General features: G+C 32.2%; 51 protein-coding genes, 2 pseudogenes, 2 riboswitches and 1 other annotated feature (2 of these 56 running past the window's edge). Of the genes and pseudogenes, 37 read left to right on the top strand and 16 right to left on the bottom strand.

The window, feature by feature from the left end; all coding sequences use genetic code 11:
* Nucleotides 1-283, bottom strand: the 5' portion of a protein-coding gene (locus ACXKY9_RS14975) for a PadR family transcriptional regulator (RefSeq protein WP_000289122.1). It extends 215 nt beyond the left edge of the window; only the first 283 of its 498 coding nucleotides appear in the window; its start codon is at nt 281-283; the stop codon falls past the left edge of the window.
* A 140-nt stretch (nt 284-423) separates the two neighbouring features.
* Here ACXKY9_RS14975 and ACXKY9_RS14970 point away from each other — a divergent pair, with 140 nt between their 5' ends.
* The 7 genes from ACXKY9_RS14970 to ACXKY9_RS14940 all read left to right on the top strand — a co-directional run bounded on the left by ACXKY9_RS14970 (nt 424) and on the right by ACXKY9_RS14940 (nt 10,007).
* The gene (locus ACXKY9_RS14970) at nt 424-1,638 is read left to right on the top strand and encodes a cytochrome P450 (protein ID WP_000168011.1); all 1,215 of its coding nucleotides are present in this window, start codon (nt 424-426) and stop codon (nt 1,636-1,638) included.
* 108 nt (nt 1,639-1,746) lie between these two features.
* Nucleotides 1,747-2,325 (top strand): cysteine dioxygenase family protein, encoded by a 579-nt coding sequence (locus tag ACXKY9_RS14965; RefSeq protein ID WP_000954437.1) that lies wholly within the window; start codon nt 1,747-1,749, stop codon nt 2,323-2,325.
* A 175-nt stretch (nt 2,326-2,500) separates the two neighbouring features.
* A complete protein-coding gene (locus ACXKY9_RS14960; RefSeq protein ID WP_000766385.1) occupies nt 2,501-3,352 on the top strand; it encodes a Cof-type HAD-IIB family hydrolase in 852 nt (283 codons plus the stop codon).
* Nucleotides 3,353-3,804: 452 nt separating this feature from the next.
* Nucleotides 3,805-5,592: an ATP-binding protein gene (locus ACXKY9_RS14955; RefSeq protein WP_001088556.1), complete on the top strand. Its 1,788-nt coding sequence runs from the start codon at nt 3,805-3,807 to the stop codon at nt 5,590-5,592.
* A 234-nt stretch (nt 5,593-5,826) separates the two neighbouring features.
* A complete protein-coding gene (locus ACXKY9_RS14950) occupies nt 5,827-7,953 on the top strand; it encodes a peptidoglycan D,D-transpeptidase FtsI family protein (protein ID WP_000743771.1) in 2,127 nt (708 codons plus the stop codon).
* Nucleotides 7,954-8,029: 76 nt separating this feature from the next.
* On the top strand, nt 8,030-8,560 hold the full coding sequence (gene lepB, locus ACXKY9_RS14945; protein ID WP_000765192.1) for a signal peptidase I: 531 nt from the start codon (nt 8,030-8,032) through the stop codon (nt 8,558-8,560).
* Between the two features lie 259 nt (nt 8,561-8,819).
* The gene (locus ACXKY9_RS14940; protein ID WP_000932149.1) at nt 8,820-10,007 is read left to right on the top strand and encodes a macrolide family glycosyltransferase; all 1,188 of its coding nucleotides are present in this window, start codon (nt 8,820-8,822) and stop codon (nt 10,005-10,007) included.
* 91 nt (nt 10,008-10,098) lie between these two features.
* Here ACXKY9_RS14940 and ACXKY9_RS14935 read toward each other — a convergent pair whose 3' ends face one another.
* Nucleotides 10,099-10,779, bottom strand: a complete 681-nt coding sequence (locus ACXKY9_RS14935) for an aspartate/glutamate racemase family protein (RefSeq protein WP_000864399.1) — start codon at nt 10,777-10,779, stop codon at nt 10,099-10,101.
* 153 nt (nt 10,780-10,932) lie between these two features.
* Nucleotides 10,933-11,048: riboswitch (SAM riboswitch) on the top strand.
* A 140-nt stretch (nt 11,049-11,188) separates the two neighbouring features.
* Here ACXKY9_RS14935 and ACXKY9_RS14930 point away from each other — a divergent pair.
* The 4 genes from ACXKY9_RS14930 to ACXKY9_RS14915 all read left to right on the top strand — a co-directional run bounded on the left by ACXKY9_RS14930 (nt 11,189) and on the right by ACXKY9_RS14915 (nt 14,485).
* Nucleotides 11,189-11,737 (top strand): ECF-type riboflavin transporter substrate-binding protein, encoded by a 549-nt coding sequence (locus tag ACXKY9_RS14930; RefSeq protein ID WP_001038210.1) that lies wholly within the window; start codon nt 11,189-11,191, stop codon nt 11,735-11,737.
* Nucleotides 11,738-11,747: 10 nt separating this feature from the next.
* Nucleotides 11,748-13,448: an ABC transporter ATP-binding protein gene (locus tag ACXKY9_RS14925; protein ID WP_001182524.1), complete on the top strand. Its 1,701-nt coding sequence runs from the start codon at nt 11,748-11,750 to the stop codon at nt 13,446-13,448.
* Nucleotides 13,441-14,241: an energy-coupling factor transporter transmembrane component T family protein gene (locus tag ACXKY9_RS14920; protein WP_000556363.1), complete on the top strand. Its 801-nt coding sequence runs from the start codon at nt 13,441-13,443 to the stop codon at nt 14,239-14,241. Before ACXKY9_RS14925 ends, ACXKY9_RS14920 begins: the two co-directional genes overlap by 8 nt.
* A 136-nt stretch (nt 14,242-14,377) precedes the next feature.
* Entirely contained in the window at nt 14,378-14,485 is a 108-nt protein-coding gene (locus ACXKY9_RS14915) for a YjcZ family sporulation protein (RefSeq protein ID WP_000120182.1), read from the top strand.
* A gap of 101 nt (nt 14,486-14,586) precedes the next feature.
* Here ACXKY9_RS14915 and ACXKY9_RS14910 read toward each other — a convergent pair whose 3' ends face one another.
* Both ACXKY9_RS14910 and ACXKY9_RS14905 read right to left on the bottom strand, forming a co-directional pair.
* On the bottom strand, nt 14,587-15,846 hold the full coding sequence (locus ACXKY9_RS14910; protein ID WP_000348327.1) for a sensor histidine kinase: 1,260 nt from the start codon (nt 15,844-15,846) through the stop codon (nt 14,587-14,589).
* 136 nt (nt 15,847-15,982) lie between these two features.
* A pseudogene (locus tag ACXKY9_RS14905) lies at nt 15,983-16,288 on the bottom strand (tyrosine-type recombinase/integrase); the annotation flags it as partial.
* Between the two features lie 196 nt (nt 16,289-16,484).
* Between ACXKY9_RS14905 and ACXKY9_RS14900 the strand changes: the two are divergent.
* Nucleotides 16,485-16,598, top strand: coding sequence for a DUF3954 domain-containing protein (locus tag ACXKY9_RS14900; protein ID WP_000754943.1), 114 nt, complete (start codon nt 16,485-16,487; stop codon nt 16,596-16,598).
* Between the two features lie 436 nt (nt 16,599-17,034).
* Here the strand turns inward: ACXKY9_RS14900 and ACXKY9_RS14895 are convergent, their stop codons facing one another.
* The 3 genes from ACXKY9_RS14895 to ACXKY9_RS14885 form a co-directional block, all read right to left on the bottom strand.
* On the bottom strand, nt 17,035-19,032 hold the full coding sequence (locus ACXKY9_RS14895) for a YVTN family beta-propeller repeat protein (protein WP_001270204.1): 1,998 nt from the start codon (nt 19,030-19,032) through the stop codon (nt 17,035-17,037).
* 661 nt (nt 19,033-19,693) lie between these two features.
* A complete protein-coding gene (locus ACXKY9_RS14890; RefSeq protein ID WP_001109240.1) occupies nt 19,694-20,158 on the bottom strand; it encodes a hypothetical protein in 465 nt (154 codons plus the stop codon).
* Nucleotides 20,159-20,429: 271 nt separating this feature from the next.
* On the bottom strand, nt 20,430-20,678 hold the full coding sequence (locus ACXKY9_RS14885; protein ID WP_000141879.1) for a hypothetical protein: 249 nt from the start codon (nt 20,676-20,678) through the stop codon (nt 20,430-20,432).
* A 525-nt stretch (nt 20,679-21,203) separates the two neighbouring features.
* On the opposite strand from ACXKY9_RS14885, the gene ACXKY9_RS14880 reads away from it, so the two are divergent.
* A complete protein-coding gene (locus ACXKY9_RS14880; RefSeq protein ID WP_153580417.1) occupies nt 21,204-21,380 on the top strand; it encodes a hypothetical protein in 177 nt (58 codons plus the stop codon).
* A 528-nt stretch (nt 21,381-21,908) separates the two neighbouring features.
* Entirely contained in the window at nt 21,909-22,190 is a 282-nt protein-coding gene (locus ACXKY9_RS14875) for a DUF3947 family protein (protein ID WP_000464620.1), read from the top strand.
* Nucleotides 22,191-23,421: 1,231 nt separating this feature from the next.
* Here the strand turns inward: ACXKY9_RS14875 and ACXKY9_RS14870 are convergent.
* The 5 genes from ACXKY9_RS14870 to ACXKY9_RS14850 all read right to left on the bottom strand — a co-directional run bounded on the left by ACXKY9_RS14870 (nt 23,422) and on the right by ACXKY9_RS14850 (nt 28,249).
* Complete coding sequence (locus ACXKY9_RS14870) at nt 23,422-23,637, bottom strand: spore germination protein (RefSeq protein WP_001110933.1); 216 nt, start codon at nt 23,635-23,637, stop codon at nt 23,422-23,424.
* A gap of 385 nt (nt 23,638-24,022) precedes the next feature.
* The gene (locus ACXKY9_RS14865) at nt 24,023-24,631 is read right to left on the bottom strand and encodes a DUF998 domain-containing protein (protein WP_000275956.1); all 609 of its coding nucleotides are present in this window, start codon (nt 24,629-24,631) and stop codon (nt 24,023-24,025) included.
* Between the two features lie 668 nt (nt 24,632-25,299).
* Nucleotides 25,300-26,169 carry a cation diffusion facilitator family transporter gene (locus tag ACXKY9_RS14860; protein WP_001088919.1) on the bottom strand — a complete coding sequence of 290 codons (870 nt, stop codon included), beginning with the start codon at nt 26,167-26,169 and terminating at the stop codon, nt 25,300-25,302.
* A gap of 356 nt (nt 26,170-26,525) precedes the next feature.
* Nucleotides 26,526-26,741, bottom strand: a complete 216-nt coding sequence (locus ACXKY9_RS14855; RefSeq protein ID WP_001139346.1) for a spore germination protein — start codon at nt 26,739-26,741, stop codon at nt 26,526-26,528.
* A 626-nt stretch (nt 26,742-27,367) separates the two neighbouring features.
* Nucleotides 27,368-28,249, bottom strand: a complete 882-nt coding sequence (locus tag ACXKY9_RS14850) for a protein kinase domain-containing protein (protein ID WP_000654552.1) — start codon at nt 28,247-28,249, stop codon at nt 27,368-27,370.
* A 127-nt stretch (nt 28,250-28,376) separates the two neighbouring features.
* Between ACXKY9_RS14850 and ACXKY9_RS14845 the strand changes: the two genes are divergently transcribed.
* From ACXKY9_RS14845 to ACXKY9_RS14770, 16 genes and pseudogenes are all read left to right on the top strand, one after another.
* Nucleotides 28,377-28,886 carry a GrpB family protein gene (locus ACXKY9_RS14845; protein WP_000372684.1) on the top strand — a complete coding sequence of 170 codons (510 nt, stop codon included), beginning with the start codon at nt 28,377-28,379 and terminating at the stop codon, nt 28,884-28,886.
* A gap of 117 nt (nt 28,887-29,003) precedes the next feature.
* Entirely contained in the window at nt 29,004-29,534 is a 531-nt protein-coding gene (locus tag ACXKY9_RS14840; protein WP_000411451.1) for a hypothetical protein, read from the top strand.
* 12 nt (nt 29,535-29,546) lie between these two features.
* Nucleotides 29,547-30,221, top strand: a complete 675-nt coding sequence (locus tag ACXKY9_RS14835) for a response regulator transcription factor (RefSeq protein WP_001163829.1) — start codon at nt 29,547-29,549, stop codon at nt 30,219-30,221.
* Entirely contained in the window at nt 30,218-31,633 is a 1,416-nt protein-coding gene (locus tag ACXKY9_RS14830; protein ID WP_000594475.1) for a HAMP domain-containing sensor histidine kinase, read from the top strand. Before ACXKY9_RS14835 ends, ACXKY9_RS14830 begins: the two co-directional genes overlap by 4 nt.
* 106 nt (nt 31,634-31,739) lie before the next feature.
* Entirely contained in the window at nt 31,740-32,729 is a 990-nt protein-coding gene (locus ACXKY9_RS14825) for a zinc-binding dehydrogenase (RefSeq protein ID WP_000644549.1), read from the top strand.
* A gap of 247 nt (nt 32,730-32,976) precedes the next feature.
* On the top strand, nt 32,977-33,576 hold the full coding sequence (locus ACXKY9_RS14820; protein ID WP_001110120.1) for an undecaprenyl-diphosphatase: 600 nt from the start codon (nt 32,977-32,979) through the stop codon (nt 33,574-33,576).
* 283 nt (nt 33,577-33,859) lie between these two features.
* Nucleotides 33,860-35,998 carry a penicillin-binding protein gene (locus ACXKY9_RS14815; protein WP_001170939.1) on the top strand — a complete coding sequence of 713 codons (2,139 nt, stop codon included), beginning with the start codon at nt 33,860-33,862 and terminating at the stop codon, nt 35,996-35,998.
* A gap of 176 nt (nt 35,999-36,174) precedes the next feature.
* Nucleotides 36,175-36,433: a binding site (T-box leader), on the top strand.
* Nucleotides 36,434-36,498: 65 nt separating this feature from the next.
* Entirely contained in the window at nt 36,499-37,731 is a 1,233-nt protein-coding gene (locus ACXKY9_RS14810; RefSeq protein ID WP_000787864.1) for an MFS transporter, read from the top strand.
* A 263-nt stretch (nt 37,732-37,994) separates the two neighbouring features.
* Complete coding sequence (locus ACXKY9_RS14805; protein WP_000598047.1) at nt 37,995-39,020, top strand: serine hydrolase domain-containing protein; 1,026 nt, start codon at nt 37,995-37,997, stop codon at nt 39,018-39,020.
* A 13-nt stretch (nt 39,021-39,033) separates the two neighbouring features.
* A pseudogene (locus ACXKY9_RS14800) lies at nt 39,034-39,102 on the top strand (GNAT family N-acetyltransferase); the annotation flags it as partial.
* A 143-nt stretch (nt 39,103-39,245) separates the two neighbouring features.
* Nucleotides 39,246-39,878, top strand: a complete 633-nt coding sequence (locus tag ACXKY9_RS14795; RefSeq protein ID WP_000281852.1) for a VanZ family protein — start codon at nt 39,246-39,248, stop codon at nt 39,876-39,878.
* Nucleotides 39,879-40,068: 190 nt separating this feature from the next.
* On the top strand, nt 40,069-40,524 hold the full coding sequence (locus ACXKY9_RS14790; protein ID WP_000353706.1) for a CcdC protein domain-containing protein: 456 nt from the start codon (nt 40,069-40,071) through the stop codon (nt 40,522-40,524).
* Nucleotides 40,525-40,603: 79 nt separating this feature from the next.
* The gene (locus ACXKY9_RS14785; RefSeq protein ID WP_000639421.1) at nt 40,604-41,110 is read left to right on the top strand and encodes a DUF3189 family protein; all 507 of its coding nucleotides are present in this window, start codon (nt 40,604-40,606) and stop codon (nt 41,108-41,110) included.
* Nucleotides 41,111-41,309: 199 nt separating this feature from the next.
* On the top strand, nt 41,310-42,116 hold the full coding sequence (locus ACXKY9_RS14780; RefSeq protein WP_000831921.1) for a DegV family protein: 807 nt from the start codon (nt 41,310-41,312) through the stop codon (nt 42,114-42,116).
* Nucleotides 42,117-42,408: 292 nt separating this feature from the next.
* A complete protein-coding gene (locus ACXKY9_RS14775) occupies nt 42,409-42,834 on the top strand; it encodes a DUF4879 domain-containing protein (RefSeq protein ID WP_015382392.1) in 426 nt (141 codons plus the stop codon).
* A 506-nt stretch (nt 42,835-43,340) separates the two neighbouring features.
* A complete protein-coding gene (locus ACXKY9_RS14770) occupies nt 43,341-44,564 on the top strand; it encodes a MerR family transcriptional regulator (RefSeq protein WP_000703291.1) in 1,224 nt (407 codons plus the stop codon).
* 87 nt (nt 44,565-44,651) lie between these two features.
* Here the strand turns inward: ACXKY9_RS14770 and ACXKY9_RS14765 are convergent, their stop codons facing one another.
* A complete protein-coding gene (locus tag ACXKY9_RS14765) occupies nt 44,652-45,776 on the bottom strand; it encodes an MFS transporter (RefSeq protein WP_228161167.1) in 1,125 nt (374 codons plus the stop codon).
* 118 nt (nt 45,777-45,894) lie between these two features.
* A riboswitch (purine riboswitch) is annotated at nt 45,895-45,994 on the bottom strand.
* A gap of 247 nt (nt 45,995-46,241) precedes the next feature.
* Between ACXKY9_RS14765 and ACXKY9_RS14760 the strand changes: the two genes are divergently transcribed.
* The gene (locus ACXKY9_RS14760) at nt 46,242-47,537 is read left to right on the top strand and encodes an MFS transporter (protein WP_000535168.1); all 1,296 of its coding nucleotides are present in this window, start codon (nt 46,242-46,244) and stop codon (nt 47,535-47,537) included.
* 39 nt (nt 47,538-47,576) lie between these two features.
* Here the strand turns inward: ACXKY9_RS14760 and ACXKY9_RS14755 are convergent, their stop codons facing one another.
* Nucleotides 47,577-48,290, bottom strand: a complete 714-nt coding sequence (locus ACXKY9_RS14755) for a hypothetical protein (RefSeq protein WP_002196556.1) — start codon at nt 48,288-48,290, stop codon at nt 47,577-47,579.
* A gap of 626 nt (nt 48,291-48,916) precedes the next feature.
* On the opposite strand from ACXKY9_RS14755, the gene ACXKY9_RS14750 reads away from it, so the two are divergent.
* The 3 genes from ACXKY9_RS14750 (at nt 48,917) to ACXKY9_RS14740 (ending at nt 52,215) form a co-directional block, all read left to right on the top strand.
* On the top strand, nt 48,917-50,146 hold the full coding sequence (locus ACXKY9_RS14750; RefSeq protein WP_001236345.1) for an IS110-like element ISBth166 family transposase: 1,230 nt from the start codon (nt 48,917-48,919) through the stop codon (nt 50,144-50,146).
* A 359-nt stretch (nt 50,147-50,505) separates the two neighbouring features.
* Nucleotides 50,506-51,306: a GNAT family N-acetyltransferase gene (locus ACXKY9_RS14745; protein WP_001107073.1), complete on the top strand. Its 801-nt coding sequence runs from the start codon at nt 50,506-50,508 to the stop codon at nt 51,304-51,306.
* Between the two features lie 45 nt (nt 51,307-51,351).
* A complete protein-coding gene (locus ACXKY9_RS14740) occupies nt 51,352-52,215 on the top strand; it encodes a glycerophosphodiester phosphodiesterase (protein WP_000725523.1) in 864 nt (287 codons plus the stop codon).
* 271 nt (nt 52,216-52,486) lie between these two features.
* Here ACXKY9_RS14740 and ACXKY9_RS14735 read toward each other — a convergent pair whose 3' ends face one another.
* A complete protein-coding gene (locus tag ACXKY9_RS14735; RefSeq protein ID WP_000021774.1) occupies nt 52,487-52,948 on the bottom strand; it encodes a DUF2306 domain-containing protein in 462 nt (153 codons plus the stop codon).
* Nucleotides 52,949-53,123: 175 nt separating this feature from the next.
* Here ACXKY9_RS14735 and ACXKY9_RS14730 point away from each other — a divergent pair, with 175 nt between their 5' ends.
* A complete protein-coding gene (locus tag ACXKY9_RS14730) occupies nt 53,124-53,654 on the top strand; it encodes a DUF4269 domain-containing protein (protein WP_000495176.1) in 531 nt (176 codons plus the stop codon).
* Between the two features lie 44 nt (nt 53,655-53,698).
* Here the strand turns inward: ACXKY9_RS14730 and norG are convergent, their stop codons facing one another.
* Nucleotides 53,699-55,132, bottom strand: coding sequence for an efflux pump transcription regulator NorG (gene norG, locus ACXKY9_RS14725; RefSeq protein WP_000205600.1), 1,434 nt, complete (start codon nt 55,130-55,132; stop codon nt 53,699-53,701).
* Nucleotides 55,133-55,284: 152 nt separating this feature from the next.
* Here norG and ACXKY9_RS14720 point away from each other — a divergent pair, with 152 nt between their 5' ends.
* Complete coding sequence (locus ACXKY9_RS14720) at nt 55,285-56,199, top strand: DMT family transporter (protein WP_000551608.1); 915 nt, start codon at nt 55,285-55,287, stop codon at nt 56,197-56,199.
* 138 nt (nt 56,200-56,337) lie between these two features.
* Nucleotides 56,338-57,671 carry the 5' portion of a family 8 glycosyl hydrolase gene (locus ACXKY9_RS14715; protein WP_001013594.1) on the top strand. It continues 28 nt past the right edge of the window, so only the first 1,334 of its 1,362 coding nucleotides appear in the window; its start codon is at nt 56,338-56,340; the stop codon falls past the right edge of the window.

The raw sequence follows: 57,671 nt of genomic DNA, 5'->3' as shown, positions 1-57,671 counted from the left end.
CATTATTTGTCGCAAGTTTTTCGGGAAACTCTCGTAACATTTCAGAAAAAATTTCTTCTCCTGTTTCTGTTATATCGTACATATTTCGGTTTGGTTTTCCAACTTGTTTATGTATTTTTTTCGTTATAGCACCCATATTTTCAAAGCGCCGAAGGGCAGGGTAAAGCATGTTGTGATTTAATTCAAAATTCTCACCTAAACGATTTTGAACATTTTTTTTGATTTCATATCCATGTTTTGGTCCGGTCGTTAATTCTGCTAGTAGTAAAATATCAACGTACATAAAAATCCCCCTTATATATTTCTCAAGTTCTCTAATGAAAAATCCCCTTTAGTATATGTTAAAATAACATATGATAGTTTATACAACTTTGAACTGCCGACCTATCACTTTTATTGTAAAAGAAAAGGGAGGAAAGAACTATGGCTTCACCTGAAAATGTTATTTTAGTTCATGAAATTTCAAAGCTGAAAACAAAAGAAGAATTATGGAATCCATATGAATGGTATCGTTTGATGAGGGATAATCACCCAGTTCATTATGATGAAGAGCAGGATGTATGGAATGTTTTTTTATATGATGATGTAAATCGTGTTTTATCAGATTATCGCTTATTTTCAAGTAGAAGGGAGCGCAGACAATTCTCAATCCCTCCTTTAGAAACTAGAATAAATATAAACTCTACAGATCCACCAGAACATCGCAATGTACGTTCCATTGTTTCTAAGGCATTTACTCCAAGAAGTTTAGAACAGTGGAAACCTCGAATACAGGCTATCGCAGATGAACTTGTACAACATATCGAAAAATGTAGTGAAGTTAATATCGTTGAACAGTTTGCTGCACCTTTACCTGTTACCGTTATTTCTGATTTATTAGGAGTCCCAACAACAGATCGTAAAAAAATTAAAGAATGGTCTGATATTTTATTTATGCCGTATAGTAAAGAAAAGTTTAATGATCTGGATGCTGAGAAAGGGATAGCATTAAATGAATTCAAAGCATACCTTCTACCGATTGTTCAGGAAAAGAGATATCATTTAACCGATGATATCATTTCTGATTTAATTCGAGCTGAATATGAAGACGAAAGATTAACCGATGAAGAAATTGTAACCTTTTCATTAGGTTTACTAGCAGCTGGGAATGAAACCACTACAAATTTAATTATTAATAGCTTTTATTGCTTTTTAGTAGATTCACCTGGAATTTATGAAGAGTTAAGAAAAGAACCTAACTTAATTTCAAAAGCGATTGAGGAAGTATTACGCTATCGCTTTCCTGTTACATTAGCCCGGAGGATTACAGAGGATACAAATATATTTGGTTCTTTAATGAAAAAGGATCAGATGATTGTTGCGTGGGTTAGTGCAGCGAATTTAGACGAGAAAAAATTTTCACAAGCCTCTCAATTTAATGTACATCGAACAGGAAATGAAAAGCATTTAACCTTTGGGAAAGGTCCTCACTTTTGCTTAGGAGCACCACTTGCACGTTTAGAGGCTGAGATTGCATTAACTACCTTTATAAATGCTTTTGAAAAAATAGAGCTATCTCCATCTTTCTGTTTAGAAAAATGTATATTGGAAAATGAACAAACATTAAAATACTTACCTATTCGATTGAAAGCTAAATAAAAATCTTAACAAGGTGCATACATTTGCATCTTGTTTTTTGTTTCTCAATTGTGAGTTTTCGGTAATCACCTTAATATGGAATTGTATAAAACGTAGAGGAGGATTCTTATGTTGACTTGTAATGGAAGTAAATCATTTCAAAAGTTTATTAAAGGTGTTACAGATCTTATGGAAAACGGTTTATTTGAAGAAGAAATAGTGTGTGGCATTGAAAAGTTACTAGAAGAACTTTTAGAAAAGAAAACATGGCTTCCGTTAGATAAACAGAAGGCCAATTTGACTCAATATGCACGACATTTATTGTATGAAGATCCGCTCAAACGTTTTGAAGTACTAGCTCTCGTATGGAAAGATGGACAATCTACACCTTTACATGATCATGACGGCACATGGGGAGTAGAAGGCGTTTTTTCAGGAAGGATTATGGTGCAGAACTTTATACAAACGAAACAACTTGGAAATTCACTTGTTTATTTAACACATACAGGAAATCTTTATTTGGGAGAAGGAGAAACAGATAAAGTAATTCCACCAGCGGATTGTCATATTCTTGAAATTAGCAAAAATGAAAGCGTTATTACGATTCATGTCTATGGAAAACGGTTAGAAAAGTTTAAAGTATATATACCAACTGAAGAAAAAAATGTGTACATGTGTGAGACAAAATACATTAGTTATAATTCATAGTTTAAAATCCAAAGCTTTTTTAAAAAGAAAAGCTTTGGATTTTATTTTTAATTATTTCTTGACCTGAAACGCTTTTCATAAATTATAAATAAGAAGTACCTCACGAGGATTGTATGAAAACGATACCTAATAATTAATTAGAACTCGTGTATTTATAGAAAGTGGTGAAGAAATAATGAAATTAATCGCAATTGATTTAGATGGAACTCTTCTTTCGGGGAATAAAATGATAAGTAAAGAAAATGCAGAAGCAATTCGAACATGTCAAGAAGCTGGCCATGTTGTAGCAATTTGTACAGGACGTTCAATTGTTGACATTGAGCGATTATTGTTAGAAGTTGATTTAGAGTGTCCAATCATTGCGGAAAATGGTGCTCTTATATATAAAGATAAAAAAATGATGAAGAGATATCCAATTCAAAATATGCAGGCACTTGAAATTGTAGAATACCTTGAAGAGAATGGTTTATATTATCAGCTCTATACCGATAAAGGTGTGTATGTACCGGATTATGGAGTAGAGAGTGTACGTAATGAAATTGAGCATGTGAAGAATTCAAAAGAAAATTTCGACTTGAAAGAGTTAGAAACAATCGCAGCATTATATCTTGAGCATACAGCGTTTCATAGTGCGGAAAGTTGTAAACCAATTGTAGAAACAGATATACATGTGCATAAACTATTACCATTTTCTTATGAAATTGAGAAATTAAAAAAACTCAAAGAAACATTTCTTCATAATACAGATTTAGCAATTACATCTTCATATTGGCACAATTTAGAGATTAATCATCGAGATGCTCAAAAAGGGAATGGATTATATACTTTAGCAGAACATCTTAATATTCCGGTTGAAAACACTGTAGCGATAGGTGATGGGCTAAACGATGTTTCTATGATGGAAAAAGCGAACATATCAATTGCAATGGGGAATGCAGTAGAAGAAATAAAAGCAATGTGTAAATACGAAACGTTATCAAATGAAGAACATGGTGTGGCACATGCTTTATATAAATATGTAATGTAATTAAAAAAGAAAAAAGAATCCAAATGGATTCTTTTTTCTTTTTTATTAGGGGTAAGGTATTCTATGAGATTCATAGAAGCCTTATTACATTTTATTATATAGAATATATTGGAATAAATGTTTATATTTTTCATAAAAATTGTGAATATTTTATGAACTTTATACTTATTGCATGTTTATACCGCTATTAGTAACGTGTATGACTCTCAAGTGAAAATTCAGTGAATTGTAAGAAGGAATTCAAGTTACCTAGACAATAAGTGAGGAATCAACGAAATATATACTAATTAAAGGTATATTCAGTATATATATTCTTTTCTTATTTTAATTGAAAAATAAAATTTGTTCGAATAATTATTCTACAGCTATATACCTTCACTAGCTTTCTTCGTATAATGGAGAAGTATGAATTTTAGATTTGTATTAATTTTACATATTGAGGTGAAAAAGGAATGAATTCGCGGCTAATGGAACTTATTGATGTGAGTACAATAGAAACCATGGCAGAACAATTTTATAAATTAACTAACATATCACATCAGCTTCTTGATGCTGAAAAAGAGTGTGTTTTTTCATTCGGAATGAATGAGATAAAAAAGAGTAAACTTCCAAAGATTGAAATCCCCATTTTCTTATACAATCAACATTTAGGATCTTTTGTTGTATGGTCCAAAAAAAGCGAAATTTTCAGTTGTCAAAAATACTTTGAAATGCTCTCAAGTTTAATTTTAGATGGCGCAATAAAAGTATTTCAAAGTAAAAATACAACGTTGCTTTCTCGGAAAGAGGAGGAACTACATACGATTTTACAAAACATGCCTGTTATGGTCGATGCGCTTGATTATAATGGAGATTTTGTTTTGTGGAATCGAGAATGTGAAATTGTAACAGGTTATACCGCTGAAGAAATAATTGGAAATCCCAACGCACTGCAATTACTGTATCCTGATTATAATTATCGCCATCAAATACAAAAGAAATTTTTAACTTGTGGAAAAAATTTCAGAGATTGGGAAATGCACTTAACATGTAAAAATGGTGAAATCAAAACAATAATGTGGTCGAATATATCAGAACAGTTTCCTGTAACAGGATATAGTTATTGGGCTGTTGGTGTAGATATTACACATTTAAAAGCGATAGAAGAGCAGTTAAAACAACAAACATCTGAACTGGAATTAATTTTTAAAGCTTTACCAGATTTATGTTTCTTAACAGAAGATGATGGCACAATTATAGATTACAAGGCAGGATCTCCTACAAAGTTTTACGTACCCGCAGAAGCTTTTATGGGAAAAAAGTTTTACGAAGTATTACCATCTTCAGTAGCACAGCAGTTTCAGGAAGCCATTAATCAAGTGAAGGAAAAAGGAACGAATGTAATTGTAGAATATCCACTCACACTTAATGGAAGTATTAATTTCTTTGAGGCTAGGTGCTTACCATTATTACATGATAAAATTATGATTATTGTACGCGACATTACAGAGAGAAAAAAGACAGAAGAATTGCTAAATAAATCAGATACGCTTGCAGCAATTGGTCAATTAGCAGCTGGCGTGGCTCATGAAGTAAGAAATCCTTTAACTGTAATTAAAGGTTTTATACAGTTATTTCAAATTAATAAAGAAGATCAAGAAAAATATTTTGATCTTATGCTCTCTGAAATTGAAAGGATAGAAGCGATCCTGCAAGAATTTCTGGCAATTGCTAAAACAGATGAGATAAATACAGAAAAGAAAAATATTTATCAAATTTTTAAAAATGTCGTATCGTTAATGAATACAAAAGCAATTATGACAAATATTCAAGTTGAACTATTTACGGATGACAAAGATATAATTATTGAATGCTCAGAAAATCAATTGAAACAAGTATTTATTAATATTTTGCAAAATTCAATCGAAGCTATGCCAAATGGTGGGGAAATTTCAATTCACATAAAAGAAATAAATGATGATGGTGTCATCATTCATGTAATAGATGAAGGAATAGGAATACCTGAAGAAAGAATTAAGAGATTAGGTGAACCTTTTTATAGTACGAAAGAAAAAGGGACTGGTATTGGATTAATGTTAAGTTATAAAATTATTGAAAGTCATCAAGGGACAATTAGTATCATGAGCGAGGTTGGTGTCGGGACAACAGTAACTATTTACTTACCGAAAGTACTAAGTAAACAATCTCTTTCTAATTGTGACGACAAATGTATAGCAATACGCACTAGTAGTAATTCTTAAATCAATTAATACCCAATAACAAAGCGATTAGTGAAAACTAAGCTTTTTGTTATTGGGTATTTTTTATATTTAATTTAGTAAACTTTACCTTTTCTTTACCTTTGTTTTAATTTCTATTAAGTTTTAAACATTATATTAATATTTGTACAAAGCAATGTATAGAAATTGTACATTACTTTTAATATAGAAATGTGATTATTATTTGAAATATTGTAAGGAGGAGATTATGACAAGGTGAAAAAGCAAGAGAAGAAAAGTGGTAGAGTAGTACCTCTCCGGTTAAATATTTTATTCCTTTGTGTATTTTTATTATTTTCTGGCATTATTATTCAGTTAGGGAAAGTGCAAATTTTTGATGGAGAAACATATAAAAATGAAGTAGAGAAGAGAGAAAATGCAACCGTGGGCCTTTCTGTACCACGTGGGAAAATATTTGATCGTGAAGGAAATCCAGTAGTTGATAATAAGTCTTTACGTACGATTACATATACAAAGGTGAAAGGTGTAAAACAAGAAGAAATATTAAAATCAGCAAGACAACTTGCAGATATTATTGAAATGCCACAAGAAGATATAGATAAGTTAACGGAGACTGATAAGAAAGACTTTTGGATGCAATTAAATCCAGAACTTGCTCAAGACTTAGTATCAAAAAAAGAAATAGATAAGTTCCGAGATAAGGATATTACCGGAAAAGAGCTAGACAAAAAAATAGAAGATTTAAAAAGGAAACGCGTTACAGATAAAAATCTTCAAGAACTAACGGCTAAAGATATAGAAGTGTTAGCTATTAAAAGTAAAATGACCTCAGGTTTTCAAATGGCACCTCAAATTATTAAAAAGGACGTTAGTGAACAGGAATATGCGGTGATTAGTGAAAATTTAGCGAACCTTCCAGGAGTAGACGCATCAGTTGATTGGGAGAGAATCTATGTAAATGATGGATTATTCCGTTCTGTCCTTGGTAACGTCTCAAATGCTGATGAAGGATTGCCACGTGAACGATTAGATTATTATTTAGTGCGTGATTATAGCCGAAATGATAGGGTCGGCAAAAGTTATATCGAACAGCAATACGAAGATGTACTTCATGGTACAAAAAAAGAAGTAAGAAGCATTGCTGATAAACAAGGAAATACTATTAGAACGGAAACGGTTTCGGAAGGAAAAAGCGGTAAAAATTTAACTTTAACAATAGATATGGAATTGCAAAAAAAAGTAGAGGAGAGCATAGAAAAAATATTAAAACAATATAAAGGGTCAGAATCAATGTTAGACCGTGCTTTCGTAGTGATGATGAATCCTAAAAATGGCCAAGTATTATCAATGGCTGGGAAAAGACTTGTAGAAAAAGATGGGAAAATGGAAGTAGAAGATTATGCTTTAGGCACGCTGACAAGTTCATATGAGCTTGGATCAACGGTTAAAGGTGCAACAGTGTTAACAGGGTTTGAAACAAATGCAATAACTCCTGGAACACATTTTTATGATGCACCTATGAAGTTTAAAGGAACTAAGGAAAAGAAGTCTTGGAAAAATTTTGGTGATATAGACGATCTAAGAGCGTTACAAGTTTCTTCAAACGTTTATATGTTTAATATCGCATTAAAAATTGCTGGTGTGGATTATGTGAAAAATAGTTCACTAGATATTAAACAAGAATATTTTGATAAAATGAGATATTATTTCAGGCAATTTGGACTAGGCGTACAAACTGGTATTGATTTACCGAATGAGACTGCAGGGCAAATTGGAAGAAAAGATAATCAGCCTGGTTTCTTATTAGATTATTCTATTGGACAATATGATACATATACACCACTTCAGCTTGCACAATATATTTCGACTATCGCAAATGGAGGGTATCGAATGAAACCACAAATTGTTCAAGAGATTAGAGAACAAACCGTTCAAAAAGATGAGGTTGGTAAAGTAGTACAATCAATAGAACCCGTTGTTTTAAATAGAATCGATATGAAACAAGAACATATTAATCAAGTAAAAGAAGGATTTAGAAAAGTATTTCAAGAAGGAGATGGAACAGGAGTAAGAGCGTTCCAAAAAGCACCATATAAACCAGCTGGTAAAACAGGGACCGCACAAACTGTATATGGTGGAGAAAATGAAATTGGGCGAAATGCGAAAGGCGATCGTAGAGAATGTTATAACTTAACATTAGCTGGATATGCGCCATATGATGATCCAGAAGTAGCATTTTCTGTTGTAGTACCGTGGGTTGAAAATGATAAATCGGGCATTAACTCCGATATTGGAAAAGAAGTTTTAGATGCTTATTTTGATTTGAAAAATAAGCGAGTAACTGGTGAAGCGCCAAAAACAGATGCCTCTAAAGAGAATTAAAATGTACGAAACGTCTCTAGCATGTCTGTAAACTAGAGGCGTTTTTATCTGGGAATAGATTAGAAATGAGGTGTATATGAAGCTGTTTATTCTAAAATATTGGAGGAACATATGTAGTTACATATTAATTATAATAGGGGTTATTTTTATTAATAAGTCCTTTTTATTTTGTATGGTAGAAGGGATTTCGATGCAACCTACTTTGAATGAAAAAGATTATATACTTGTTAATAAGGTAAACGTCTGTTTATCGTCTTTTCATCATGGAGATGTTGTCATTATAAAAAAAGAAGACGAGCCTACTTACTATGTGAAACGAATTATTGGATTATCGGGGGATAATATACAACTAAAAAAGGATGAGGTATTTATTAACGGTAAAAAGCGTGATGAGTCGTATATACATTTAGATATGTCACAAGTATCCAATCGTTTTTCAAATTTTAGAGAAATAAAAGTTCCTACGCATAAATTATTTGTGTTAGGTGATAATCGTAATCATAGTAAAGATAGTAGGAATACACTTGGACTTATTGATGAGTCAAATATAATAGGTAAAGTAGAAATGGTATTTTATCCATTTGATCATATAAAATGGATAAAATAATTCTATTAACTATTCACGTTTTATAAAATCAATCATATATTAATAGCATAGGACAAGCAGAAAAGCTTGTTCTAACCTCACAGAACACTCCTTATCACGGTTAGGCATCTACATAGGTAGATGCTTTTTTTTATGTTGATGACTGAAAATTATTTATCAATATAATGTAGCAAGCATATTAGGACTATTAGGGGAAGATTACTTGTACAAATAACAGTATGCTTAATTAAAACAATGAAATGTAAGGAGTGAGGAATAAGTGCTAAATATTTTAGTGGTTAATTTTCCAGCAGAGGGACATGTAAATCCTACATTAAATTTAGTAAAAGCCTTTACTGAACGAGGAGATAATGTACATTATATTACAACGGCAAACTTTAAGGATAGAATTGAAGATTTAGGAGCTACTGTACATACTCATCCGGATCTATTAAAAGAGATTTCTATTGATGCTGAAACCTCATCTGGGTTAAATGCTTTTTTTCATGTGCATGTTCAAACTTCTTTATATATATTAGAAATTACGAAACAATTATGTGAAAGTATAAATTTTGATTTCGTAATTTATGATATATTTGGCGCAGGAGAGTTAGTAAAAGAGTATTTACAAGTTCCAAGTGTAGTGTCCTCACCTATATTTTTAATTCCGCCAGAATTTTTGAAGACATTACCTTTTCATCCAAATGCAGATATGCCATTCCAACCAGAGGAAATCTCTGAAAAATTACTAAATCAGATGGAACATAAATTTGGAGTAAAACCAAAGAATAATCTTCAATTTATGAATAATAAGGGTGATGTTTGTCTCGTATACACAAGTCGCTATTTCCAACCTAATAACGAATCGTTCGGAGAAAATAACATTTTTATTGGACCGAGTATTTCAAAGCGTAAAACAAATATAAAGTTTCCACTGGAATCACTTAAAGAAAAGAAAGTTATTTATATTTCAATGGGAACACTGCTTGAAGGACTCGAACCATTCTTTAATACTTGTATTGATACTTTTTCAGATTTTGATGGGATAGTTGTAATGGCAATTGGTGATAGAAATGATATTTCTAAAATTAAGAAAGCACCAGATAATTTTATAATTGCTCCATACGTACCTCAATCAGAAATATTAAATGAAGCAGATGTTTTTATTACACATGGTGGTATGAATAGCGTACACGATGCCATTCATTATAATGTCCCATTTGTAATAATACCGCATGATAAAGACCAGCCAATGATAGCGCAAAGATTAACTGAGCTTGAAGCGGCACATAGACTATTGAAAGAACATGTTAATGTGCACACTTTAAAAGAGGCCGTAACAGATGTTCTTTCAAATGAAAAGTATAAACATGGTATAAGAAAACTTAATGATAGCTTTTTAAAATGTGGTGGTTCAAAAGAAGCAATTGCAGTTATTGAATCTCTTTTAAATAAAGTAAAATTTTAATCAGTAGGGATTTTACTACCCATAAATAGCGGGATAAATAGTCGTAACTGTATACAAGCATAGAGGTTCTCACCTTTATGCTTGTATATTCTTATCCAGCAAATTGCACAGCAGTATTTGCGTGTAAAAAAGCAGTATCAAAAACGGGAACAGTAAGATCATTTTGGGAGATAAGTAAAGGTATTTCAGTACAGCCTAATAATATACCTTCAGCGCCGTTTTGAATTAATGATTTTGTAATTTGTAATAACTTTTCTTTAGATGTTTCTGAAATGATCCCTCTACTTAATTCATCTAATATGACATGGTGGATAAAGGTTCTTTCCTCTTCATTTGGGATAATTGTCTCAATGTTATATTTCGCTAATCGTGATTTATAGAAATCTTGCTCCATCGTTTGTTTTGTTCCTAATAGTCCGATACGTTTTATACTCTGTTCTACCATTTCTTTAGCACTTACATCACCAATGTGAAGAAGCGGGATAGATATTGCTTGTTCTACTTCTTCGGCAAATAGATGTACGGTATTTGAACACATTAATAAACATTCAGCCCCAGATTTTTCAACTTTCTTTGCAACTGTAACTAGTTCATTTTTCACTTCTTCATATTGATGGTTTTGTAATAAAGTAGTTACTTCACCAAAGTCCATACTATATAAAACTAACTTTGCATTTTGATCGTATTGAGAGAGTGTAAGTGTATTAATATGTTTATAGTATAATGATGTAGATTCCCAACTTAATCCTCCAATCAAACCAATAACTTTCATAATGCATTCCTCCCGAAACGATTTTGAATTTATTATTTCACAATTCCGATAAGAATACAATGATTTAAATGATCTATTTAATAAAAAATAAAAATAGTGAGAAAAGTATTGAAATTTATACTTTTTAGTGCCATAATACGAATTACAAATTAATACTTATCCAGAGAGGTGGAGGGAACGGCCCTAAGAAACCTCAGCAACCCCTATGCAATTTTATAGGAAGGTGCTAATTCCGCAGAGGACACGATGTGTTTTTTGAAAGATAAGAGGATTCTTGAATGTGAAAGAAAATGACCTCTTATGTAAGAGGTCATTTTTTTGTTGTATAGAAAGGGAGTGTCGATGCATAATTCATTTTTAAATTAAATATAGAGTAATAAAAGTTGACTAATATGAGAGGGGAATTGTCATGAACAAATTATCAACAAAGTTAGTAGTAGCAATCGGTATTGGAGCAGCATTATACGGGATATTAGGACTTTGGGGATTTTCCATTGCACCGAATACATTTATTAAACCAGCATTAGCTATATTAACTGTTTTTGGAGCATTATTTGGTCCAGTGGCAGGACTGTTAATCGGACTTATCGGTCATACCGTAACAGATACGATTGCTGGCTGGGGTATTTGGTGGGGCTGGGTTATTAGTTCAGGTATTATTGGTTTTTCAATGGGGCTTATTCAAAAAAGAGTTGGTTTTAGTGTGAAAAACGGGTCATTTAACAAGGGGGATATTTCTTATTTAGCAATTACTGGGCTAGTTGGTATTGTCATTGCTATTATATTTGCTGGGGCATTCGATATTATTGTGATGGGAGAACCATTTGACAAAATTGTTATACAAGTATTAGGAGCAACAATTTCCGATGTCATCGTTTTCTTAGTACTTGGATTGCCACTTACAATTGGTTTGGCGAAATCCAATAAGAAACATACACATTTAAAAATTGAAAAGTAGGGATGTTAACATGCAACCAATTATTTCGTTTGAACAATTCACCTTTCAATATGGGCATGCTGTGCAGCCTACTTTAAGTGATATTACCTTTCATATATACCCTGGGGAAAAAGTGCTAATTGCTGGACGAAGTGGCTCAGGAAAGTCGACATTAGCTCATTGTATAAATGGGCTAATCCCATTTTCTTACGAAGGGAATAGTACAGGTAACGTTTTAATTGCCGGTAAAGATCCGAGGGAAGGAAGTATTTTTGAACAAAGTAAACAGGTAGGAACAATTTTGCAAGATCAAGATGCTCAATTTATTGGTCTGACAGTAGAGGAAGATGTAGCTTTTTATTTAGAAAATGAATGTGTAAAGCAAGATGACATGAAAAAGATTGTTTCGGACTCATTAAGAAAGGTGAAGATGCATACGTTTCATAAACAAAGTCCATATGAATTATCAGGAGGTCAAAAGCAAACAGTTTCTCTAGCGGGTTTATTAACAACAAATGCGGATATATTATTGTTCGATGAACCGTTAGCTAATTTAGATCCACTAAGCGCCTTACATACGATAAAACTTATGAAAGATATACATGAACAATATAATAAAACGATTGTTATTATCGAACATAGAATAGAAGAAATTTTAAACCTGGATTTAGACAAAGTTATATTAATTGATGAAGGTAAAGTCATTGCGATAGGAACACCAAAAGAAATCTTAGCGTCAAATATATTACCACGTATCGGCTTAAGAGAGCCTATTTACATCGAAGCATTAAAGAGATTACATTTTGATAGTAATAATGACGTAATATATCCAATGGAAAACCTTCAAAAAGAAAAGGTAAGCAACGTTATAAAAGAGTGGATGGAGAAACAAGTCATATTAAAAGGGAATACTAAAAACAAGGAATTACTTAAAGTGGAGAATTTATCATTTTCATACTCTAATAAACAAAAAGTATTAGAAAATGTAAACCTTTCAATATATGAAGGAGAAATTGTGGCACTGTTAGGACATAATGGAGCAGGGAAATCAACATTAGCTCATAGTCTTATAGGCATAAACAAAATGAAAAATGGGAAAATCTTGTTAAAAGGTGAAGATATTAGTTCTTGGTCTATTCGTAAACGTGGGGAAATCATATCTTACGTGATGCAAAATCCAAATCATATGATTACACAGCCTACTGTTTTTGAAGAAGTTTCATTTACATTAACATTACATAATTTTTCTAAGGAAGAAATTAAGAATAGAGTAGAAGGAACTTTAAAAATTTGTGGTTTATATCCATTTCGTAATTGGCCAATTCAAGCACTAAGCTATGGGCAAAAAAAGAGATTAACAATCGCATCTGTATTAACAACAAATCCTAAACTTATCATATTAGATGAACCGACAGCGGGACAAGATTATTATCACTATAAACAATTTATGTCTTTTATTAAAAACCTAGCTAAAAAGGGAATTTCATTTGTTTTTATCACTCACGATATGAATCTCGCGCTAGAATATACAGACCGTGCAGTAGTTCTACATGAAGGGAAAATTATTGCGGATAATACAGTGTTTGATGTATTAGGCGATCAAGAAACGTTACAAAGAGCCAACTTAAGAGAGAGTTCTTTAACCAAGCTTGTTAAATTTAGTGGGATTGCATGTCCAGAAAAATTTATGGAGCTTTATTTAGACAGTAATAGGAGGGAGGAAGGTGCATAGTACATATTTTCATCGTATGGATGGGATAGTGAAATTGTTTTTATTTATTTTTTGTATGACGCTTACTTTTTTGTTTTTTGATTTTCGGGTGTTGCTAATATTATTTATTATTGGGTGTATCGGGCTCAGCATTGCTAAAATTCCATTTCGTAAAATTTTAATTGTTTTTAGTGTCATATTTACATTTAGTTTATTAAACTCTGTCATGATTTTATTGATTACACCAACTCATGGATCTGAATTAACTGAATCATATACCGCGTTTTTACATGTTGGATATGCAACGATTACATATGAAACATTATTTTATGCAGCTACACTTTCATTAAAGTATTTTACGTTATTACCATTTACACTTCTTTTTATTTACACGACAGATCCAAGCGAATTTGTAAGTAGCTTAAGTAAACTTGGTATTCATTATAAGATTACTTATGCAATAAATATTGCACTACGTTATATTCCTGACATCCAGTCTGAGTATAAAATTATTAAACACGCGCAAGAAGCGAGAGGAGTGGCTTTTGAAAAAGGAGAAGCAAGTTTATGGGTTCGTATGAAGAACCGTGTTTTAATTTTCTGGCCACTAATCATTCATTCTCTAGAAAGAATAGATACGGTTTCAAATGCAATGGATTTAAGAGGATTTGGAAAGAAGGATAAACGTACATGGTTTTATACAAGTAAGGCGAAACGTGAAGATTTCATCGCTTTATTTGCCGGTATTTTCATATTTATTGTTGCGGTATATTTAAAATTAAACGTATTTCAAAACTTTTGGTATCCATTTTAAAGCACTCTTTAAACGAGTGCTTTTACTTATTTTTATGTAGACATGCTCAAAAAAGGGATATATACATAATGTATAATACGAACCAGTTAAAATGATCAACTACCTATTAGTTTTCAAACCAAAAGGAGGAGAAAATATGAGTTACGGTGGTTCTTGTGGTTTTGGTGGAGGTTTTGCTTTACTAGTTGTGTTATTCATTCTATTAATAATTGTAGGATGCAGCTGCTGGGGCGGAGGATACTAATTTTTAATTAGTCTTCACAAATGTAAACTAAAAAAACATTGAAGATACTTATGTATCGAAACAAATAAAAAAGGAGCGACTATGCTCCTTTTTTATTTGTTTTAATGCGTATTCTTATTATATTTCGGGAACGTAATCGTTAAAGTCGTTCCTTTACTAACGATACTTCGAATTTTTAAACTTCCATGCATCGTCTCAATAATCTTAACAGCAACCATCGTACCTAAACCGGTTCCTTTTGTTTTTGTACTAAAATACGGTTCACCGAATCGATGTATTTGCTCCTGTGACATTCCAACTCCGCTATCTTCAATTCGTATTTCAACTTTACTATTATTGATAGATGAGGAAATATTTAAGGTACCACCATTAGGCATTGCTTCAATACTGTTCTTTATTAAGTTTAAAAAACATTGTTGAAAGTGCTGTTTATTACCAACAATGGTTGCCTCAGAAAAATCCTGTGTAATATGTATCGTATTCATATTACACAATGGCAATATCATATTAATAACCCGATTTAACTCTTGTTTTATTGAAATTTGATCTAATTTTTCTGGAGCAGGTTTGGCAAACGTTAAATAATCATCGATAATTTCTTGGGCACGATTTAACTCTTCAAGTATATGTTTAATATATTCGTCTCTTGACTCAGGAGTTAAATTTGGTGTTTTTAAAAGCTGTGTAAATCCTTTTACAACCGTTAAGGGATTCCTTACTTCGTGCGATATACTTGCAGCGAGTTGGCTAACAATCTCCATTTTTTCCATTTTAATTAATTTTGAGCGCATTAATACAGCATCTTTTATAACTTCATTTATATAAACAATAAATAACATCAAAGTAGTCGGTAATACCATGAAATAAATAATATACAAATTATTCACTTCAAAATCTGATAAAGTTAATACAATTAAAGTTGTAAATATGGCTAGGAAAAAGGTTAAAAACATGGAAAAAGCTACTTTAAGTTTTCTATTATATGTATTAAATTTTGAAGATGCGAGTGCTGTAACGATGAACATTATTCCGTAAACAACAACGGTCAGCATGTTAAAGCCATAAAATAAAAATCTTGTAATTAATAAAATTGTAAACAATATGATACCGACAGGGAATCCACCATAAAGCGTACCTATTATGACCGGAATTTGTCTTAAATCATGAATACAACTTTCATCCATATAGATAGGGTATCGCATACATAAAATAAGCGGGATACTAGAACAAAGGGTAATCAGTAGTATTTTATATTTCTTTAAATAGCGCCCGCTATCATATATGAAATAAAAAACAAATATACTACATAAAATGTATAGAAGATTATTTAATACGTTTTGATTAATATAAACAAAGTCCATAATATTTGCCTCGTTATTCTGAATTTACTTAACATATGTATTATACATAATAACATATGTTAAGGTGAATAAACCTTGTTAATACAAGATTTGTTTGGCTTTTTGTTATAAAATGCAAACATTTTTCAAACGTTAGCTATCCAAAGATACTTTTACTAAAATTTTTTACTCCTTCTTCCTGCATGTTCGGTAAAACATGAGAATAAATCCTAAGAGTTAATGAAATGTCTGTATGACCTAATCTCTCACTGATAATTTTAGGATTAACTCCTTGTTTCAATAGTATAGTTGCGTGTGGATGTCTTAAATTACGAATTTTAATTTTTTTCACTGCTGCATTTTTTATTTCCTTATAAAACTTTTCCCTGAAAGCATTTCTGCATAACCCCCCACCTGATTTATTACAATTAATTAAATCTAAATCTTGATAAGCAGAACTGATTGGTAATAAGAAACGTTTGCATGAGATTCTAAATAAATATAAAAATACTAAAGGAAAGTAAGGTATGAAAAAACAGGTGTTTCAAGAAAAGTGGACGAGCTAGGTCGTGTAGTAATTCCAGTAAGAGTTTATTTGGGAGGTGGCTTTTAAAACTGATGTTGTTGAGTACATGTGGTAGTAAAAGGTAGATGGACATATGAAAAAAGTAGAAATTGATGTTAGTAGCAACAAACTTTTAATAGTGCAGGACGGGAATGTGACAGTAGTCAATCCACCAATGAGCGGATTTGGTGAGCAAGTCGCGGTTTAGATAAACGGTAAGGTTGATCGTGTAGATACTAAGTTTACTGAAAAGATAAAATGATTATTTTTAGAAAGATACCCAGACGGATTTAGTCGAGAAGCTAGTCAAAATCGCGTAGATGTGAAGTGAAAATCGTAAAAAAAAAGAGTCATGAGTGGAAAGGCTCATAGCTCTTTGAATAAGGGTAATGGTTTTATAGGTGAATATTATTATTAAATTCTAAAAAATTCAATGTTAGTAAATTAATTGGTATGTGATTTGAGTTTTATAGAAAGAGATCAGCTAACAACAGCTAGCTGATCTGCAGGTTCTGTAAGACAAAACAGAAAAGAATATTAACAGAATATAGAGGTTTATTCTGGTTGTTTGAACGTAGTTAAAGAAAGAATATCACATACTATCAATTTTAATAAAAACTATCTGTGGCTTTCACTTCTTTATTTTATTCACAAATAGTTCCAGTAGCTATTCCGGTTGGAGCGACACCTACTGGGACATTAGTGATAACAGTATTCGTAGCAATATCAATAACGGAAACAGTATTACTAGCTTGATTTGTAACATATGCTCGAGTGCCATCAGGTATGATGGCTACTTGATCAGGGGATAAACCAACAGAAATTGTATCAATCACAGTATTTGTCGCCACATTTATTACCGATACATTATTGCTAACTTTATTTACAACGTAAATAAGGTTTCCACCCGGTGTAATATCTATGCCAACAGGTTCGGTACCTACGTTAATTGTATTAATAACTGCATTGGTAGCGGTGTTAATAACAGAAACCGTATTGCTGTTTTGATTCGTGACATACGCACGAGTACCATCTAGTGTAAACACGATTATTCTAGGACGAATGCCAACAGGGATGGTATCAATAACTGTGTTGGTAGCAGTATTAATGACAGAAATTGTGTTGCTTAATTCGTTTGCAACATATGCAAGGGCACCATTTGGGGAAACAGTAATTCCTTGTGGAGCGATGCCAACAGGAATGGTATTAATAACTGTGTTTGTTGCCGCATTAATGACAGAAACAGTATTATTGCCATGATTTCCAACATAAACAGTTGTGTTATTTGGAGAAACAGCTACACCTATTGGGTTAGTTCCAACAGGAATGGTAGCGATAACGGCATTAGTAGCAGTATCAATAACGGAAACGGTATTAGAAAAAATATTAGTAACATAGGCACGAGCTCCATTTGGTGAAACGGTTACTTCAAGTGGTGCATTACCTACAGTAATTGTATCAACTACTATATTTGTTCCGGTGTTAATTACAGATACTGTATCATTTGTAGGGTCATCTATGAGTCCTGCATTTGTAGCATATACTAGGAAATTACATGCAGGTCCGGTTGGCCCGGTAGGTCCGGTAGGTCCAGTCGGTCCCGGTGGACAATCACAATCTCCATTAGGTCCTGGTGGTCCTTCAGGTCCTTGAATACCTTGCACACCTTGAGGTCCAGTAGGTCCCGGTGGTCCTTCCGGCCCTTGAATACCTGACACACCTTGAGGTCCAGTGGTTCCCGGTGGTCCTTCCGGCCCTTGAATACCTGGCACACCCTGAGGTCCAGTGGATCCTTCCGGCCCTTCCGGTCCTTGAATTCCTTGTACACCTTGAGGTCCAGTGGGTCCCGGTGGTCCGGGAATTCCCATTCCGGTCCCTGAACCAGTAGGTCCCGGTGGTCCCGGAGGCCCTTGAATCCCTTGTACGCCTTGAAGTCCTTGAGGTCCCGGTGGTCCTTCCGGCCCCTGAATCCCTGGCACGCCTTGAGATCCTTCCGGTCCTTCCGGCCCTTCCGGTCCCTGAATCCCTTGCACACCTTGAGGTCCTTCCGGTCCTTCTGGTCCTTCCGGCCCCTGAATTCCTTGCACACCTTGAGAACCCTGAGCGCCTCTAGGTCCAGGAAATCCTCTAGGTCCAGTGGCTCCAGTCGGCCCCGGTATTCCGATGTTACTTAATAGCGAACTATTTAAGATTCCTTGTAAAATTAAGTTGAATGTTTGCTGTAATAAGGGGTCCGATATATTTGAACAACTTATAAGTGAAGACAAGCTTTGGAATAGAAATTGGAATAATGCTGAGATTTGAGTGAGGGATGCAGTAGGTAAGGAATTAATTAATTGATTTATAGTTCTTATAACTAAATTTCTATTTGGTGTATTTGGTTGTACTGTTATTAATAAATCATTTAATGCCTGTAATGCTGATTGGAGTATTTGTATAGTTGTTGGATTTGGTGTTGTGAAAAAAGAAAGGATGGCTTGATTTAATTGATTTATTATTTGTAATAATTCTTGTTGTTGAGAATTCGAGAAAAAAACAGGTGTACAGCAATTACTTTGATCACAAGGGGATATAGAAATAAAGCAGGGTTGCTGAAATTTATCACACGGATTTTTGGAATTTGATTTTCGATTATATCTCATAAATACCTCCTTTTAAAAATTGAATATTAAGTAATTTTTGGTAAATTATTAGCAACTGACTTTGTAGGTATATGTTTAATGTGAAATGTTTTTTCCTTCAAAGTATATGCCAATAAAATAGAGGTGTTCATATGGGATATATAACCAATACTTGGTTGTTAGGAGGATGTTGTAATCATAGGAAAGAAAATGAAGGTTACAAAGTTTATAGGCAAGCGATTGTATTTTAAAAAAGCGTTATTGTAATAAAATTTGAAGTTTATTAAAAAGAAGGAATGAAGGAAGATGTAAAAGATTTTGAAAGATCCATAAAAAGAATTCAGTAAAACACTGAATTCTTTTACACGTATTTTTATTTGTTAATCCATTTAGAAATAATAGGAATTTGTTGTGCCTATTAAAATATGTACTGTTGGTAATTATAACATGAAAATGGATTGTAATAGAATAATGCATAAAAAAGAACAAGTAATAAATTAAACAAAAGCTTTATTTTATTATAGATAAATAGGTGACTCAGCAATTGTGCTAGCCGAGTCACCTAGTACTATGGAACCAAATAATGTTCTTTTTCTATATGTAGTTATGTGGAGTTCTTAGAGGCTAGCCCAATAGACAGTTAAGGGATAAATAAAATCATTTTAGAGAGTTTTACATTTTATTATGTTAATGCTACAACAGCAAGAGTTAAGCCCAATGTATTTAATGTATTAGAATATGGTCCTACATTAACAGTAAGAGTACTTGTTATACCTAAAGGTGTAGTGAAAATAGCGGGTGCTGATACAGAAGTGAATCCTGCAGTATATCCCAGAGAAGTACCAGAGCCAATGATTGGATTATTATTAAGATACATAGTGATACCTGCCGAATTACCTCCTGGTTGAATGATAACTTGCACTTCATAGATTGCCAAATAGGTTCTTCCACCTTCAAGTAAAACAGTTGTTGGTGGTGTGAATGAGATTGCCGTACCATTAGAATTTACCACGGTATCTAGTGGAATCGCAGAATTTACAGAGACTATTGATGGGGTAGTTTGAACAACATTTAAACTGTTAGCCGTGGGGGATGGACAAGTGCAAGGTTTGTGAATGTTAGGGTTATTATCATTTTGGTAATTCACAAATAATCAAGCTCCTTTGCGTAAGATAATTTTTTATCCTATATAAAACGTAGCTTTTTTGTATCTAAGTTATTTTTAAAGAGAAGTTGAATATTGTTGGTCAGTTAACTTTTAAAAGCATTTGATACTCTGGGATTTAAAAGTGCATCTGATAAATATATATGAATGTTTTTTAAGGACATTACTGTAAGTTTGGAAACATAATAAAATCGTTATTTGAAACTGTTCATGAAAAAAGAGCACCATCGAAAGTGCTCTTAGAAAATACATTTTATATTCTGTTTTGAGCTACGATTTTAATATTCTCTGGTGGAATGATATCTTGAATTTTTTCTTTTAAATCTACTTGGACCATTTCTTCAAGATGTTCAAGTGAAACTTCAAAGTTTATACATTCCGCAGATGCGATGCTTAATAAAGAATAATTTTCATTCTTTTTAACGACAAGATATTGCGATTGATCTGTTATTACTATACACCCTTGTTGAATGCCTAATTTACGATCGTCTTCAAAAGTCATAAATGTTTCTCCTTTTATATGTATTGCCGATAAATAGTTTACTACATAAATACATTGGCTCATATTGAGAAACCTTACATTAGTATTACAATTTCATACGGTTTCTGAATATCTTATGGGCTAGTAATACGGAGAGTGTAAGAAGGTTCAATTGAATATTTAACAAAATCCTTATTTGAAAACAAGAAGCCCTAGAGTTAGGGCTCTAGGGCTTCTTGTTTTGGTATTCTCACATGGTTTTTCAAAAAGAATAGAACATATTGAAGATAACATGTGAATGTTTCATAAATGTATCAAACAAGTGAACAAAATTGTTATTGTAGAAGTAGTAGAAATGAAGTTTCTATTAGTTAAGTGCGTAAAAGGTATTATTTCCAGTAGATAAAATGCGCATGGGGCACCTAATCATTATTATACCAGAGGAAAAGAATATGTTATGAACTTCGGTGAATGAAAAAATGAATATTTCACTTTAAGCGAAGTTAATGAAAATAAAAACTTCATTTTAGTAGGTGAGGAGGATGAATGATGGTTGTAGAAGCAAAGGTGAAATTTGAATTAGATGAAGAACAAAAATTACAGTTTCAAAATATAAGAGAAAATGAAGGGGAACAAGAAGCGTTTTACTTTCTAGAAGAATTGATAATGAAAGAGATTAATTTAGCTGAATTTTTGGAGATGGAGTATAAGGATAAAGAATAGCATTTCAGTCAAATCAAAAGGGGGAACCTGTGATGGAAGTAGTGGAAATCGAAGGCCAGTTATCAATATTTGATATAGGTTAAACAAAATTTAAACTGTACGAAGTCTTAGAAGCGAAATACCTAGAACATCATAACAAATATAGTTGACTATGTTTGTCAAATTTTGTTGGATTCTTTAGAAAAGTAGTATTGCAGAGAGAAACACAATGATTTGGAAAAGATTATTATACGGGACTTATTAAGAGAATGTAGGAATTGATAAAGCTTAACAAAATAGTTATTTTGCATAAAAAAACAGGAGTGCGTGACCAAAGCACTCCATGTCGCTAATGACAACACCTATAAAAGTATATGAATGATTTTCATAAATATGTTGTTAAAACTTGAAACAAAATAGTTAGTTATTTGAATAGAAAGAGATTCAAGAATTATAAGGTGAAAAGCGTCATGTATTATCCATTGTAATTAAATATTCATAGTATGAAAGATGGAAGACAAAATATTTAAAGGATGAGGTGAATATAGGATGTTTTTTGATTTTTTTTATAATAAAACGCAAATGCGCCCTTTAGGAGGATCGGGGCCTGCACAAAGTACTATTCAAGCAGTTCATCAGGCTATACAAGCACAACAACAAGCGCTGCAATCACAGCACACGCAACAAAGTTATACCCCAGCACAATCATATTATTCTTTACAACCTTATACCCCAGCACAATCATATTATTCTTTACAACCTTATACCCCAGCACAATCATATTATTCTTTACAACCTTATTACCCAGCACAATCGTATTACCCAATGTAGATTATCCAGAATAGAATATTCTTTTTATTGATTTCGTATGAAACTATATATTTTTATAGTAATAAAAATAATAAAGTGGATTTAAATAAAAAAGGGTACACATATAAGTGTGCATTTAGATTAACAGGATTGAACGTATGGACTGGATTGCCCTATACAATATGCTTGTCTAATTAGAAGGTGAAGTTTTTTTATAATATCAACGGAAAATCAACAAAAACGCTATAGTAGTAAATAAATAAAAAAGGACCTGCTGTGGGAGAACAGGTCCGTTACAAAAATGCCTATGAGGAAAATCAATGTCACCAATATAGTATCAATAAACGAGAATTCATTTCAGGTGCTAAGTATTGAGAAATAAAAAATATTTGGCGCAACAAAGTGGTCAACTTTATTAGCTAACCACCTGTTACACAAAAGAAAATTAGGCCCTGCAAGTTAGGATGTGTAACTTAAAGTTACAGTTATAGTGTAAGCCAGATTTGAAATGTTATACGAAAGTTATTTTGATAAAAACCTCATTTTGTAGAAATAAGGAAAATAAAAAAAGTACTATGCATAAGTGCTCTTTAAGAAAGGAGGTAACTCTTTAAGCGGAACGTTCAGGTTAGAAATATATGATGTGAAAAGGAAATGAGAACAAAATTTCATTTTAGATTTAATACAAAAGAGCAGCTAGCAAAAGCTAACCGCTCTTCAGAAAAACATTAAGAAGGAAGTTCAGAACTCAAGTGTATTTATAGTATGGACATAATTTGAAGGTCTATTCAGAAAAAAATTATAAAGAGCAACCACTCAGGTTGCTCTACAGATAGGAGATAACTCAGTGAACAAAATGAACACGTTAAAAATGTATGTAACAAATAGAAAAATAAGAACAAAAAAGCAGCTAGCAAAAGCTAACTGCCCTGGTGAATAAGAAGAACACAATGGTCATTCGTATTCAACCTTGGTGTACTTATATTGTTAACACTTTTTAGAAATTTATTCAATAAAAGAGCAGCTAGCAAGAGCTAACTGCTCGACTCTCGACCAAGAGAGCTAGAGTGGGAAGAATTTAAAGCTGACTTTTTAAAGTCGTATATAGTATCGGTGAAATTTAGAGATTTATTCGTGTAAAGCATAAAAAGAGCAGCTAGTAAAAGCTAGCTGCTAAGCCTTCGGGTATGAAGGGGAATCAGAAACTGTATATACATTATTAACGGAATGTTGTGTTTTATTCAGTAGTAGCCTAATTTGCTACTACTTGATCTTGATCTGCAACATCAGAATCAAATGTATTCGTTGCACTAACACCATTAAAATTATTAACGATAAAAGCGGCATTGGAACCGCCCGAGCCATTATAAGATTTTGTATTTGCTTTTGGAGAAACGTTATAAAAATCACCTAAGTTGAAAGAACCGTTACTGGTTTGTAAGACAAGGTTTCCAAGAATAGCTGGCATAGCTTTCACCTACTTTCTTAGGGAGTATTTAAATTAGTATATGGTGTATGTGTCTAGAGGTTCATTTGAAACGGAGAATTTTGAAATGAAGTTTGATTGAAAACTCAATAAAATAATCACTTGAATAGAAAGCGAGTTAAAAGAATAGAAAAAGAACGCCCAGGAAAGCGTTCCTTGATCAAGACTCATATCGAAAAAACGAAAATGTGACAGCGATATATATTATTTAAGTTTTGAGTGTATGTGCAAGTTTAAAACAAAATCCTTATTTGAACAGAAAAAAAGACCGCATGGGAAAGCGCTCTTTGACCAAGATATATTAAAAAGTATCGGCAATTAAATTTTATGTATATTTTCAGTTTATGTGCAAGTCTGAATAAAATCTTTATTTTATCAATTTATAGGTTGATACAGTTCCCCAAACGAAAAGAACCAAGTAAAAAAGTCTTTGTAGTAGACCTGCAGGTAAGGGGAAAAGAAAAACAAGTGAGATAAGGATAGTTATTACTATTAAGCTTAGTAAACAGAAATATGTCCATTTTCTAGTTTTTTTAAGATTCTTAGCAAAAATAAATAGTCCTGGAAATACCGTAAGCATGCCTATCCAAACTAGAATGGAATGTCCAATTAGGTTTACATCTGCAGGAATTAATCCTGAAACTATAGTAGAGATTCCTATTATAAGTATAAAAAATGTTGCTATTCTATTAATTCTTGTTTTTTCTAGATGTTGTGAAATATATAGTACTCCAATACAAAATGTTATTCCATTAACAATAAAGAGTATATTCATCCCAAAATGATTAGGGGAGCATATTTCATACGGAGCTATTTCGTAGGTGAATTCTCCGCAGGTTGTTACACCTAGATCACTCATTGCATGATGCAAATAGTTATAAGGTGCTGTAGAAGTGAAAATAAAGAAAGGTTCAATTAAAAAGTATAGACAAGTTGCAATCCAGCTAAATAAGCCAATTTTATTTGATATATACATTAGATACCTCCTTTGAAAAAAGTATATTTCCATTATAGGTGGTTACATCATCAAAAGTAAAAATTTTCAAGTTGAAAGTCGATAACTCTGTTCAATAACATAGGATTTTCTAGAAAAATGTGATTAGCGGAAAGACGTATAAAAAATGGATGGGGCAGAACCTAACAAAATAGTTATTTGAATTAGTTTTATTAATAAAAAGAGCACACTTGTATATGTGCTCTCAATAAGGTAGATGAATGTCTCATGAAACAGAAAAATCCCAAAAGTTGTAATCAGATTTTCATGAGTAAATTTTTAATATTGTATTCCTTATGTGAATTTATGGAGCCTGTCATTAAAGAAACGATACGAGTTGGAGTTTTAACCCAAACGATATTTCATAATAAGCGAAAAGGAGCACACATATAAGCATGCTCTTTAATAAGAAAGGTAGATCTCTATGAGCGCAGAGACTACATACAATATCCATATGTTTGTTTCTTTTAAATGTGAAGAAAAAATCAACAAAAGGTCAATGTAAACTCAATAAAAATTCAACAAAAACGCTATTTTATTAGACTGCGAGATGGTGATATGAGTCTTACTTTTATAGAGATATTTGTAGGTCGTGAGAGTAGTACCTTCACGACCTACAATATCCCTAATTCCTTTAATGGCGTTTCTAGTTATTTTAATAAAATTTCATGTTCTGGTTCTAAATGGATTAGTATGTGAGCACGATTAAATTGTTTCTTAATATTTTTCTCTATCCGATCACATAATTCATGGGCAGTTTCAATGTTATAGTGAGATGAAACGACAAGATGAAAATCTATGTATTCAGTTGGACCAGAACGTCTTGAACGAAAATCATGAAACTCAATATATTCATCTCTATAAGATTCTATAATTTTTATGATTTTTTGTTCCTCTACTGGTAATAAACGTGCATCAATTAATGGGGGAAAGGACTTCTTCATTAATTCGAAGGCTTCAGTCATGATATAAACAGCTAAAATAATTCCAATGATTGGGTCTAGGAAATACCATTCTGTTATACTAACTAAAAGTAAGCTGATTGCAACACCTAAAGAAGTGTATACATCAGTGAGTAAATGTAGTGCATTAGATTTCATTGCAATAGAATTTGTTTTTTCAGCAGTTCTGTTAACAATTCGTGATACTACAAAATTGATGAGTGCTCCAATCAACATAACAACTATTCCTAAAAATGGGAGATGAATGGGTTCGGGGTGTATCAATTTAAGGGTACATTCATAAATAATCCAAAAACCAGCTATAAAAATTAATAATGTTTCGATTGTTCCAGAAATATTTTCTACTTTTCCATGTCCATAGGGATGTAATTTATCCGCCGGTTTATTTGAAATTCGGACAGAAAAGAAAGCGATGATTGAAGCTAATAAATCTAAAGAGGAATGAATTGCTTCGGAAAGAATAGCTACTGAACCAGTAAAAATACCAATAACAACTTTTAAAATGACGATAAAAGTGTTACTTAATACTGACGAAAAAGCTACTTTTGATGAATTCATTGTTACATATCCCCCCTACCTTTTATTAATTATTTTTTATGTTATCAGTTCAATATACAGTGGGTCTATAGCAATCTTTTTGCAAAAGACAATAAAAATTGAAAAGGTTTCAATATGTTTCCCGTGGGCATATTTAATTGTTAACCAAAAAATTGAAATATAAGTTAATAAAATGAATTAAAGACAGGGAATAAGAGGTGCCTAGTGCTTTTGATAAGTTATCTTCGGTGCAAAACTAAAAGCAGCTAGCAAAAGCTAGCTGCTAAGCCTTCGGGTATGAAGGGAAATCAGAAACTGTATATACATTATTAACGGTATATTGGGTTTTATTCAGGTGTAGAGGGAAATAAATAAATTTAGGCTGTTCCAACTTGGCTTTGGTCGGCAACATCAGAATCAAATGTGTTTGTTGCACTAACACCGTTAAATGTATTAAGAACAAAAGCGACATTAGATGAACCCGAACCATTATAAGCTTTTGTATTTTCTTTTGGAGAAACGTTATAAAAATCACCTAAGTTGAAAGAACCGTTACTATTTTGTACAACCATATTTCCGACAATAGATGGCATAGCTTTCACCTTCTTTCTTAGGGAGTATTTATATTAGTATATGGTGTATGTGTCTAGAGGTTCATTTAAGTTTGAAAATTCAAAGATATAGCTTGTGAAAAACTTAATAAAATAATCCTTTTGTTTATAGAAAAACAAGCTACCACGTTTCATTGATTGTGAATCTTTTCTAAGGTGTGCTTAAGGGGATGGGAATAAAAAGAATATTTTCGAGAGGAAAGGGATTAATTTATGTTAGGAAATTAGTTTGATAAATTAAAAGAACCTAAATGTATACATAGATATAAACTTAATAAAAGTTATGACAATGAAGATTTTAGAACTGGTAAGATGGGGATAGTTAGTTATTATAAATGTGAAAAGTGTGGGAAAGAGAAGGAAATCAGCAAATATACTAATGATGTTAATAGTGACTATTGGGATGTTTAAAATAACATTCGAATATAGTCCGGCTAGAAAACTAGAGAACACCAATTCATTAAAGTAGCAATTAAAGCTGTTTTAGGAATAGGTGTCCTTTTTATTTCGTTTTAAAATTAGAACACAATAATATGAAATGCTCATAAAATCATTCTTGCTATACATGATAATAGTATAAACTCTATATTTCTTTTAATAATTTAGGGTTATATCTTTTCTGCATCAGCCGCTTTTAACCACGCTTCGTAGAATTCTGTAACTGATGCATACCGTTCTGCCCGATTGTCATTTACAGCACGATACGCTACCTCATATAATTCCTTACTTGCTTCCCATTTTATAAAAGAACGATCTTTTTCACCGCCTAAGAGTGAGAAAGCCATTGCTCCCATATTAAATACATTTGTTCTTTCATCAATTATAGCGTTTAGTTCAAATTCCTCTGGTGACATAAAACGGGAGGAACCCCATAGCCGGCCCATTTTATTTATGTAAGGTTTCTTACTGTATAAATCTATATCACAAATTTTTGTTTCGTTTGTATTAAAATTATATAAAATACTACCGTCATAAAAATCTATCGCTACATAATTTTTCTTTTCTACATAAGTATGGAAAGAAAAAATGGAATGTAAAGAATGAATTCGTTCTATAACAGGTAAATGTCTAAATTTATAAAATGGAGAGTTTGGATTTTTATATTTCTCAGGAGGTGGGAAGCGCCAATGCGAATGAAGACATTCACCATCAAACCAATCGAAAATTAATACATATCCAGATTGAACTGGAAAATGATCAATTAATCTTATGAGCGATTCATGCTTTAAATCTTCATAAATAGTAACTGAATTTTTTAGCCTTTCAATAGCATCACCCGTTGTTCCTTCATATGCAATTGTTTGTGCTCCTGCGTATTTGATAAATTTCTTATGCCCATTTTTTTCTACACCAAAACTTATATTACCTGAATCTTGCTGGTCAAAAACTGCAAATACGGTACCTAATTTAATAAGCCAATCAAAATTATGATGTTCTTTTAATTGGAATATTACACTATTTAACTGAACTTCGACGGAATTATCTTTCATAGATTACCTCACATTTAATATAATTAAGTTGTACATTCCACTATTCGACATATTTTGTGGAAATTCTATGCTAACAACATAAAATTTTATAAATATAATGATAAACACTTATAGAGAGGTGAGTACAATGGACCAACAAATTGTTATTAAACCGTATCAAAAAGACTGGGTTGAAGAGTATATAAAAGAAGAAGAGAAGTTCTGTTCCTTGTTAGGACAAGAAATAATCGCTGTTGAACATATAGGGAGCACAGCAGTAGAAGGATTAGGAGCTAAACCTCTTATTGATATGATGATTGGCGTAACAGACTTACAAATTACTGAAAACTGGATTGAGATTCTATCGGAAATTGGATATGAGTATGTTCCAAAAGATGCAACCAATTGGCGTTTTTTTAGAAAGGGAAAATGGAGAGCAGGTACTCATCATTTGCATGTTTATATTTATAATAGTGACGAGTGGAGAAACAATATTTTATTTCGCGACTTTCTAATAAGCCATAAATGGGCACGTAAAGAATATAGAGAATTAAAAGAGAGGCTTGCTATTACATATGCTTTTGATCGTGTTTCATATACAAAGGCAAAAGCGCCGTTTATTCAAAACATAATAAAGTTAGCTGAAAAAAATCAATAATAGTTGTCAGTGATATTGAAATTCTCATTTTATTTTAATCTTTCTCTCATTTTATTTTCTTTTTTATTTGATAGACTGCTTGTTACAAAGCCTTTATTAGTAAGGAGATTAAATAAAATGGAGAAGATATTAAGAAATAAATATTTCCATGTGTGTGTTAAAATTATAGGTATTACTATTATTATTTGTAGTGTAGAGATGCTATTTATTAATGTTATGTACGGCAATGTTCTGAATGTAAAATGGTTAAATAAAAAATTAGGCTCTTTTGGTGAATATGGGGCTATTATCGCTGCTTCATTATGGTTTTTACGCCATATATGGATGTTTTTAAAGAAGAAAAATATACAAGGGTTTAAAAAAGTTAAAGAAGTGTATCTATTTGCAAAAAAGTTTCATGTATTAATTGGATACGCTATAATAGCTGTTGCAATTACTCATGGTGTTTACTTTTTTATAAAAGGGAGTCGTCATATTTTACTCATATACAGTGGTATATTTTCTCTATTAGCCTTAATTGTACTAGGGGTTTTTGGGTTTTCTTTACAGCAAGTAAATAAAAAAGAAAAATTTATGATGTATAGAAAAGTGCATCAAATCATTGTAATTATATTTGGAATAGGATTATTTATTCATTTAATTGTCTAGGAGGAACTATCGTTGCAACACATTTTAATTATTGAGGATGAGGAAAGTTTAGCAGATTTTCTAGAATTAGAACTAAAATATGAAGGGTATAAAGTAGATATACAACTAGATGGAAGAAAAGGGTTAAGCGAAGCACTTGAAAAGAATTACGATCTCATTTTGCTTGATTTAATGCTGCCTGGATTAAATGGACTAGAGGTATGTCGTCGACTAAGAGCGACTAAAAATACACCCATTATTATGCTGACTGCTCGTGATAGTATTATGGACCGTGTGACAGGTTTAGATAGTGGAGCGGATGATTATCTTCCGAAACCATTTGCAATTGAAGAACTGTTAGCACGTATGAGAGTGATATTTAGAAGAGAAGAACATATTGAAAACAAGCAGGTTTCATTTCTTACATTCAAAGATTTGCAGCTTCAGATTGAATCTCGAACTATAACTAAAGGAGATGAAGAAATTGAACTTACAAATAAAGAATTCGAGTTATTGCTTATGTTTATGAAAAATATTAATCGCGTACTTACTCGTGATGTTTTACTGGATCAAGTATGGGGATATGATGCAATTGTTGAGACAAATATTGTTGATGTATATGTTCGTTATTTGCGAAATAAGTTACATAGTGTAGATAAGGAGGAGTATATCCAAACAGTGCGTGGTGCGGGATATATAATGAAATGATAAAAAATATTATGTTTCGAATTCGAAATCTACCTATAAAGTGGAAACTAACACTTTGGTCCACTACACTAGTATTTATTTTATTCATCTTATATAGTGCTTTGCAGTTTATTGTAATTAATAAGTGGACTATAGATTATGAACAGAAACAAATAAATAGGCAAGTTACGGAAATAGCGGCATATTTCCAAGATAAAAATGATACCCTTTCGAGTAAAACATTTAAAAACAGTAAAGATTTTCTAAACAATATGATTGATAAGCATCAAATGATTCGTATTATTGACATGGATGGGGAGCCGATTATTACTGTTTCACGAGATTTTAATGAAACGTGGATAAAGCCGAAACAGGTTATAAAAGATGAGTCATTTATAAAAAGGCATTTAGAAGATCGAATATTAGTTAAGCGCATACCAATTAAAACGAAAGAGTTTACTGGAACTATTGAACTTACGAAAAACCTAGAGACATTTGATTATTTATTAAAAGTTATTTTAGTGGTAATGCTTATTGCTGGAATATTTGGATTGATATTTAGTTTTTTAGGTGGGATTCTTATAACTAAGAAACTATTATCAAGTGTTCAAAATATAACAGATACGATGAAACGTATTAAAAAGAATGGACTAAATGAACGGGTTCCAGTACGAGAAAATAATGATGAGCTTGCAAAATTATCATTTCTCTTTAACGAGATGATGGATGAAGTAGAAACTTCTTTTACACAACAGAAACAGTTTGTCGAAGACGCATCTCATGAACTAAGAACACCGTTAACAATTATTCATGGTCACTTAGCGATGTTAAACCGATGGGGGAAAAATGATCCAGCAGTATTAGATAAATCTCTTCAATCTAGTTTAAAGGAAGTAGTTCGTTTAAATAAATTAGTTTCAGAATTGCTAGAACTATCAAGAGCTGAATCTGAACAATTGCATCCAATAGCAGCTGAGCCAGTTCATGTAAATAGCGTATTAAAACATGTTACACAAAACTTTGTAGTACTCCAAAGTAATTTTCAATTTGATATGAAATTCGGGGATGACGAGGCTTATGTGTCAATGCCATCATCTTACTTAGAACAAATTATTATTATCATAATGGATAATGCAGTTAAGTATACAAAAGAGGTTAATAAATATATTTGCATAGAATCCAGTTTACACTCAGGGAAAGTTACAATTCGTGTAATAGATCATGGAGCGGGAATACCTGAATCCGATTTACCATTTGTTCTTAATCGGTTTTACCGAGTTGACAAAGCGAGAAGTCGAAAACAAGGTGGAAACGGACTAGGTTTGTCTATTGCAAAACGACTTGTAGAAAAATATAACGGAGCTATTAAAATAGAGAGTAAAGAAAATGAAGGAACAATCGTTACGATTACATTACCATGTATAATAAAATAAGCCTTCAAAGAAGGGGTGCTTCTTGCATTCCTTCTTTTTTTACGATCAAATCATTTTGTTTATTTCGAAATTTCTAGTACATTAAAATTATTAAGGGGGAATAATAATGAAAGCTATCGTACATCAATATAAAACTGGATTTGACGGTGTAGAATATAAAATATCACCTGAGAGAGCACTTAATGATGGGGAAGTTAAAGTGAAGTTAAAATCAGCAGGCTTAAATCATCGGGATTTATTTATTATGAATAATAGAAAAGAAATGCAATTGCCTTTAATCTTAGGATCAGATGGTGCAGGTATTGTTACGGAAATTGGAAACGGTGTTTCTGATAACATATTACATACAGAAGTTATTATTAATCCTAGTATTGGATGGGAACATGCTACTGAAGTACCGGAGTTACCGGAAGTGCTAGGTGGACCGAAAGATGGAACGTTTGCTGAATATGTAATTGTACCAGCTGAAAATGTAGTAGAAAGGCCGTCATATCTTACTTGGGAAGAATCAGGTGTTTTATCTTTATCCGCATTAACTGCATATAGAGCGCTTTTTACAAAAGGGAGATTGAAGTGCGGCGAACACGTTTTAATTCCGGGAATAGGCGGTGGTGTTGCTACATTTGCCATGTTATTCGCGAAAGCAATTGGCGCAAAAGTGAGTGTTACTTCAAGGGTAGAGAATAAAAGGGAACTTGCTGCAAAATATGGTGCAGATATTTCTTTTCATAGTGCCGGAAATTGGGAAGAGGGCTTACAAGGTGAAAAAGTAGATTTAATAATAGATAGTATAGGTCCAGCAACTTTTTTGAAATATTTTGATGTATTAAAACCAAACGGAAGAATCGTGAATTTTGGTGCAAGCTCAGGAGATAAAATTGAATTACCATTACGCGCGCTATTTTACAATCAAATTGATATTATGGGAACATCCATGGGTAGCCGTGAGGAATTTAATGAGATGATAAAGTTTATAGAAAAATATCAAATTAAACCAATTATTGACAAAGTTTACTCGTTAGAAGAAGCAATTCGAGCACTAAGCCGTATGGAACATGGAGAACAATTTGGAAATATTGTACTTCAAATGAATTAAAAAATATGATTTTGCAATTAGTATATTTAAATGAATATGTTATGTATTCCAAACATGAAAAAAAAACGAATCGCCTTATTATAAAGGTTTACGAACTTTATACATAAATAGCGTATAAAATTTGTTTTATAATTGTCACATGAGTAATAGTAAAATGAGAATTAGATGAGAAAAGTTTAAGCCCATTTTCATAATGGTATTGTATACTGTGTAAATCAAGAACACTTGTAAGTAGGGAGAGAGTATTATGAATTACACAGTATTTCAGTGGTTTAATAATTTTGCTGATTCATCCAAACTATTAGATACGATAATGGTTGCAATTACAAATAGCGCTGCATACGTAGCCATTTTATTTATGCTTATCTTATGGTTTAATAATGGAAAGAAAGAGAATGCAATTAGAAAACAATATACAGTTTTATATACGACGCTTTCGGTTATTATTGCATTAGTAGTAAATGTTCTTATACATGCGGTATATTACCATCCGCGTCCGTTCGTATCACATGATGTACATCAATTAGTACCACATGCAGCAGATTCATCATTTGTTAGTGATCATTCTGTACTTGTATTTTCAATCGCCTTCGTATTTATTCTTAGAGGAGAAAAACTGAAATATATCGCGCTATTATGGGCTGTGTTAGTCGGTATATCACGTATGTACGTAGGTGTTCATTATCCTTTAGATATACTTGGTGCAGCATTCTTAACACTTGTTACGAGCGGTTTAGTAATGCAAAGTACACGTATGTTTGAACCAATAGCGAAATTTGTATTCAAAATGTATGCATTAGTAGCGAGACGAATTCCTTTCTTAGCAAAATATAACCATATCGCATAATTTTCTTATAAAAAGTTCCCATTTGGAAATCCAGATGGGAACTTTTTATAGTAAATAAGAAAAGAGTTTAGAGTGCTATGCAATCAAGTTTTGGTGAAGTTAATATTCAGAAATTTCACGCACCGTATTTTAATTAAATAAAACAAAAAATAACAATAGTTAGTTTTGCATTGTTTTAAAGGAATTAAAAAGAAAACTTCGAAACATATAGTATCGTAAACAAAAACTACAAATTTTAAAACGTATCTTCGTACGAATCCATTCCAAAAGAGAGGAGATAAGTATGCAAAAACTTCAAACGAATAAAGGCGCTCGATATATGATGATTGCTTTTATTGTTTTGTTTCTTATTATGATTTTGCGTATATTCTATATTCAGGCAGTAGGAGTCGTGCATAATGTAAATGTAAAGGACCTCGCGGATGAACAACATAATAAAAAAGGTGTTTTAGAAGCGAATCGTGGTACTATCTATGACCAAACGGGAAAGGTGTTAGTACAAGATTCTACAACGTATCGAGTTGTTGTGAATTTAAAAGGAAAAGATAAAGTGAAAAATAAAGATGAAACCGCACAACAATTAGCCGATGTACTTGAAATTGATAAAGAAGAAGTATTAAAAAACTTTCATGAGGGGCGTACGCAAGTTGAAATTGGAAAAATTGGTCGGAACTTATCTAGGGAAACGAAGGAAAAAATTAATGATTTAAAAATACCAGGTGTATCTTTTATGTCGGAAAAAGCAAGAGTGTATCCGAATGAAGATTTTGCATCCTATATACTGGGTTTTGCTAGACCAGATGATAAAGGGAATACGGAAGGAAAGTTTGGGCTTGAAAAGAGTTTGGATAAATATTTGCGCTCTACAAACGGGAATATAGAATATGTGGGAACACGAAGAGGGATTCCACTTACGAATGATATAGGAAAAGTAGAACCTGCTAAAAATGGGAATAACGTATATTTAACGCTTGATAAACAAATTAATAGCTTTTTAGAAGAAGCGATGAACAAAGCACAAGAGCATTATGATCCTTCTATGTTAATTGGCATTATTGCTGATCCAAAAACAGGAAAGGTTTTAGCGATGTCTAGTAAACCGAGTTACAATCCTAATGTAGGTGATATCGAATACTTTTTAAATGATCCGATTGCAAATGCATATGAACCAGGTTCAACAATGAAAGTTTTTACGTTAGCAGCTGCCATTAATGAAGGTGTATATAACGGAAAAGAGTATTTTCAATCTGGGAAATATTCCGTTGGTTCATCTGATATAAAAGACCATAATGGTGGATTTGGATGGGGATCTATTACATTTGATGAAGGTTTTGAAAGGTCATCAAACGTAGCTTTTTCTATTTTAGAAGATCAGTTACTGAAGCCAAATAAATTTAAGCAATATATGAATAAATTTGGATTCAATCAAAAAACAGGAATAGATTTACCTGGTGAAAGTAAAAATACTTTATTATTAAATACGCAAATTCAACAGGTTACAACTTCTTTCGGCCAAGGTTCTACAGTAACTCCGATTCAATTAATCCAAGCGGCTACTGCTATAGCAAATGACGGGAAAATGATGCAACCATATATTGTTGATAAAGTTGTAAATCCAACAAACAAAGAAGTTATTATGGAAAATCAACCGAAAGAAATTGGGAATCCGATAAAAAAAGAAACGGCGGACAAAGTTAGAAGCTTAATGGAGCGTGTCATAACATCTTCAAAAGGAACTGGTACAATGTATAAAGTGGATGGTTATCCAATTGGAGGTAAAACAGGAACAGCACAAATCCCGAATCCTGAAAACGGCCGATATATGGAAGGGAAAGAGAATTACATTTTCTCCTTTTTAGGAATGGCTCCAATTGATGATCCGGAGTTAATCGTATACTTAGCTATTAAGCAGCCAAAGTTAAAAGGAGATGAGTATGGAGCTCAGCCTCTTGCTGAAATATTTAAACCTGTTATAAAAAACAGCCTTGAATATTTAAAGGTGAAACCGTATACAGAAAAACAAATAGCTGATGCAACGAAGCAATCTCAATTAAAAGTACAAAATTATGTAAATCAATCGATGGGTACAGCAGAGAAAAGTGTAGAAAAAGAGAAGATACAGCCAATAATTTTAGGAGAAGGAAAAACAATAAAACAATATCCACAGTCTGGCGAGGTAATGAGTGAAGGGGATCGTATATTTTTATTAGGGAATAACGCACAAATGCCAAATTTAAAAGGTTGGTCCATGCGTGATGTTATGTATTTCTCTAAGCTTTTGAAATTAGATTTGAAAACATCTGGTACGGGTTATGTAACGAGCCAAAGTATTGAAAAAGGACAAAGTTTACAAGAAGGAGATACACTAGAACTAGAATTAGAACCGCCGTTACAACCGTTAACAGAGGCGAATACGAATTAATTCAGGTATTTGGAAGGAGCTAGATGCAAATGGCTCTTTCTTTAGAGCTGTAAGTAATTTCACGCACCGTAATTTTTAGAAAAAACAATAAATAAATGAATTAACAGAGACACATCATTAAATGTCTGATTATTTTTTATTTACAGTTAAAAACAATTGTGATAATATGGAAAAAATTAAATGCAGTGAAGAGAAGAGTAAATAAAATGAATTTTTCACAGAGAGCTCCATTTAGCTGAAAAGGAGTAAAAATTCTTTATTGAACCAAGCCTCTGAGCAGCGCATCGGAACCTATTATTAGAGGATGGTGTGACGGGAGCTCCCGTTATAGAGCTATGGTATAAGCATGAGTTAGAATGCAGTACCTGATAAGGTTAATATGGTGACATATTAACAAACTAGGGTGGCACCGCGATGATAAATCTCGTCCCTAAGATTAAAAGTCTTGGGGGTGGGATTTTTTTATTGTTTTAAAACAATTTGGAAAGCGGGGGCCAAAAATGAAAAACTTTCTTAAAGATTGGAAATATCCTTTACTATTACTGTCCGGTGTTGGTATTGCGAATTTAGGGGCATGGATTTACTTAATAGCATTGAATGTACTTGTCTATCATATGGGCGGCTCAGCCTTAGCTGTTGCTACTTTATATGTAATAAAACCCTTAGCCACTTTATTTACAAACGCTTGGTCTGGGAGTATGATTGATCGTTTAAATAAACGGAAGTTAATGATTCACCTCGATATATATCGGGCGTTATTTATCGCTATTTTACCTTTACTTCCGTCACTTTGGATTGTTTATGTATTCGTATTCTTTATAAGTATGGCCAGTGCAATTTATGAGCCAACTGCTATGACGTATATGACGAAATTAATTCCAGTAGAACAAAGACAACGTTTCAACTCATTACGTAGTTTAATAGGATCTGGTGCATCTTTAATTGGTCCGGCGATAGCAGGGGTTTTATTAATTGCGAGTACACCAGATTTTGCTATATATATAAATGCTATAGCATTTCTTTTATCAGGATTCATTACATTACTTTTACCGAATCTTGATAAGAAAAAAGATTCGGATACAACTAGTAATACATTATCCCTTACAGTATTAAAAAAAGATTGGATCACTGTTATAAATTTTAGTAGAAAACATGTGTATGTCGTATGCGTGTACTTCTTATTTCAAAGTATGTTCGTATTAGCAACCGCTACTGATTCACTTGAACTATCGTTTGCAAAAGAGGTATTACTACTAACAGATAGTGAATATGGTTTTCTAGTTAGTATAGCTGGTGCAGGATTTATTTTAGGTGCCATAACAAATACAATTTTGTCAAAGAAATTAGCACCTTCACTTCTAATTGGAATAGGATCATTATTCATTGCAATTGGTTATTTAATTTATGCTTTTTCAAATGTATTTTTAATAGCTGCTATTGGATTCTTTATTTTATCTTTTTCAATGGCATATGCAAATACAGGATTTTATACATTTTACCAAAATAATATCCCTGTTCATATGATGGGACGGATTGGGAGTATATATGGACTTGTTATTGCGATAGTAACAATCTTTATTACAATATTATCTGGTGTTGCGACTCAGTTCATTTCTATACAACTTGTAGTTATTGTAGGTTCATTGATTATGTTATTTATTACTATCGTCTTGTGTGTGTTTACTTTATTCCCATCACAATCTAAGTTGTATTCTACTGAATCAATAAAGTGAAACTTTAATCAGGGGGCATCCCCCCACTGATTATCAGCCCTCACCAATCGAGCTTTTACGGGCAGCAGGGTCCCCACTTAACTTCTTTGCTTTCGCTGAATTTTGAGATGGGGGTCTTACTGTCCACAAATAGCGGGATAAATTCGAAATGAACTTTGTGTTCTCATTAACAATTTATCGTATTTAATAAAAGGGTTCTTTCCCCTTTATATGGAAAAATCAATAAGGGGAAAGAACAATACCGAAAGATAAGGGTGGTTGTCGTGATAAAAACAAAAGATGAAATTGATAAAATTGTAAAAGAAATACAAAAGAAAATAGATTTCTCTGGAGTAGTTTTAGTAAAAAAAGAAAAAGACTTAGTCTATGAAAAAGCTTTGGGTTACGCAAACCAAAGTGAATGTATAAACAATACGATACAAACAAGATTTGGCATTGCCTCAGGATGTAAAATTTTCACTGCAATTGGCATCTGTCAACTTGTTGAAAAAGGTTTTATTTCTTTTCATACAAAATTAAAAGATTGTCTAGAGATAAAATTTTCAAACTTCGATGAAGATATTACAATACATCAACTACTAACGCATAGCGCTGGTATACCAGATTATTTTGATGAAAGTATTATGGATAACTTCGAAGATCTTTGGAAACAAACACCTATGTATCTATTAAAGAGTTTAAAAGACTTTTTACCATTATTCCAAAAAAGTAATATGATGTTTGCACCTGGAACTAAGTTTCACTACAACAATGCAGGTTTTATCATACTTGGATTAATAATAGAAGAACAGACGGGACTTAAATTTACGGAGTATATAGAAAAGAACATTTTTAATCCGATTGGCATGAATGATTCTGGCTATTTTTCGTTAGATAGATTACCAAGACATACAGCTCTAGGATATATAAAGGACGAAACCAACCAAAATTGGAGAACAAACGCCTACTCTATACCGATAAAAGGAGGAGCTGATGGAGGTGCATATGTTACTGCACCAGACATGCTGAAATTTTGGGCGGCCCTATTTAATAATGAAATTTTAGGAAAGGAATATACAAAATTACTTTTAACTCCTCACATTCAAGTAAATGATAAACAGTCCTACGGCTATGGAATATGGATTGAAACACGAGAAAACAAGGTATTCAAATATCATGTAATGGGATATGATCCAGGCGTCAGTTTTCGCTCGGCTATATATCCAGAATTAGGAATAACTTTAGTTATTACGTCGAATAAAGGGGCAGGACCTGAAAAATTAATGATAGAAATAGAAAGAGCTTTTTAATTATATGGATTTAAAAGAAGAGATACGAAAATAATTTAAACGGGTTCATGATTGTTTCTGTTTTGAAAAATATTTTAGTTAACGAGGAACCCTTTATTTATTAAATAAGGTTTTTTTGTAATTCTGTACAATTATATATAATTATATGGATTTTTAAATTAGAAAACATTACTATATAGTTGTAAATTTTTATTATTAATTCATATGAAAGGATGTGTTAACAATTTGTATATGATTAACGGTAGTGTGTTTATTATTTTAGGAGTTATTTGTTATTTAATTGTACGTGGAATATTAATTAGTACCAAAAATACAAAACATGTAATTTGGTGGAAAGAAATAATAAGTTTTTTATTTGTGATCTACATTTGTATGGTTGTTGCAGTAACTTTATTCCCTTTACCAATCGGTTTTCCTTTTAATATTGAAAATCTGAATCGCTCGGTCAATATAATACCATTTGCATCAATTATTAAAGACATCAATCAAATTGGTAGTGCTTATGATGGAGATACCCTATTTATGATTGGTCTAATTGTAAGAAATGTAGGCGGGAATATTTTATTATTAATGCCTTTAGGATTTTTAGCACCAATCCTATGGGATAAATATAAGAAATTCAAAAATACAATTTTATTAGGATTTTCTATATCAGCTAGTATTGAATTGCTACAATTAATTGAGTCTTTATTTAGTGGAGTGGGACGTATTACTGATATTGATGATGTGATCTGTAATGTTATAGGTTCTATTGTTGGATATTGTATTTATATTATCTTTTTAAAAGCTATTAATAAATTTAACATTCGAGTGTTGGGTAAAGCTAATTCTAAAGGTGTGGAATTAGTTGATAAATAGGAGTTTAAACGAGTTATTAAAGGCGTACGAGTAAAAAGTACGTCTTTTTATTTTTATAAATAATGCTTAAGGCTGATGAGAAATCACATTTTTCATCTTACACTTGAAAGTAGCTATGGTATTTCAAGTATGGAATGAAAAGAGGAGAATATAATCTTTAAAGATAAACAAGTTTATAGGAGGATTCTAAATGGATATTTTACTTGTTATTCTTATTATTGTTTTGATGCAAAGTAAAGAACGAAAAGTGAAAATAAACCGTATTTGGCTCATTCCGGCTTTGTTGTGTTTTGTAACAGTTCAATCCATTATTCATATGGGACAAATAACTTTGCTGCAAGGACTACTGTTTGTTGTAATGCTTGGAATTGGCTTATGTCTTGGGATTATACGGGGAAGAGCTTTAACATTTCGATTAGATAGTGAAACAGGTCATGTACTACGAAAAGGAAATTGGGTAAGTACAATAATCCTTCTTGTTATTTTAGGAGCAAAAATTATGATTAAACAAAGTATGTTTTCGGGTAGTACGCACCAGACATTAATGGTTGTAACAAATGCCTTTTTATGTATTACATTAGGCACTGTGATTAGTAGACGTTATTATATTTGGAAAAAATATAATGAATTAACACAAAAAGCGTAAATACATTCATCCCTTGTTTAACATTGCTAAGAACGGTAATACTAATTAACATTGAACTTTTACAACAAGGGATGATAATATGATATACATTTACACAGATTTTGGTGGAACACATACTACCTCACTAGCTGCAGCGTATCATTTAAATAAATTACCAACGGATCGCAAGTTAACGAAAGAAGAAATTTTGAATGTAGATTACTTTAATAAATTGAAAACAGAAGATATGGGAAAAATTATTTTTCATGGCATAGATGAACATGGTCATCCTGTATATACGATTGGATGCGGCGCATCAAAAGTTGTTGTACCAGCGATGAAGCATTTAGGAGAAATCTTGCAAAAACATTATCAAAGTCATGAAAAGATTATTTTTTCTAATACATCACCAACCGTACCTTTACCAATGACTTTCGGTGGGCTGTTTTCTAGAAGGTTCCATATCGATTTTATTGGCGTACCGTTACTCGTATGGGGAGCAAAAATTTGCTGTGATAATATACAAAGGCTTGTTAGTTATACAAAAGAAGCTGGCCGATTAACGAATGATTATGTTGTAATTTTAGATAATGAAACTTTTAAATAGTATATGATAACAAGAAAATCGAGCAAATTCCTTGATTTTCTTTTTTATTTGTGAAATAGACAAGAAATAGTCACATTTAATATACATCTACTATAGCCAAAACAATAAAGTCCTGTTACTATTACAGGGATATTCTCTTTTCATAACATAAATATATAGAAAAATTAGAAAAGAGGAATTGAATTAAGGGAGGAACAACATGAAGCGTGTTGCTTGGATTACTGATAGTACAACTGCGAATTTTAAAACAGAAGGAGATAACTTTGTTATCCCAATCGAAGTTATTATTGATGGAATTTCGTACAAAGATTGTGAAGAAGGTGTACGTGAAAGGGTTTATAATGCGTTAAACGAAGGTAAAACAGTCACTACTTCACAACCTAATATTGGGGAAATGGTAGAGTTATTTACGAAATGCAAAGAAGAATATGAAGAAGGATTTGCAGTTGCTATTAGCGGAAAAGTAAGTGGAACCTATCAAAATATGAAGTTAGCTGCAGAAATGGCAGGTTTTCCATTAACGGTATTAGACAGTGAAACAACAAGTTATCCAATGGATGAACTAATTAGAAAAGCGAAATCGTTATACAATGATGGTATGACTTTACAAGATATACACAAAACATTAGTAGATGAAAAAAGAAGACCTTTTCATGTATTCCCAAAGAGTTTAAAAGGTCTATATGCAAGTGGCCGTGTAAAGGGCATGCAATTTTTACTTGGAAGTTTATTAAGTGTTAACTTAATATTAGAAGTAAAAGGTGGAGAGCTTTTACTTGAAAAGAAAGTTCGTAAAATCCAAAAATGTCGAGAATATATTAAAAATGAACTTGAAAAAGAATTACCAAAAGTACTTCACATGTTCCATGCTAACGATAAAGCTGGAGCTGAAGAATGGATTGCAGATATTAGACAAGCATTCCCTGAAATGGATTTCAAATTATATCCATTACCAATTTCATTTGCAGTTCATGCAGGTGAAGGTACAATAGCAATCAGTTATTAAAGTAAAACCCGTGAATGATTCACGGGTTTTTTCAGAGTGTCGGGAAAGACCTTATATACTATAAGGTCTTTTGTACCTCTTAAAATGGCTTGAATAGCGTTTATTTGAGGTCATTAGGTAGTTAGAGATTGATGACTATCTTTAACGAAAAAAGTTGAAGTCATATTTTTCAATGTTAATAAATCAGAATATTCTTTCTATTATTTCTGCAGTTACAATCTATTTACATATAAGATTATTAGGATTATATTGACAATGAAAGAGAAAACAATAGATGGAAGGGGATGTTTTTATGTTAAAAAAAGCAGCACTAGGGATTTCATCGTTAGCAATCACAGCGTTCGTCGGATTAGGGATGGCAACAGAAGCTTCAGCTGGACCAGCAGCACCACTTACTTCACTAAACGTCGTACAAGTAGAGTCTGAGCTAGGCGGGGTAGAAACAATTAATCAGAACAGCTTCAGCACATCGCGTAACCACGGGGGAAAATATTTATATATTACAACGAAAGAAATGGGCTATGGCCAAAACCCATTTGCTAAAATGAATGGTTCTAATGTAAAAAGTATTGATTCCACTATAATTGGCGGAAGACCAATCGTTGGCTGGTATTATAAATGGGATGCTTCTGGACACCAACAAGGAACTTTTGAGTACCAAAAGACATCTATAAATGCACCATTTAATACAATGCGTACATCGATTTATATCCAATAATTTTGAAAGCGTTCGCACATATAGAATAGTAAAAAAGGTACTTCTAGGAGTACCTTTTTTTGATTTGAATCACGTTCATCTATATTTACAATCCTAATTTCACAGCAAGAATACTTCCCATAAAACAAAATCCTTAAACGTCTATAAAATTAATATGAACGCGTAGTACAAGTCCGCTACAGTTAAAGTACGTAATTTTACATATTTCAACTCAATGAAAAAGGAAGAAACTGCAGTACTTACGCCGCAGTTTTAAATTCATCCATGAACTCACAGTTTTTTAGATATATAAACATAAACGTACTACTTGCTACTCTTTTTTAAATTCAAGATTACAAAAGGAGTAGTTAAACTTATATAAGCTTAGCTTAATGGGGATGTGGCGGAACTTTAAAATTAATTACATCTTTTTCATAGCATAAATAATTTTGTATAGGGAGATGAAAGGATTTTTTTAAATAATAAAGAAGTATGTATAAACAAATATATAAATGGTAGTGATTAGGATGAAAATCAGTAAGTTTGCAGAAGTAAATAATGTAAGTGTAGATACGATTAGACATTATATGGACCTCGGACTCGTTATTTCCGAGAAAAAAGGAAGTCACTATTTTTTTGACGAGTATTGTCAAAAGGATATAGAACTTATATTAGAGTACAAATGGCTAGGGTTTAGCTTGTATGAAATTAAAGAACTGTTTCTTTATAAAAATTTAGGGAAATCCTTAGGCTATGAAAAGGATAATTTTTATCAATCTTTATTTAAAGTAAAATATGAAAAGATTGAACAAGAAATAAAAACTTTAGAGGAACGAAAATGCAAATTAAAGGAAGCGTTACATAATTTATCTATAGAAACTGAAATTTCGAGTTCAATTTTAGGGGTAGATTTAAAAGTACTTCATTTATTTAAATGTGTTAAGTGTAACGGAAATTTAATTCTTGAAGATGGCATTATTAATAAGAATCAAATTATTGAGGGAAAGTTAATTTGTAATTGTGGTGAAGAATACACGATTATTTCAGGGGTTTTAACAGCTGGTAACTCAGTGAAAGCGTATGAAAAGAAATCACTTGAAGATTCTATTTCGGATTATATTCATGAAACTGATACTGCTTTTTTGGAAAATGTTCAAAGAGGAGGAGAATGGGCGAAAAAGAAACTAATGCAATTAGATTTAAATGAAAAAATACTACTTGATTTAGGGTCTGGTATTGGGTTCTTTTTACGAAATATTTATGAAGAACTACCGGAAGAGTGTTTATATATTGCTGTTGATCGAGATTTGAATAAACTTTTACTTTTAAAAGATGTAATTGAGAGAAGAAATGTGAAAAGAAATATTGTATTTATCTGTGCCGATTTTCTAAACATACCTATTCAGAATTATTCTATTGATATTGTAATTGATCAATCAGGTACAAGTAATTATAGTTTTGAACATGAGGAGTTCTTATTGTGCGAATTAAATTCTCTTTTTAAACACAATAGTTATTTATTAAGTTCGTTTATTTTATTTAATAAATTTAGTATAAATAGCCAAATTGCACCTAGACTCAGAGAGAATTTTACATCTGTAAAAGTAACGAAAGAAATCCAAAATCTACAGTTTCAATCGATTGATGAAAGTACTTCAAATTATTTGATACGAGGGGGAAAGTACGAGGATTTCTTTGTTCAAGGAGAAGAAATTTATACATATTCATTTTTCGGAAAAAGATGGGGTTAATCCCGTCATAAAAAGTCCGTTTTTATAACGGGACTATTTATGACGATTCCTATCTATACTTTTTACGATGAAAAGAAAAAGAGAATGTTAATCTAAATGTTTAGCACTCACTGGACAGTCTCTTGTCGGTGTATGTCTAGTAAGAGAAAAGATAGCCAAACCTAAAGATAATAAAACTAAAGATCCACCAACCCAGGCCATATTGGCGACATTATGTACTTGTTTTAAAGCTATACCTCCAACTGCAGAGCCGAGTGAAATTCCTATTTGTAGGGCTGAATTATTAAAACTTTGCTGTATATCTGACGTATCCGGGGCAGTTTGGATTAAATAACTTTGTTGAGGTGGTGCAAGCCCCCAACTCAATGCAGCCCAAACTATCATAACAGGAATAAATAGGATAATAGAAACTGCAGTAAACGGTAATATAAATAAGATTAGAGCAAATAGAGTAATAACTATCAAAATACTTTTTTGAGCGCCTATTTTATCTGATAATACACCGCCAAACGCACCGCCACTTACTGCAGCTATACCAAACACTAAATAAAATATGCTAATCCAATAAGGGCTTAGGTGAAACTTATTTTCTAAAAAAGGAGTAAAATAAGCATATAGAGTATAGTGTCCTGCTAACATAAACATGGTAGCTAGATGGGCAGATCCTAGTTTAAGACTACAAACGGCCTTTAATTGGATAGATAAAGGAGTTCGGTTTTCCTCTCCAGGTATTTTATCTAAAAATACTGAAATTAAGATAATAGACCCCAATGATAAAATAGCTATACATAAAAAAATAATTCTCCAGCCAAATGTGTTTGAAATTAATATGCCTAGTGGTACTCCTAGTACAAGTGAAGAGCTAATACCCATATAAATTAATCCTAATGCTTTTGCTCGATAAGCGGGATTAACAATTTTAGCTGCAATTGTTAGGGAAAGTACTACAACTAAAGCAGTACTCATAGCAGTTAAAATTCTTGCTATCATCATAAAAGTAAAGTTCGGACTAAAATAAGTAAGTAGATTACCAATTAGAAAAATGTAAAGTGAAATAATATATAATTTTTTTCTTTCCACTTTACTTGTGAAAATCAATAATACAGGACCTGCTATTGCATAAGTAAAGGCGAAAATTGTAATTAATTGACCAGCAGAACTTAATGAAACATTAAAATCTTTAGCGATGTCTGGCAATATTCCTCCAACGATAAGCTATACAAGACCTACCGCTATCGTTGCTAAAGCTAATATAAATACTTTGAAATTCATTTTTTATATTCCCTTCTCTGCATTATTTACCGTAGAACAAAAAAACTCCTGACTACAAACGCTAAAAGACGCATTTTGTAGTCAGGAGTTGTTGGTTCCTGGTAGAGACCCCCAAGCCATATTCTTGGAGTTATACATGATTCTCATATGTAATTAATCAACGTAATAGAAGATACCATATTATTTTTTAGATTTCAATAAAAAATTTGCATTTGTACATGTGATCTTATTAATCATTTTATTTTTTATCGTTGTAGGAGGCACTAATATCTTCAGTTGATGTGCACGGGGTTAACTCCATCTTTTTTCATTTCTTTGTAGTAATTTTTAAACACAGTGTATTGATATTGGGTTAACCCGAGAATTTACACTTTATGTAATACAAAGAAAAGTGGAGGAAAAGTGATGGGAAGTTTACGATTACATATAGAAAATAAAAAAAGAAACCAAGAACTAAGAAATATTTGTTTATATTCAATTGCAAAAACAGTATCACTATTCGGTAGCTCAATTTATAGTTTTGCATTAGGATTGTATGTTTTACAAATAACCGGATCTGCGTTACATTTTGCGATTACGCTCATATTAGGAACGATTCCAATGATTGTTATGAATCCATTTGCTGGTGTCATTGCTGATAAGGTTGATAAAAAGAAACTCGTCGTTTGTATGGATGTACTAAGCGGGTGCTTATTAATAACTGTTTATATATTAAGCAACTATTATGGATTAAACTTATTCATTATTTATACTACTACCTTTCTTATGACAGTATTTACAACGTTTTTTGGAATAGGATTAGGGGCCGTAAAACCGAATATGGTTACTAAAGAACGGTTAATGAGTATTAATTCTATAAGTAAAATTATCGATTCTATATCTTTAATTTTAGGGCCTATGTTAGGGGGGATTGTTTTTGCAGTCTTTGATATTAAAATTTTTATAATTATAAATGGTATTTCATTTATCCTTTCGGCTATTTCCATATTGTTTATTAACTTTAAATTGTTTGAGCAAAACATAAATGAGGAATGTTCAATTAGAGAAATTAATTTTATTGAAGATATAAAGGAGGGATACTCTTACTTATTGGAGCGGAAAAGCTTAAAAAATACTTTTAGTATTTTAATTTCTCTTAATTTCTTTTTAGGCTTTGCTGTAACCGTTCCGTTGCCATACATTATTAACACAGTTCTCAATCTTAATTCTAAGCAATTTGGTATGATTCAAGGGACTTTTCCGATAGGTATGATAGTTGGTGCAATATTAGTAAAAAAGATAACTGATTGTTTTTCTTATTCTTATCTATTGAAAAAAATAAGTTTTATGTTGGCAATTTTTATGATAGTTTCAGGAATACCTGTTTTATTTAAACCTATTGTAGTAAATAATTTGGTATATGTTACTACGTATTGCATGATTATGTTCTTTTTAGGATTTATGATAGCACAAATTGATATTCCTTTAATGTATTTCATGCAAAATGAGATTCCTGAAGAATATAGAGGAAGAGTTCTTAGTATTGGATTAAGCTTAGGTAAAATAATGCAGCCAATAGCACTTGCAATATCAGGACTGTTATTAAATTTCATTCCAGCCTACACGCTTCCCATTGCAGGAGGGATTGTATTTTTTACTTTGAATAAAATTTTAGCAAATAAGTTAAATTTAGAAATTCATTCAAAAGATTATAGTGTTTAACGTAACTTAAAAAGCGCAGGATCAGCATCCTGCGCTTTTCTATCGTAATTCAGCTGTTTTTCTAATAACAATCTTATCAATATCATCTTCTTCATCACCAATAAATAACCCGCGCTCTTTTAAATACGCTTCAAAATATAAATCTGCTTCTGCACGTTCATCATACGGTTTTACAGATAAAACGAAACCTAATTTGTTTTGTTCTTCTAAATGAGAAGTGGAGATGTAAGCCGGTACATTGTGGCGTAAAAAGAGTTCTTTAACCGGAATAATCATATCTTTCATTAATTTCGTTAACATACCCATTTCAAACTCGAAATTAAAGCGATCTATACTACATAAATCAGCGAATACTACACCAATAAAACCTGTATTAAATACTTCTTGATATTCTACTTCTTCATCATTACCGTAAAAATTCTTTTCGATTAAATAATTTACAAAATAAGCAATACCATCACTTTGTTCAAATGGTTTCGTTGAAAGAACAAAGCCGATTTTCTTTTGTTTATGTAAATACACACATGACATGTATGCTGAAATGTTATGTTCTTTAAATAGAGAACTTGTTGCCCCAGAGAGGCCATCAAGTACGTGATGAACAATTTGAAGTTTTTTACGAGCGAAATAATAGGATTTCTTTTGTAACTCCAATGTATCAATAAAGACAGAGCCGATAAAGCCTGTATTTGAAATGATAGGTGTTTGCTTTTTTCTTCCTCTGCGCTTTGCTTGAGCCATTGTAAAAATCATCCCTTCATGTACAATTAAAATAAAAAGAACGTTTGTTCGTATATTTATATTTTACTATTAAAACGCTATAAAGTAAAGGGTTTTTGACGAAAAAAACAACAAAAAAGACACCTGTAAAGGGTGCCTTAAACGCTGTAGGGAAGAGGGTTCATCCCTACAATTTATATTATGATACAGAAACAATCTCTTCTGTATCTTCTCCATCTAAATGACAGTCCATAGTACGAACATCTTGATCTTCATGACTTCCGAAATAAATAGTAATTTTCATATGTATCGCTCCTCGTATAGTATGTTTAAACTTAATTTTTTTACTTTCATGAGAGACCTGTAAAATAACTCTTGGACGTCTCAAGATATTTCTAGATAATGGTCTTAGGATCATTTGGGACAATTCTTACCGCTCCTGTGGACTTACCACATAATTAAGAGTGTTTCTCAGTGAACGTGCGGGACTCCCTACTCGCAGGCTGAGCAGCCTGACCCTCGAACCTAGATGTTAGTAGCTCTAGGGCGGCTTTCGATTCAGGACTAGCTCTCATACACGAGGTTGTTGGTCGGCGTGCACACTAGAGATATCTCGAGACGTCCGAGGAATGATTCTAAATAGAAGGGAGGTCTCTTACATGAGATTATTTGTTGGTTTAGATGTAAGTTCGTTTGATATAAAAGCTTGTATTTTAAATGGTGAAGGGAAAAAGCTAGATTCCTTTTCGGTCAACAACGACTTGCCAGGTGCCACAGCGCTCAAAGAGCGAGTGTTACAGTGTATAGCCAACCAAGAAATTGAAACTTTTAAAATCGGTCTAGAATCCACATCTGTTTATAGTTTTCATCCATCTATGTTTCTTCATTATGATGAAGACTTACAACGGTTTGGGGCAAAGGTATTTCTGATGAATCCAAAACAAATTGCAAATTTCAAGAAAAGCTATTCTGACATGGATAAAACAGATGAGATTGATGCCTTTGTCATCGCTGATTACTTACGATTTGGACGGAATCAAATGTCCATCGTAAAAGAAAGTCAGTATGTGGCACTCCAGCAATTAACAAGATCTCGTTATCAGCTCGTTAGAATGTTGACAAAGGAAAAACAACATTTTCTCCAACACCTAAGTTATAAATGTAATACGTTCTCACAAGAAGTGGATTCTTCTATCTTTGGCAACGCCATGATGGAACTGTTTCTTGAAAAATTCAGTCTAGAAGAATTAGCTGACATGCCTTTAGAGGAACTCGCTGAGTTCCTACAAAAGAAAGGGAAAAACCGATTCGGTGACCCAAAATGTATCGCATCGACCATTCAAAAGGCTGTTCGCTCTTCCTATCGTTTGGATAAGGTCGTAGAAGACTCAATCGATGTTCTTCTAGGAACATCAATTGCGGTGATTCGTACCTATCAACAGCAAATCAAAGAACTAGAAAAATCCATTAAGCGAATCATGGCTGGATTAACGCAAACACTTGAGTCCATTCCTGGAATTGGTCCTGTATTCGCCGCCGGTATTATCGCTGAGATTGGTCAAATCGAAAGATTTGATGATGAAACCAAGGTAGCAAAATATGCCGGATTATATTGGCGTACGCACCAGTCTGGTCGATTCACCGCAGAAAACACTTCGTTATCCCGTAATGGAAATCATTACTTGCGGTATTACTTAGTTGAAGCCGCCAACTCAGTAAGAAGGCACGTATCTGATTATCAAGAATATTACGTAAAAAAATATAATGAAGTACCAAAACATCAACACAAACGTGCACTCGTTCTAACCGCAAGAAAACTTGTGCGATTGGTGGATGCGCTACTACGTAGTCACCAACTCTTTACGCCAGAAAGGTGCGTGAAAGTGTGACATAAAACTTGTCATCGCTACCTTTCAATTAATTTCCAGTAAATTACATACGTTACTGGTTTAGTTTCGTGATGTCTTTTTTTAGTAAATAGGCCTTTGATAACTAAAAATTCTTTTGTTTTTCAGTTGACATACTACCGCAGGTCTTTATTCTAGGAATACCTAAAATAATTACTAGTAATGTTAATATTTATTATATACCACTTTTTTCATTCCGACAACGTTATATCATTTTTAATTCTTTCAGAGCGTATAGAGTGATTTATAGAGATATTTTTATAGAAATAGTTACATTTCGTATATGTTATATTTAATACTGAACGATTTGAATACGAATTTTTATGAAAGGAGAAAAAAGAATGAATTATAAACAGTTATTAATAGATAACTTCACATATAAAATGTCATATATTGCGCGTCATGTACATGAAATGAATGTAAAAGAAACGAAGGACTACATTGCTGTAGATTGTGGTTTACCTGCAGATACATTTAATATCATTACTTTACTAAACAATGATGTAACGGAAGACATTGAGAAATTATATAAAGTGATAAACAACTATAATAAAAAGAAGTTTCCAATGTGTGTTTGGTTTTGGGATAATAGCTATGAACAGGCTATAAAAAACGAATTAATAAAACTTGGCTTAAAAGAAGCAGAACAAAATATTGCGATGGTAGCAGACTTAAAGACAATTCAACCAACAATAAAAATGCCAGAAGGTTTTACGATACAAAGAGCATCTTCGTTAGGACAAATTAAAAAGTTTGGGGAAACGTTAGCTAATCTATTTGGTACATCAGAGGAAGGTATACATGTGCAAACATTTTATAATGAAACTGCTTCTTTCGATTTATGGAATAGTGAAAATATGAAACTATATTTAGGGATTTTTAAAGATGAAGTCGTATCTGTTGGTTCATTAGTATGTACAAAAGATAGTATTGGTATTTATGATATAGCAACTAAAGAAAAAATGCGAGGGCAAGGATTTGGCTCCACTATGTTTAATTACTTGCTGCAAGAAGCAAAACAATTGAAAGTTTCTCAATGCGTATTACAAGCTTCACCTGATGGGATTAATATTTATAAAAAGGCTGGTTTTCAATCTGTTGGACAAATGACTGTATTTGAAAATCGACATTTAATTGAATAAATTATTCGATCCAAATTGCTTTCATGTAGGAGTTAATACATCATTATGAAAAAGATATATATCATTACAATCATTTGCACCATTATATTACTAGGTACTTTCGTTTTACATAAAGTAGATGAACGTAAGTACACGAAAGCTATTAATCAAGCAAATCATATAAAAAACATTGCACATAGAGGCGCTTCTGCGTATGCGCCGGAACATACAATAGCAGCGTATAAATTAGGACAACAATTAAAAGGAGATTATATAGAAATTGATCTTCAAATGACAAAAGACGGACATTTAGTAGCTATGCATGATGAAACAGTAAACCGCACTACAAATGGTACGGGTCTAGTTAAGGAACATACATTAGAAGAAATAAAGAAACTTAATGCAGGTTCTTTTTTCAATGAAAAGCATCCAAGTTTAGCAAAGAAAGACTTTGAAGATGCTAAAGTCCCAACACTAGAAGAAATTATTGAAACGTTCGGGAATGGTGCAAACTATTATATTGAAACAAAATCACCAGATGAATACGCTGGTATGGAAGAGAAGCTATTAGAAATTATACAGCACTACGAAATAAGTGATAACGTTATTATTCAATCATTTAGTGAAGAAAGTCTGCAAAAAATTCATAGTTTAGATGTTACTTTACCGCTAGTACAATTACTACCTTACAAAAAGTCAGTTCAATTAACTGAATTAGAGATAAAAAAGTATAAAACATACTGCATCGGTCTTGGGATGAACTATAAATATATTGATTCCGCTTATGTAAAGAGAATAAAGAAGCACGGATTAGAAGTTCATCCATTTACTGTAGATAATGAAAAAGATATGAAAAAGTTACTTTTATGGGGCGTTGATGGGATGTTTACGAATTACCCGGATCGTTTACATTCGTTATTACAATCTTAAACTATAATGGTGTAATTATCACTGAACCAATAAAACAAGTACCCACAAGTATACAAAGATGGTTTTTGGTCCAAATGGTAACATCATTGAATGCATAAAGCCGATATTGAAATGAAATTTGAAAAAGAATCCAATACTGTTATTGGATTCTTCTTATTTAGCGCTAAGTGACTAACTTAAAGCAATACGATCTTGAATTTATAAAAAAAATATTACATTGAGTATGATTTTTCATAATAATCATCAGAAAGTAACGAAAATGTAATGAAGTTTAACTACGCTTTTTATATTTTTTTGATACACTGGCTACGAGAGGAATACCGATTAATGTAGGTAAAAACCAAAACCATATAGGCGGAAGTAAATTAATTAAGGGAATATGAATACCGACATTTACTAAAAGTGCAGTAACAGCACCGATATAAGAGCCTAACATACCTCTAATATGGTGGTGAAGCCAATTCTTCCAACGTTTTTTTCGTGCGAGGTATCCATAAATCGCAAATGAATAAGAGAAAATTGCTACATAAAATAAATATGCGATTTTATCCCAGTTTATAACGGATAATATAATGGCAGTAACGGTGATCACAACATAGGATGCATGATATATTTCACCCCATTCCGTATGTTTTCCTTTCTTCTTTTGAGCAACCATCGCTACAATACCGGTGATTAAACATATCGTTCCAAATAATATGTGGATGGCTAAAAGAACGTTGAAAATGCTCATAATAATTCCTCCTTTTTTTATTTTTATAGTATTGCAGTATAGGAGAAAAGTTGAAACATATTGTTTATTCGCCTTAATATATTGAAATAAAGGTACTTCTAGAACAAGTTTAAACGGACAAATTTTTCTTGAGTTTAGTGAGACACGTATTACGTGAAATGAAGGAGAGACTTCCATGTTTACATCTATTACATATTTACAATCAGGGAATGACAAGCAACAAAAGGTATATGATGTTTTGAACAAACTAAATATTATGGAGGATTTAGCTTTATATAATCCCGTTCTTTGCGGGACAATCCCGATAAGAATTGATACTCCTCAATCTGACTTAGATATTGTAATGGAAGTATATAACTTTGATGTTTTTGAGCAAGAAATGAGATCTTTATATGGTTCTTATAGAGGGTTCAACATAAAAAAGAAAAAAATGAAAGGTACTGAATCGATAAAGGTGAATTTTGAATTCGAAGGTTTTGAATTTGAATTATTTGCTCAACCTAAGCCAGTGCGTAATCAAAATGCATATAGACATATGATAGTGGAGCACATGTTATTAATGCAGCATCCTCATATAAGGGAAGAAGTTATTCACTTAAAGGAACAAGGTTTAAAAACAGAACCTGCTTTTGCTCAAGTATTAAATATTGACGGAGATCCTTATGAAGAACTTATTTTATTAGGGCAGGAAATGAAATTGTGGTAAATAAAATACGTGAAAAAATCCTCCAAAAACAAAAGAGGATTTTTTTATGCCGTTAACTTCCGAATTAATTCACTGAGCAATTTAATTCCGTTAGTCATTTGTTCTGGAGAAGCATATCCATATGATAAACGAATGTACTGATCTGATTCTTCTTCATAAATACGTCCCGGGTTTAAAAGAATTCCTTTTGATAGTGCCTCTGAAAATAGTTTTTTCATCGGAATGTTATGTACAACCTTTAGCCATATAAAAACTCCACCACTAGGAATATCCCACGATGCAATATCTGCACAATATTTATTTAAAGCTCGTATCATTATTTGTCTTCGTTTTTTCAGGTGCATTCTTACGTTTGCTACATGTTCTTCATAAAAACCTTCATTTATCCATTCAGCAGCTACTCTTTGAGATAAAGAGCTTGATCCATAGTCTGTTTGCATTTTTATATCTGACAATCTATCAATAACAGGTTCTGGTCCAATTATCCATCCAATTCTAAGTCCAGGGCTAAGTGTTTTAGAGAGACTACCAATATATAATACATGTCCATGTTTATCTATTGACTTTAAAGGAGCTGGAGGTGATTCATCAATCCATAACTCTCGGTAAATATCATCCTCGATGATAGGCAACTGCTCTTTTTTACATATTTTTAATATTTCTTTTCTTCGCTCTTTGGACATCAATATCCCCGTTGGATTTTGAAAACAAGGGATTGAATATAAAATATTATTCTTTTGACTATATTTAATTCGTTTTAACAAGTCGTTAGGTAAAATACCGTGATGATCCATTGATATACCGGATAAGTTTATATTTGCTGATTGAAAAACATGAAGTGAATATAAGTAAGAAGGTTGTTCAAGTAAAACAGTTGATTTTCTATGTAAAAGACCAATTGATATTAATTGTAATGCTTGGAGTGCACCCGAGACTATTAATATAGAACCCGGTGATGCATGTATTCCAAATGATTTTACGTATTTGCTTATTGCTTCACGTAACGGATAAAAACCTTTTTGTTCTTCGTATCCGAAATAATCTAATTCCTCACTGACGTTTTTTATTATAGATTGCATAGTTTCGAGCGGAAAAAGATGAGGTGCAAGTTCACCTTTACTAAGATGGATAAGCGTTTTATTTGCTTCTGCTTCATTTATTTCTCGCACCATTAACTTACTTGGTTTATGAATACCGGCCTTTACATATTCACTCCAATCAGGCGGGGGATTAGTTGCTAATAATGACCATGTATTATTTGTTACAATTGTTCCTGCTCCGATTTGTCCTTGAATTAAACCATCTGCCATAAGTTCATCTAGCGCAGTTATTACAGTACTTCGATTTACATGAAATAATTTTGCTAACTGCCGCTGACTAGGGATTTTACTTCCAATTGGCCATTCTCCGTTTTCAATTTTTTCTTTCATATAGTCTATTATCTGCCGATATTTGGGCACTTTTTTATCGGTTGTCATATAAAAAACTCCTTCGTTAATTTAAAAGATTCAAAGTGGTTGGTTTTTCCGATAAATAACTGGTTGAAGACATTGTATCAACTATTAAATATGATGAAAAGAAATAATTGGTAATTTAAAAATGGTTGGTTTATTAAGGAGGGAGAGAAAACATGCATAATAAAAAATGGGATTTACGCATTATATGTGCTCATGCTTTTACAATTCTTATATGGGGAACTGCTTTTCCAGCAATTCGTCTGGGGCTTGAATCTTATACGCCTGAACACCTTACTTTACTACGCTTATTAATCGCCTCATTTATACTTTTGTTATTTTCATTTATATACAAACTACGATTACCGGATTTAAAGGATATCCCAGCATTTTTTATATTTGGTGCTTTAGGGTTTACTATTTATCACATCGCATTAAATTACGGCGAAAAAACAGTCAATGCTGGATCTGCAAGTTTAATAATTTCAGTCACTCCAATAGTGACGGCAATTTTTGCTTCTGTTTTTTTGAATGAAAAAATGAAATTAAATGGCTGGATCGGTGGTGTAATGAGTTTTGCAGGAATTGCCTTAATTTCATTTAGCCAAGGCGACGCTATTCAATTAAATAGCGGGGGATTATTTATATTATTAGCGGCGATTTCAGAAAGTCTATTTTTCGTTTTCCAAACATCTTACTTAAAAAAATACGGTTTCTTACCATTTACCATATATACAATTTTTTCTAGTACTGTATGTATGCTTATTTTCTTACCCGGAGTTTATCAAGAAATATTAGCAGCTCCTCTTGAAGTTAACTTGAGTGTTATATATTTAGGTGTCTTTCCAACAGTACTCCCGTATATTGCATTGGCCTATATTATATCTCGTGCTGGTGCTTCTGAAGCAACAAGTTCTCTATATTTAACGCCAATAACTGCGTGTTTCATTGCTTGGATATGGTTAGGAGAAGTGCCAACTTTAGTTTCAATAATTGGCGGTGGAATTACTATACTTGGAATTGTGATTGCTCATATACCAGTATTAAGAAAAGAAAAACATAGGAATTTAGTAAATAATCAATCCGTATAATGTAATTCAATAATGATTTTATGATACTTTTTTATATAGTTTCTTTCTTATGTTGATAAATATAATATTTTGTATTTCAGTTAAATATTGTATGTTACATTTTATGTAGTAAGCATTTTAAAAGGAGCTGACAACATAATGAATGGAAAAAGAAAAATTTTCACATGTATTTCTATTGTAGGAATCGGACTAGCTAGTTTTTCTAATTCTAGTTTCGCAGCAAGTGTAACGGACAATTCAGTACAAAATTCTATTCCCGTAGTTAATCAACAAGTAGCTGCTGCAAAGGAAATGAAACCATTTCCGCAGCAAGTTAATTATGCAGGTGTTATAAAACCGAATCATGTTACACAGGAAAGTTTAAATGCTTCTGTAAGAAGTTACTACGATAATTGGAAAAAGAAATATTTGAAAAATGATTTATCTTCTTTACCTGGTGGTTATTACATAAAAGGAGAGATTACAGGTGATGCAGATGGGTTTAAGCCACTTGGAACTTCAGAAGGTCAAGGGTATGGGATGATAATTACAGTATTAATGGCTGGTTATGATTCGAATGCTCAAAAAATCTATGACGGTTTATTTAAAACAGCAAGAACTTTTAAAAGTTCTCAAAATCCTAATTTAATGGGATGGGTTGTCGCAGATAGTAAAAAAGCACAAGGTCATTTTGATTCTGCTACTGATGGAGATTTAGATATTGCGTATTCTCTTCTTCTTGCTCATAAGCAGTGGGGATCTAATGGAACAGTTAATTATTTGAAAGAAGCACAAGACATGATTACAAAAGGTATTAAAGCTAGTAATGTTACAAATAATAACCGACTAAATTTAGGAGATTGGGATTCTAAAAGTTCACTTGATACGAGACCATCTGATTGGATGATGTCACACCTTAGAGCATTTTATGAATTTACAGGTGATAAAACTTGGCTTACTGTTATTAATAATTTGTACGATGTTTATACGCAATTTAGTAATACATACTCTCCAAATACAGGACTTATTTCAGATTTCGTTGTAAAAAACCCACCACAACCCGCACCTAAAGACTTCTTAGATGAGTCAGAATATACAAATGCATATTATTACAATGCTAGTCGGGTACCATTGAGAATTGTAATGGACTATGCGATGTACGGCGAGAAAAGAAGTAAAGTCATTTCTGATAAAGTTTCTTCGTGGATTCAAAATAAAACGAATGGAAATCCTTCTAAAATTGTGGATGGTTATCAATTAAATGGATCTAATATTGGTAGTTATTCAACTGCTGTATTTGTTTCACCGTTTATTGCTGCAAGTATAACAAGTAGCAATAATCAAAAGTGGGTAAATAGCGGTTGGGATTGGATGAAGAATAAGAGAGAAAGTTATTTTAGTGATAGTTATAATTTATTAACTATGTTATTTATTACAGGAAATTGGTGGAAACCTGTACCTGATGATACAAAAATACAAAATCAAATAAATGA

Source organism: Bacillus sp. 2175 (assembly GCF_057812155.1).
This window is presented reverse-complemented; position numbering and strand designations above follow the sequence as displayed.

Coding starts and splice junctions, on each gene's coding strand:
- ACXKY9_RS14915 (WP_000120182.1), top strand. CDS start 14,378: ATGAGTTACGGTGGTTCTTGTGGTTTTGGTGGAGGTTTTGCTTTACTA.
- ACXKY9_RS14780 (WP_000831921.1), top strand. CDS start 41,310: ATGAAGCGTGTTGCTTGGATTACTGATAGTACAACTGCGAATTTTAAA.
- lepB (WP_000765192.1), top strand. CDS start 8,030: ATGAAGCTGTTTATTCTAAAATATTGGAGGAACATATGTAGTTACATA.
- ACXKY9_RS14830 (WP_000594475.1), top strand. CDS start 30,218: ATGATAAAAAATATTATGTTTCGAATTCGAAATCTACCTATAAAGTGG.
- ACXKY9_RS14745 (WP_001107073.1), top strand. CDS start 50,506: ATGAATTATAAACAGTTATTAATAGATAACTTCACATATAAAATGTCA.
- ACXKY9_RS14775 (WP_015382392.1), top strand. CDS start 42,409: ATGTTAAAAAAAGCAGCACTAGGGATTTCATCGTTAGCAATCACAGCG.
- ACXKY9_RS14730 (WP_000495176.1), top strand. CDS start 53,124: ATGTTTACATCTATTACATATTTACAATCAGGGAATGACAAGCAACAA.
- ACXKY9_RS14845 (WP_000372684.1), top strand. CDS start 28,377: ATGGACCAACAAATTGTTATTAAACCGTATCAAAAAGACTGGGTTGAA.
- ACXKY9_RS14750 (WP_001236345.1), top strand. CDS start 48,917: ATGAGATTATTTGTTGGTTTAGATGTAAGTTCGTTTGATATAAAAGCT.
- ACXKY9_RS14960 (WP_000766385.1), top strand. CDS start 2,501: ATGAAATTAATCGCAATTGATTTAGATGGAACTCTTCTTTCGGGGAAT.
- ACXKY9_RS14740 (WP_000725523.1), top strand. CDS start 51,352: ATGAAAAAGATATATATCATTACAATCATTTGCACCATTATATTACTA.
- ACXKY9_RS14860 (WP_001088919.1), bottom strand. CDS start 26,169: ATGAATTCATCAAAAGTAGCTTTTTCGTCAGTATTAAGTAACACTTTT.
- ACXKY9_RS14885 (WP_000141879.1), bottom strand. CDS start 20,678: ATGACTTTTGAAGACGATCGTAAATTAGGCATTCAACAAGGGTGTATA.
- ACXKY9_RS14720 (WP_000551608.1), top strand. CDS start 55,285: ATGCATAATAAAAAATGGGATTTACGCATTATATGTGCTCATGCTTTT.
- ACXKY9_RS14855 (WP_001139346.1), bottom strand. CDS start 26,741: ATGCCATCTATTGTCGGAAATATGGTTGTACAAAATAGTAACGGTTCT.
- ACXKY9_RS14900 (WP_000754943.1), top strand. CDS start 16,485: ATGAAAAAAGTAGAAATTGATGTTAGTAGCAACAAACTTTTAATAGTG.
- ACXKY9_RS14785 (WP_000639421.1), top strand. CDS start 40,604: ATGATATACATTTACACAGATTTTGGTGGAACACATACTACCTCACTA.
- ACXKY9_RS14755 (WP_002196556.1), bottom strand. CDS start 48,290: ATGATTTTTACAATGGCTCAAGCAAAGCGCAGAGGAAGAAAAAAGCAA.
- ACXKY9_RS14865 (WP_000275956.1), bottom strand. CDS start 24,631: ATGTATATATCAAATAAAATTGGCTTATTTAGCTGGATTGCAACTTGT.
- ACXKY9_RS14815 (WP_001170939.1), top strand. CDS start 33,860: ATGCAAAAACTTCAAACGAATAAAGGCGCTCGATATATGATGATTGCT.
- ACXKY9_RS14790 (WP_000353706.1), top strand. CDS start 40,069: ATGGATATTTTACTTGTTATTCTTATTATTGTTTTGATGCAAAGTAAA.
- ACXKY9_RS14820 (WP_001110120.1), top strand. CDS start 32,977: ATGAATTACACAGTATTTCAGTGGTTTAATAATTTTGCTGATTCATCC.
- ACXKY9_RS14970 (WP_000168011.1), top strand. CDS start 424: ATGGCTTCACCTGAAAATGTTATTTTAGTTCATGAAATTTCAAAGCTG.
- norG (WP_000205600.1), bottom strand. CDS start 55,132: ATGACAACCGATAAAAAAGTGCCCAAATATCGGCAGATAATAGACTAT.
- ACXKY9_RS14935 (WP_000864399.1), bottom strand. CDS start 10,779: ATGAAAGTTATTGGTTTGATTGGAGGATTAAGTTGGGAATCTACATCA.
- ACXKY9_RS14965 (WP_000954437.1), top strand. CDS start 1,747: ATGTTGACTTGTAATGGAAGTAAATCATTTCAAAAGTTTATTAAAGGT.
- ACXKY9_RS14925 (WP_001182524.1), top strand. CDS start 11,748: ATGCAACCAATTATTTCGTTTGAACAATTCACCTTTCAATATGGGCAT.
- ACXKY9_RS14825 (WP_000644549.1), top strand. CDS start 31,740: ATGAAAGCTATCGTACATCAATATAAAACTGGATTTGACGGTGTAGAA.
- ACXKY9_RS14930 (WP_001038210.1), top strand. CDS start 11,189: ATGAACAAATTATCAACAAAGTTAGTAGTAGCAATCGGTATTGGAGCA.
- ACXKY9_RS14760 (WP_000535168.1), top strand. CDS start 46,242: ATGGGAAGTTTACGATTACATATAGAAAATAAAAAAAGAAACCAAGAA.
- ACXKY9_RS14880 (WP_153580417.1), top strand. CDS start 21,204: ATGATGGTTGTAGAAGCAAAGGTGAAATTTGAATTAGATGAAGAACAA.
- ACXKY9_RS14735 (WP_000021774.1), bottom strand. CDS start 52,948: ATGAGCATTTTCAACGTTCTTTTAGCCATCCACATATTATTTGGAACG.
- ACXKY9_RS14895 (WP_001270204.1), bottom strand. CDS start 19,032: ATGAGATATAATCGAAAATCAAATTCCAAAAATCCGTGTGATAAATTT.
- ACXKY9_RS14840 (WP_000411451.1), top strand. CDS start 29,004: ATGGAGAAGATATTAAGAAATAAATATTTCCATGTGTGTGTTAAAATT.
- ACXKY9_RS14955 (WP_001088556.1), top strand. CDS start 3,805: ATGAATTCGCGGCTAATGGAACTTATTGATGTGAGTACAATAGAAACC.
- ACXKY9_RS14870 (WP_001110933.1), bottom strand. CDS start 23,637: ATGCCAGCTATTCTTGGAAACCTTGTCTTACAAACCAGTAACGGTTCT.
- ACXKY9_RS14850 (WP_000654552.1), bottom strand. CDS start 28,249: ATGAAAGATAATTCCGTCGAAGTTCAGTTAAATAGTGTAATATTCCAA.
- ACXKY9_RS14910 (WP_000348327.1), bottom strand. CDS start 15,846: ATGGACTTTGTTTATATTAATCAAAACGTATTAAATAATCTTCTATAC.
- ACXKY9_RS14875 (WP_000464620.1), top strand. CDS start 21,909: ATGTTTTTTGATTTTTTTTATAATAAAACGCAAATGCGCCCTTTAGGA.
- ACXKY9_RS14810 (WP_000787864.1), top strand. CDS start 36,499: ATGAAAAACTTTCTTAAAGATTGGAAATATCCTTTACTATTACTGTCC.
- ACXKY9_RS14770 (WP_000703291.1), top strand. CDS start 43,341: ATGAAAATCAGTAAGTTTGCAGAAGTAAATAATGTAAGTGTAGATACG.